Genomic DNA, 54,925 nt, shown 5'->3' on the forward strand with positions numbered 1-54,925 from the left:
CAACATAGGCCCAGATTACCCGCACAGGATGATCCTGCCCGATCAGGCTGTCGATATCGACCGCCCGCAATTCGACCTGGTCGCGCAAGGGCTCACGCAGCCGAGGTGCTCCCCGCGGCACTGCTTCGGTTCGTGGCGCCGACTGTTCCGGCAACTCGCCAAAAAGTCTATCGTCAGCCATCATTCTCTCCAGCAAATCAATCTGCTTAGAGAATCATATCCACCTGACGCTCGATACGAAAAGAGTCACAGCCTCGTAGGGTGGGTGGAGCGTAGCGATACCCACCATCTAGTCGCGCGAATATCATTGATGGGTATCGCTTCGCTCCACCCATCCTACGCACCGTGCACGTGGCAGCGCCTCACATCAGCTTCATCGGCGTATCGTGCACCACGCGCAGATCGATCCGGCTGATCAACTCCGCCCGCAGCGCCTCGGCAGCACCGATGGCGTCATCGGTCTGGCGCAATGTGCTGATGTTGGAACCGAGCGATACGATCCCGCCCAAGACCAAGGCGATCGATCCGAGTGCGGCGACCTGTCCCGATCCGATCAGGCCGAGTATCGTGACGAGCAACAATGCGGCGCCGCCTGCGATCGCTATCTTCGAAGCCAGAATGAATTTGCGGCATCGTTCGGCGATCTCGGCAAGCGCCTCGATCCGTGCTTCGATGTCTGAAATCTCGTCGGTTGGATCGTCTTCGGTCATCGGATTCAGGATCGAGTCCGTAGAGTGGGTTAGCGAAGCGTAACCCACCGACGCTTTGACACGCGGTCGATTCAGCTGGTGGGTTACGCTTCGCTAACCCACCCTACGCTTCCCGCTCACAACGGCAAATTGTCGTGCTTCTTCGCGGGGATTTCGACCTTCTTGTCCTTCAGCATCGCCAGCGCCCGCGCGATCCGGCGACGGGTCGAGTGCGGCATGATCACGTCGTCGATGTAGCCACGCTCCGCCGCGATGAACGGTGAGAGGAAGCGGTCCTCGTATTCCTTGGTGCGGGCGGCGATCTTGTCGGGGTCACCGATGTCGCTGCGGAAGATGATCTCGACTGCGCCCTTGGCGCCCATGACGGCGATCTGGGCGGTCGGCCAGGCGTAGTTCATGTCGGCGCCGATCTCCTTGGACGCCATGACGTCGAAGGCGCCGCCATAGGCCTTGCGGGTGATGATCGTCACCAGCGGCACGGTGCACTGCGAGTAGGCAAACAGCAGTTTCGCGCCGTGCTTGATCAGGCCACCATATTCCTGCGCGGTACCGGGCAAAAAGCCCGGGACGTCGACGAAGGTGACGATTGGGATGTTGAAGGCGTCGCAGAAACGGACGAAGCGCGCCGCTTTCCGCGAGGCATCGCTGTCGAGCACGCCGGCCAGCACGATCGGCTGGTTGGCGACGAAGCCGACGGTGCGGCCTGCGATGCGGCCGAAACCGGTGATGATGTTCTTGGCAAAGGCCTCCGAGATCTCGAAGAAGTCGCCCTCGTCCACGACCTTCAGGACCAGCTCCTTCATGTCGTAGGGCTTGTTCGGATTGTCGGGGATCAGCGTGTCCAGCGACATGTCGATGCGCTCGATGGAATCGAAGCTCGGCCATTCCGGCACGCCGTCGCTATTGTTCGAGGGCAGGAAGTCGATCAGGCGGCGCATCTGGAGGATCGCCTCGACGTCGTTCTCGAAGGCGCCGTCGGAGATCGAGGAGCGCGTGGTGTGCACGGAGGCGCCGCCGAGCTCTTCGGCGGTGACCACCTCGTTGGTCACGGTCTTCACGACATCGGGGCCGGTGACGAACATGTAGCTGGTGTTCTTCACCATGAAGATGAAGTCGGTCATCGCCGGCGAATAGACGTCGCCGCCCGCGCAGGGGCCCATGATGACGGAGATCTGCGGGATCACGCCGGAGGCGATGACGTTGCGGCGGAAGACATAGGAATAGCCCGCAAGCGCCGCGACGCCCTCCTGGATGCGCGCCCCGCCGGCGTCATAGAGGCCGATGATCGGCGCCCTCGCCTTCATCGCCATGTCCTGGAGCTTCGTGATCTTCAGCGCGTGCGTCTCTGACAGCGAGCCGCCGAACACGGTGAAATCCTTGGCGAACACGAAGGTCTTGCGGCCGTTGACGGTGCCCCAGCCGGTGACGACGCCATCGCCCGGCACCTTGCTCTTCTCCATGCCGAACTCGATGGAGCGGTGCTCGACGAACATGTCAAATTCCTCGAACGATCCCTTGTCGAGCAGGAGCTCGATGCGCTCGCGCGCCGTCAGCTTGCCGCGGGCGTGCTGCGCCTCGATGCGCTTCTCCCCGCCGCCGAGCTTGGCGCCGGCGCGACGTTCTTCAAGGGCGTCCAGGATATGTTTCATTTGCTCCCGCCAGTTCCTAAGGTGCGATTGGCTGCGGGTTCTAACACGGCATTTTGCGCGCCGGAAAGCCGCTTTGCGCATGCCCGCCGCGCCCGGACGGGCTAAAAAGCCCAAGGAATTACAGGGGCCTACCCCAGGAGATTCAGATGGACGATGCAGTCACAGCAACCGGCGAGGTGACCGGCGGCGTCAAGGTCCTGCTCCGGCTGGAGGGGCTGACGCTGTTTGCTGGCATGGTGCTGCTCTATGCGGTCTGGGGCGGGTCGTGGCTGGTGTTCGCCCTGCTCATCCTGGCGCCGGATCTGAGCTTCCTGGCATACCTCGCCGACAGCCGGTCGGGCGCAATCGTCTACAATGCCGCGCACAGCTACATGATCCCGGTGGCGCTGCTGACGGCGGGTTTTGCGCTGGAATGGCCGCTCCTGCTCTCCATCGCGATGATCTGGCTCGCCCATATCGGCATCGACCGGGCGCTGGGCTACGGACTGAAATATCAGGCAGGCTTCGGCTTCACCCATCTGGGGCGGATCGGACGGATGGGGAAAGGGTGAATGGCCGGCCCGGGCTGCGCGTTTCCCCGCGATTTGAGCCTCGGGGCGGATTGACCGATTCAGCCGATTCAGGCTTGTTTCTGACGACGATCAGCGCCGATGGGTTCGCGTGAGCTTTCAGTCGGTACGGCGGCGGTCAGTAGGCTCGATGTCTTCTTCGGCTGTTTTTTTGACCCCGCTCCCAGGCATCACGGATGTCCGCCACGGTCGTATCCCTGCCGCCCCAAACCGGTGACGAAACCGTCGATTTCCTGCGGCGGATGGCCAGCATGGTCTCGGGCCGCAACGGCGAGATGCTGATGCGCGCCGCGGCCACGATCGAAGAGCTGTCGCAGCGGGCAATGTCGGCCGAACAGCTCTATCGCCGCCAGCTCGACGCGAGCACGCGCAATGCCGAGCTGCGCGAGGTCGCCGAGGTCACCTCCGACGGCCTGTTGCGGGAGGTCGAGGCGTTGCGCGCGCAGCTTGCGGAGATCACTGCGACCAGCACGAGTGAGCGCGCGCAATTCGAGGCGGAGCGCGCGCGGATGCTGAAGCTGATGCAGAACGCCGAAGCCCATGTCGCCGATGTGACCGCCGAGCTCGACGCGCTCCGCAAGTCCGTCGACCCCTTCAACGAGACCGCGGTCACTGTCCCGATCGCGATGCTTCGGCTTGCCCGCGCGCAGTTCGACATCCTGTCCGACGGCTTTGCCAAGAACGGCGACGTGATCTCGCGCACCATCAGCGAGATCGGCGGCTGCGCCATCGACCAGGCGCTGGCGGCGAAGAAGACGGCAGATATCTAGGGCACGCGCCGCCCGCGCATGTCCTTGCCGTTCTGGTGCAGCGTCAGCATCGGCGCGGCGCCGTCCTCGGGCTTGGCAAAGGTGAGCTGGGCGTCGACAACGCGGTAGAAGAAATCCGTCTCGCTCTCGGCGAACACCTCGTATTCGGCCTGCCCGGTCGCCTGCACGTAGAGATGAGCGCCGTCGGCACGCACCGTCAGCACGAAGGTCGGCACGATCTGGTAGCGGCCCACATAGGCCGCGAGCAGCGCGGGATCGACGGAGACCTCGCGCCTGATCTTCGGCGGCGGATAGGCCGTGTTGATCATGTTCAGCGCGAACGAGGTATTGGCGGCATAGTCGCTTGCATTGGAGAGCAGGATGGATGCCTTCCCGGTCCTGGTCGAATAGCCGATGAAGGTCGCGTAACCGCCGGTGCCGCCATCCTTCCAGATCACCTCGTCGTCGAAGCGCAGGCTGGTGAACCAGCCCATGGCGACGTCGCGCTGAGTTTCTCTTGGACGCCGCACGGACAGCGTCATCTTCATGGCGGCCGAGAGCGGCGTCTCACGCGCGCCCTGGTAGGCTTCGACGAACTTGAAAAGGTCGTTCAAGGTCGAGCGCAGCGCGCCGGCGCCTGCGAGCACATCGAGGTCCCAATTCGCCACGGGTGCCAACGCCGTATTGTGGCCCTGCGCCAGGCGCTCGCGCATTGCGGCCGAGAGCGTGATCCGCGTGTCGTCCATGCCGAGTGGCGCGCAGATGCGCGAAGTGACAAGTTCCTCGTAGCTCTTGCCGGCGCGCAGTGCCAGGACGTGCCCGAGCAGGCCGAAGCCGAGATTGGCGTATTCGTAGTGCTTGCCCGGCGTGTAGGCGAGCTTGTGGCTCGACAGGAAGTCGTAGAGCCGATCGGCGGTGTAGTCGGCGTAGGGGTTGGTGGGGTCCTTCGGCGCAAAATTGTCGGGCATGCGCGGCAGGCCGGAGGTGTAGGTCGCAAGATCGAGAAGCGTGATCGGCACGCCCTGGTACTCCGGCATCCTGACCCGCTCGGGCAGAAACTTTGCTGCGGGATCATCCAGCGCCACCTCGCCCCGCCCCACCATCTCGGCCAGCAGCAAGGCGGTGAAGACCTTCGTGATCGAGCCGATCTCGAAGACGGTGTCGGCATCAAGCGGGCGATCGTTGGCGGCACCGGATCGCCCATAGGCCGCAGCGATGCGGCGGCCGCCGTCGATGCGGCCGGCGACGAGTCCCATGGTCTCGTGGCCGGCCTCGATATGGTCCTTGAGCAAGGCCGCGAGCTCCTGCTCAGGCGACGACTGCGCATGCAGCCGCGCACCGCCAAGGAGAAGTGCGGAGCCTCCGAGCAGAAGCGAGCGGCGATGCAACATGCCCCGTCTCCGCTCTACGGCTCGCCGGGCTTGAACGGCTCTTCCTTGCCCGGCGGCACCGTCTCCTCGGCCATGGCAAGCAGCATCGCGACCATCACGTAGTTGCCGGCGACCGCTGTGAGATCGACGATCTGCTGATCGTTGAAGACCTTCTTGGCCCGCACGTAAGTCTCGTCCGCGACCTTCTTCGTCGTGGTGAGCTCTGTAACGAAATCGTAGACCACCGCCTCCTCCTCGCTCATCGTCGCCGGCCGCTTGTTGGTCTTGAGCTCGGCGATCAGCGCGGGCGAAAGCCCCGCCTTGGCCGCGATCGGCGCATGCGCGAACCATTCCACCTGCGAGCGCCACTGCCGCGCGATGACGAGGATGGCAAACTCGTTCAGCCTGGCCGGGACCGAGGTCTCCCAACGCAAATAGTAGAACAGGTCGAACAGGCGCTGGCCAAGCACGGGGCTGCGGATCATCGGATTGTAGGGACCGCCGATGCCCACGCTCGAGACCTTCATGATCTGCTCGCCCAGCGGCCTCTGCTTCTCATCGAGCTGATCCATGGTGAGCTGCGGGAAGCGCGGCTCCCTGCTGGTGGCGGGGCCTGCGAACATCGTGGCGGCGAACCAGCCGCCGGCCGCGGCGAGCGTCAGCGATGACAACCAGAGCGGCGTTGAATTCATGCTGTCCTCCCGGCCTGTTTTTCTTGTGTGGCCGAGAGGATGCTAGTCGAGCGGCGCGAGGTACGCCAGCGGCGCGACGTTAGATTGCGCCGATATCGGCAAGGCAGGCTTGCGTGAGCGTCATGCGGTCGGCGATGTGGCGCGGCTCGCGGCAATCCATGTTGAGCGCGAACACGGTGCGCGCGTCGTCCTTCTCGGCCCAGCCGACCATCCAGCCGAGCGAGCCCTGCTCCTTGCCCGTGAGGCCGGATTTGGCACGGATGATGGAGGCGCCGACTTTCGTCACCGGCAGGATATCGCAGACGAGATCCTGGCTACGTTTCGAGATCGGTAGTGCGCGGCGACGCAACCGATCGACGAAGTCGATCTGGTCCATGGGATCGATGCGCAGGTTTCCGGTCAGCCAGAACTGATCAATGCCGCCGCCGATGTCGCGATTGCCGTATTCGAAGAGGTCGACATATTGCTGCATCCGCTCCTGGCCGATGCGACGCGCGATCTCCTGATAGACCGGCACCGCGCTGACCGCGATGGCGCTGCGCAGGGTGTGATCCTTGTTCCAGGCCTCGATGTCGCGCTTCACGCCGTCCCAGGGAAAGACGTCCTTGTCCACGTCCTGCACCACGCCGGTCTCGAGTGCTATCAGCGAGTTCGGGATCTTGAAGGTCGAGGCCGGCAACCGCGGCTCGGCGGAGCGCTCCTTGTCGCTCAGGATGATCATGTAGTCGTCGGTCTTGTAGCCGACGAAGGTCCCGGCCGTGTCGGCATCCGCAAAGCGCTTCGCAAGACTGTCGCGGACTTCGCTGAGCGGCGGCGCGACATTGGCGAGCGCCCGCGACGGCAAGATGGCGCTAGCTGCGAGAAGGCCGAGGGTGGAGCGACGGGTCAGCAAAGCGGTATCCGTTCAATGATCTGGTGCGACAGTGCAGCCGATTTCGTGGTGAAACGATGACAGCGTTTCAACGCACCCGGCCTGACAGCCGCAGCACGAACACCAGCACCTCGGCGACGGCCTTGTAGAGATCCGGCGGAATCTCGTCGCCGAGCTCGACCTTGGACAACGCGCCGGCTAGCACCTCGTTCTCCTCGATCGGGATGTGATGGGCCTTTGCCAGTTCCACGATCTTGGCGCCGATCGTGCCCTTGCCCTTGGCAACGACCCGTGGCGCACCGCTGCCCTTCTCGTAATGCAGGGCGATGGCGAGCTTGCTCTCCTCGCTCATGTCGCGCGATCCAGAAAGTGCCCGGCGCGGGCCGGCTGAGGCTGCGGCGGCGTGCCGTCGCGGATCACGATGTCGCCGGGCTTGAGATCGGCCTTGGCCAGCGCCTGGCTGAGCTCGCCGGCGCCGTCGCGCAATTGCTGCGCGGTGGTGGGGCGTTCCGCCCACATCCGCACAAAAGTCTTGTCGCCGTTGAGCGTGATCAGGGCATGCACGGGGCCGGCCGGCTCGACGTTGAGCGAGAAGCGCGCGCGCCAGGCTTTCTTGGCGGGATCGGACTCGCTGCCGCCGCCGTCGCGCGAGATCTCGAACTGCGCCATTGCGGTGCCCTGCGGGGTTGCGAAGGGAATTTCGAAACTCCACTGCGGCACCGAGGGATCGACACGGTGGCCGCTGGCATCGACGCGATCCGGAAGCGATGCGACCTGCAACAGGGTCTGCCGGGCGATCGCGGCATCGGTATCGTCGAGCAGCCGGTGCACGGTCTGACTCAGCGGAGCATCCGATACGAGCGCGGCCGTTGCGATCGCCTGTGGCGACGGCAGCGCACCGCGGAATGGCGGCGGCGCGGTCACCGCACGCGGCGTGACGTCGAGGCTGTGAGCGTCCGGCAAAGCGGCTTTGGGCGTCGCGAATGCGGTGCCCATCGCATGCGGCAACTCCTGCACGACTTCCTGGAGCAGGCTCAACGCGACACTGGGTGACACTGCGCGCGGCAGCGCGCCTTCGGTCAGGGCCTCGGCGAGCGCGGCGGCTGCGATATTGGCGCCGCGCGGCGCTTGCGGCGCCTGGCCCGAACCGGCTTCGGGTGACAGCGGGGGCGCCTGCGAAATCTCGCCCGCGATGTGCTCGAGCGACGTCACGGCCCGCGCGACGGCCGCAGGCGCGGCGGGAAGCGCGGTTGCCGGTGCCGCCGCTTGCGGCACGGAGGTTTCAAGCGCGCCCGACGTTGCCGCCAGCGTCTGGCGCAGCACCAGCAGTGCCGCCTTCAGATCAGGAACGCTGCCGCTTGCTGGCGTCAGCCCTGATGCCAGCGAGGCCTCGAGGAAGAGCCCGGATTTCTGGAACGCGGACTCGATGTCGCCACCGTCGAGCTGCGGGCTGAGTGGTGTCTGCTGCGCCAGCACGCCCAGCACGGCCTGCTTCAGCCCGGCCGGCAGGTCGCTGCCGGTGACGACCGAGGCGAGATTGGCAAATAGCGGCGCCTGGCTGCCCTGCCTGGTCACGGCCTCAGTGGAGGCCACCGAGACGGCGATCTGCTCGAGCGGCGTAAGGAGATTGCGCGCAGCGGTCGCGGACGGCGCGAGCGTGGGCGCGTCGGTGAGCGTGACCGCACCTGGCGTCAGCGTGACCTGATCGGTCACCACCCCGCCTGCCCCGTTGACGATGGCAAGCCGCACGGTGCCGTCGTTCTGCGACACCGCGAGCTGCAGGTTCTGGCCCGGCGACAGCGCCACCTCCGACATCACGTCGATCGAGAGGTTGGCGATCGCGATGCGCACGAGATTGTCGGCCGTCACGCTGACGACCTTGGCATCGACGACGGAGCCCGCCTGGAGCACGAGCTCGGGCGTTGCCGCATCGGCCACGGAGGTGGCGGCACTGACTGATACGATCGAGCTTATCGGCGTCGGCATGTTTTCAGGGCCCGCGGAACGCGAGCAACCCTAGCCGTCCGTCGTAAACCTCTCGTTAAGGACCTTGCGTCGGGAGCCCGTTCACGGCCTCTAGGACCGTCACCGCCGCAGCAAAATCCTTCAGCCGGGCGGCCCGGCGGTCGGCCGCCTCCTCGTCCACCCCCCAATGGTCGGCGTTCCAGTCCTCGTCGACATGGGCGGCGGCCCAGACCTGGTCGGCGTCGCGCGCCCGGTGCGCCAGGGCAAGGGCCAGCAGCGCCGAGCCCGTCAGCGTGGTGATCACGTGCAGCGCCGCGACCGACCAGGGATCCCCGGGCAGGGCCGCCCGCGCGGCTGCGATCGCCTGCTCCGGCTGGCTCACATGCATGATGCCCTCGGACAGGATGAAATGCGCGCCAAGCGTCTCGGCCGCCCAGAACAGCACGGGGTCCCAATGCGCGGCCTCGCGCGCCACCAGGCCCTCGGGATGCCCGGCGCGATAGAACAACAGGTCGGACTGGAAGTATTTTGCGAGGTCGTCGGTGACGAGATCGACGCGGTCGACCACGCCCTCGACCACGCTGTTGGCGAGCCGCGTCAGCGGCATGGTCATGGGGTCGATCGTCTCCGCCTGGCCCGCCCATTCCGCGGCAACCGCGTCGGCAAGCAGCTTTGCGGGGATGACGACCTGGCGGCCGGACGGCGTCTTGATCGGCCTGCCGTCGAGCGTGATGGCAAAGCCGCCCTCGGCTTCCGCGACGTCCGCCACGGCATAGAAGCGCTTGCGCGAGGGCGCACGGGAGGCAGCCCGCACGGCTTCCTGCGGATCGACCGGAGACTGGCCCGCAACCTCATCAAACAATTCACGCATTCGGTTTTCGCCCACGTTCCCTGGATGCTAGCCTTCTAAAATAAGTCCGGCGGCTGATAAAGCGAGCGGCAGGCATGAAGGAAATCACGGGCATTTTGGCCCTGTTCGCCGGGTTCTGGCCGGCCATCGCCGAGGCTGGTTTCCGCTCGCCGGAATCGCTGGTGCGCAACGTCTATGCCCATTACGGCCGGGGTGCGCCGGAGCTCTCGAAGGGCCTGCCGCGGGATGCCCCGACAGCGCGCCAGTTCTTCGACCCCAGCCTGCGCAAGGCCTGGAGCAGCCCGCGGAGCGAGCCGTACGATTTCCTGGTGCAGAGCCCGACCTGGACGCTCGGCCCGGTCGCGATCTCGGTGCTCCGTAAGCAATATGACAAGACCTATGTCGCAGCGCTGTTCGACAATAATGGCCGCCGGGTGACGCTGAACTTCATCCTGGTCAACGGGCCGGAGGGCTGGCTGATCACCGACGTCGAGAGCCCGCATGACAGCCTGCGGATGTTTCTGGAGCAGTTTCGGAACTGATGGCATCGCGAGTGACGCAGTCTGCCTCGTAGTCGGTGTCGTCCTGGCGAAAGCCAGGACCCATACCGCGTGATCCATCGAGAGGACTTCGCGGCCAGTACCGACCACCTTACTAAGTCCTGGGGTAATGGGTCCTGGCCTTCGCCAGAACGACATTGAGGAAGCAACTATCTATTGGTTCGCGCACATGCGCGAATATGTGCCACGATCGGCGGGGGTTAGGCCTGCACCGGCGGCATCATCGAGGCATTTGCTGATGCGGTCGCCGAACGAGGGCCGCGGCGGCTGCCTGTAATCGTAGCTCGGCCGCGCATTGATCTGCGGGACTTTCGGTATCTCGATCTTCGGCGGTGGTGGCGGAGGGGGCGGCGGCGGCAGCAACCGCGGCGTGGCGCCCGGCATCAGCGTCTGCGCGAAGCTGCCCGGCCCCGCCGAGAGCGCGGCTAGAACCACCAGGACGGATAGCGTGGCCTTCATGGAGGACATGTCGTGCTCCTCCCGTAGTCCCGCAACCGGATTACTCTTCCGGCGCGTTCTCGATCGGATCAAATCTTGTTGCGTCGAGGCCAAGCAGGTTCCACGACTGCTGCATGTGCGGCGGCAGCGGGGCGCTCGCGTCGATCACCCCGCCGCGCGGGTGCGGAATGACGATCCGGCGCGCGAGCAGATGCAGCCGGTTTTGCAGGCCGCCCGGCAATTCCCAGTTCTCGATGTTGAAATATTTGGGATCGCCGATGATGGGATGGCCGATATGGGCCATGTGGGCGCGAAGCTGGTGAGTGCGCCCCGTCACCGGCTTCAACGACACCCAGGTCAGCTTGTTGCCGGCGGTCTCGACCACCGCATAGTAAGTCACCGCGTGGCTCGCGCCCTCGTCACCATGTTGGGCGATGCGCATGATGGTGTCGTCCTCGCTCTCCTCTTTCGCAAGGAAGGTCGAGATGCGGCCCTGCTTCGGCTTCGGCAGACCCGGCACCAGCGCCCAATAGATCTTGCGCGCCGAACGCGAGCGGAAGGCGCCGGTGAGATGGGTCGCGGCAAAGCGTGTCTTCGCGATCAACAGGCAGCCCGACGTGTCCTTGTCGATGCGATGCACCAGGCGCGGCTTCTGCCCCTTGGCGTCGCGCATCACCTCCAGCATCTGGTCGATGTGCCGCGTGGTGCCGGAGCCGCCCTGCACCGCGAGCCCGGCCGGCTTGTTGAGCACGAGGACGTCGTCGTCCTCAAAGAGCGTCATCTCCTTGAGCGCGGCAAGCGTTTTTTGCGCGGCTTCGGAGAGCGCGCCGGGAGCTTTCGGCGTGTCCAGCTTCAACGGCGGAATGCGGACGCTTTGCCCCTCCTCCAGCCGGTCCTTGCTATCGACGCGCTTGCCGTCGACGCGCAGCTCGCCTTTGCGCACGACGCGCTGGATGTGAGAGAACGACAGCCCCGGGAAACGCGCTTCCAGAAAGCGGTCGACGCGCATGTTGTTCTCGTCGGCCGTCACGGTGACGGTCTGCACCTTGGTCGGCAGCAGCGTCTCGACGGGTTTTGCCGGCGCCGGTTCAGGCGCGCGCCGCTCCGCGCGCTCGGACGCGAACCGCGGCTTTGAGCCCGGCTTGCCGCCGGGCCGTGGTCCCGCCTTGTGCGCGCTGCGCGCCTTGAACGGACGCGCCTCCTTGCGCTCGTCGCGCGAACGGGGCTTCGGGTTGGTTCTCTTGATGCGGCGGCTCATGCTTGCCTGCGTAGCCTAAAAGCGGCTTCTCGTCACGACGAAATGGCCGTTATCAACGCGAGCCCCGCTCCTTCCGCAGCTTCGCCCAGTACTCGAGCCGCTTCCTGATCTCGCGCTCAAAGCCGCGCTCGGGCGGGTCGTAGAAGGTCTGGCGTCCCAGGGCTTCCGGAAAGTAGTCCTGGCCGGAGAAGGCGTCGGGCGCGTCGTGGTCGTACTCGTAAGTCGCGCCGTAGCCTTCCGACTTCATCAGGCCGGTCGGGGCGTTGAGAATGTGCTTCGGCGGCAGCAGCGAGCCGGCCTGTCTTGCGGTCTGCATCGCGGCGCCGAAAGCGGTGTAGACCGCGTTCGATTTCGGCGCGGTGGCAAGATAGACCACCGCCTGCGCGATCGCGAGTTCGCCTTCGGGATGGCCGAGAAAATCGAAGGCGTCCTTCGCCGCATTCGCGATGACGAGCGCCTGCGGATCGGCAAGCCCGATGTCCTCGACCGCCATGCGCACCACGCGCCGCGCCAGGAACAGCGGGTCCTCGCCGGCGTCCAGCATGCGCGAGAGATAATAGAGCGCTGCGTCCGGATCGGAGCCGCGCACGGATTTGTGCAAGGCCGAGATCAAATTGTAGTGGCCATCGGCGGACTTGTCGTAGATCGGCGCGCGGCGCTGCAAAATGTCCTGCAACTGCGCGGCGGTGAAGATCTCGCCGGCGCGCGCCGAGCGCCAGACTTCCTCGACCAGCGTCAGTGCGGCGCGGCCATCGCCATCAGCCATGCGCGCCAGCGCGGCACGCGCCTCCGCATCCAGCGGCAGCTTCTTGCCCTCGACCGCCTCGGCATGCGTGAACAGCTTTTCGATCGCGGCCGCGTCGAGTGAATGAAACACCAGCACGCGGGCGCGTGAGAGCAACGCCGCGTTGAGCTCGAAGGACGGATTTTCGGTGGTGGCGCCGACCATCACCACCGTGCCGTCTTCCATCACCGGCAGGAAGGAATCCTGCTGCGCGCGGTTGAAGCGATGCACCTCGTCGACGAACAGCAGCGTGCCCCTGCCCATCTCGCGGCGGGCGCGCGCGGCGTCAAAGGCCTTCTTCAGGTCAGCGACGCCGGAGAACACCGCGGAGATCTGCTCGAAATGCAGGTCGGTCGCGTCCGCGAGCAGCCGCGCCACGGTGGTCTTGCCGGTGCCGGGCGGTCCCCAGAACACCAGCGAGCCGAGCGTGCGCGTCTCCAGCATGCGCGTCAGCGCGCCGTCGGGGCCGAGAATGTGGTCCTGGCCGACCACCTCCGACAGCGCGCGCGGGCGCAGGCGGTCCGGCAGCGGATGCGGGGCATCTTGATCGAGCCCCGCCGCGGCAAAGAGCGTTGGCGTCTCCTGTGGTCGCTTCGCGCTCATCCGCCGAGCGTGACGTTGATCTGCTGGCCGCCGCGCACCAGCGTGATGCGCCAGAGCCGCGCGGACGCGCCCGCCAGCTTCTCCAGATCGCTGGTCTGGCCGATCTTCTGGTTGTTGACCGAGAGGATGATGTCGCCCTTCTGGAAGCCGACGCCGGCGGCCGTGGTGCTGTCGCCGATGTCGGTGATCACGACGCCTTCGGTGTCGCCATCAAGATGCAATTCGTCGGCGACCGCCGGCGTGATGGACGAGATCTTCGCGCCCTGGAACGGCGAGCGCGCGGTGATCACGAGCTCATTTCGGCCGGTGTCAGGAGCGGTCTCAAGCTGCACGGTGAGCTTGACCGGCTTGCCGGCGCGCTGCACGTCGAGCTGCGCAGTACCGCCGAGCGGACGGGTGGCGAGGCGGTAGTCGAACGCATTGAGATCGTCGATCGCCTGCCCGTCGATCGCGACGATCAGGTCGGAGGATTTCAGGCCGGCCTTCGCCGCAGGCCCGTTCGGCACGACGCTTGCGACCAGCGCGCCGGTCGGCGAGCGCAGGCCCAGGCTCTCCGCGATGTCGGGCGTCACCGTCTGGAGTCGTGCGCCGAGCCACGGCCGCTTCACCGCCTTGCCGCCGCCCTTGGCGGTAGCAACGACGACGCGAACCATGTTGGCGGGGATCGCAAAGCCGATGCCCTGCGAGCCGCCGGAGCGCGAATAGATCGCGGTGTTGATGCCGGCGAGCTTGCCGCTCACGTCGACCAGCGCGCCGCCGGAATTGCCGGGATTGATCGCGGCATCGGTCTGGATGAAGAACTGGTAGTCGGTGATGCCGACCTGCGTGCGCGCGAGCGCCGAGATGATGCCGTGGGTCACGGTCTGGCCGACGCCGAAGGGGTTGCCGATGGCGAGCACGACGTCGCCGACCATCAATTCATCCGAATTGGTGAAGTCGAGCGTGGGAAATTTCTCCTTGGTATCCTTCAGCCGCAGCACCGCCAGATCGGTGCGGGAATCCTTCAGCAGGATCTCGGCCTCGAACTCCCGCTTGTCCGAGAGCGACACCTTCACCTGGTCGGCGCCCTCGATGACGTGGACGTTGGTGACGACGAGGCCCGAGGGATCGACGATGACGCCGGAGCCGAGCGAGCGCTGCATCTGCTCGGGCTGCTGGCCCGGCACGCCGAAAAAGCGGCGGAAAATCGGGTCATCCAGCAGCGGGTTGCGGTTCTGCACCATCTTGGCGGCATAGACGTTAACCACCGCCGGCTGCACCCGCTGCACGATCGGCGCATAGGACAGCTTGAGTTCCGCCGGAGACGAGGGGACGCGACGATCCTGCGCGACGGCGGGATTGAGACTGCCCAGAAGGGTCATGCAGCTTGCGGCAATAACAGTGGCACGGATCAATCGAAACATTCCTACCTCTCGGAAAAGACGCCGGAATATAGGCATGTTCGACCGTCAATAGAAGGGCGCGAGCCGCCAATATTCGCCCCCTTTTCTCTCCCGCCCGGGCATGCAAGCCCCGCGCGAAGGGCGGCCATTTTGCGGCTGCCGCGGGATTGGCATGACGCCCATCATCCCCCAAAGTGGATGGAGGCACGATTCGGTTGATGCGAATCTGCATCAGTGGGAACCGGCAACCGTGGCACGTTTCGTCGCGGAGTAGTCATCAAGCGCTCGTACGACTCTCCGTGATGGTGGGGACGTTGATCAATAAGGGAGTGGATGACGTGAGCAGAAGAAGATTTGCAAGCGTCGCGCTCGGCCTCGCCGGCGCGCTCGCGGTCTCGCAAAGCCATGCGCAATCGGCAAACAGCAGCGAACAGGAGATCGCGCTTCTGAAGCAGCAATTGAAGCTGCTCGAGCAGAAGCTCGACAAGCTGCAAAGTCAGACCGCGGCGAACACGGCGGCCACGGCGAGAGCCAAGGCCGAAGCGAAGGCCGAGGCCAAGGCCGAAGCGAGGTCGGAGGCAAAGGCCGTTGTCGCCAATGCCAATGCCGCCATTCCGGTCAAGGGCCCGGTGGCTCCGTCCGGTGTCGTCGTCACCATGCCGAACAACCGGCCGACGATATGCACTGCGGACGAACAGAACTGCGTTGCGATCACGAGCCGCGTGCACTGGGATGTCGGCGGATACAACTACCGCCCGAACACGGCGGCGACGGTGCCGCAGGTGCTCGATAGCGGCGAAAATCTCCGCCGCGCGCGCATCGGCGTCGTCGGCAAGTTCTTCGGTGATTGGAATTATGCGCTCGTCTACGACTTCGGCGGCACCTCCGACGGCTTCGGCGGCGCGGCTGCTGGATCACTTCCGGGGGGCGCCGTCTCCGGCGTCGAGAACGCCTATCTGAGCTACACGGGATTGAAGCCCTTCGGCGGCAAGATGGCGATCGAGGCGGGCATCATGGATCTGCCCTACACGCTCGATGAGGCCACCAGTTCCAATGACATCTTGTTCATGGAGCGCGCCTCGGCCGGGGTGATCGCGACCAATATTGCTGCCGGCGACTTCCGCTCCGCCATCGGCGCGCGTTGGTGGAACGACGTGCTCTGGGCGGGAGCTTACGTCACCGGTCCGGCAACGGGCGCCATCCATTCGGCGTCCAGCGTCTCGCCGAACGGCACGACCGAACAATATGGCGCGGTCGCGCGTGTCGCTGGTCAGGTCGTCAGCGGAAGGGATTACTCGCTGCATCTCGGTGCCGACGCCGAATGGCTGATCCAGCCGCCGCGCAATCTGGTGACGAGCGCGCAGACGCTCACGCTCAGCGATCGTCCGGAACTGCGCATCGATCCGACGGTGCTAGCGACGACCGGCGCGATCGCCAACGCTTCCGGCGCACAGGTCTACAGCGTCGAAGCAGCGGCGACCTATGGACCACTGATCCTCCAGGGCGAGTACTTCTGGTTCAATGTCGATCGCAGCGCCAATACAGGCCTGCCGCCCTTCGGTGCACCCAGCGTGAAATTCCAGGGCGGCTATGCCCAGGCCGGCTACGTGTTGACCGGCGAGACCCACAACTACAATCCGGCCAGCGCCTCCTACGGCGGCATCAAGCCGGCGCATCCGTTCTCGCTCGATGGCGGCGGCTGGGGTGCGTGGGAGATCGCCGGCCGTTACTCGACGATCGACCTCAACGACCAGTTGGGCACGGCGACCGGCATCGCCGGCGGACGGCAGACCGTCTACACGCTTGCGCTCAACTGGTACGTCAATGGCAACGTCCGCTTCATGTTAGACTACCTGCATGGCAACGTGCCCAAGCAGGCCTCACCTGTGTCCACGGCGGATGTCGGCTCGAAGTTCGACGCGATCGCCATGCGCACGCAGGTCGCGTTCTGACGCAATACATTCCAGGAGCGGCACTGCCGCTCCCGGAAACGCTAAGCCGCGCGTTTCGGCTTCTTCACGACCACCGGCGGCGGCGCGCAGGACAGCCGCGCCTGGTGGCTTTCACCCCAGGCTTTCAGGATATCGATCACCGGCCGCAGGCTCTCGCCGAGCTCGGAGAGACAATATTCCACCCGCGGCGGCACTTCCGCATAGACCTTGCGGATGACGAGCTTGTCTTCCTCCAGCGCGCGAAGCTGTTTCGTCAGCATGCGCTGGGTGATGCCGGGCATCAGGCGGCGCAATTCGCCGAAGCGCTGCGTGCCGCCCTGGAGGTGATAGAGGATCACGCCCTTCCATTTGCCGTCGATCAGGTCCAGCGTCGCCTCGACCGAGCAGCCGGGGCGCCGGGCGAAATTGCGTCGTTTCATGCGTGTTTTGCCCAATAGTATCCAAACAGGGACTATATCCCCGTTTTTACAGTACTTGCAAAATCGGAACATCCCGGACACTTAACCCGGCAGGCGATCTCACCATCTGATGGAGACCGGAGACATGAAGGCCGTCGGCTACAAAAAATCGCTTCCGATCGAGGATCAGGAGTCCCTGATCGATTTCGAAACCGCAAAGCCGGAGCCGACGGGGCGCGATATCCGCGTCGCGGTGCAGGCGATTTCGGCAAATCCGGTCGATTACAAGGTGCGCAAGCGCGCCGCCCCGCCCGAGGGCGAGGTCAAGATTTTGGGCTATGACGCGGCCGGCGTGGTCGATGCGGTCGGGCCTGATGTCACGCTGTTCAAGCCGGGCGATGAGGTGTTCTACGCTGGTTCGATCCTGCGCCAGGGAACGAACGCGGAATTCCATCTGGTCGACGAGCGCATCGTCGGCCGCAAGCCGAAATCGCTCTCATTCGCGCAGGCGGCGGCCCTTCCCCTCACCTCCATCACCGCGTGGGAATTGCTGTTCGATCGGCTCGGCGCCGTGCCCGGCAAGAGCGTCGATCCGCGCACGCTCCTGATCACGGGCGGCGCAGGTGGCGTCGGTTCGATCCTGATCCAGCTTGCGCGCCGCCTCACCGGCCTCACGGTGCTGGCGACCGCGACGCGGCCGGAATCGCAGAAATGGTGCCTCGATCTCGGCGCGCATGCGGTGATCGATCACGGCAAGCCGATGAAGGAGCAGATCGAGAAACTCAAGCTGCCGCCGGTCGCGCTGGTGGCGAGCCTCACCTTCACCGACCAGCACTACAAGGCGATCGCGGAATTCATGGCGCCGCAGGGCAGGTTCGGCCTGATCGACGATCCCCCCGAATTCACGATGGGCGTGTTCAAGGGCAAGGCGATCTCGGTGCACTGGGAATCGATGTTCACGCGCTCCTCGTTCCAGACCGCTGACATGATCGCGCAGCATCACCTGCTCGATGACGTCAGCGATCTCATCGACAAGGGCGTACTTCGCACCACGCTCGATCAGACCTTTGGCACGATCAACGCGGCCAACCTCAAGCGCGCGCATGCGCTGCTGGAGAGCGGCAAGTCACGCGGCAAGATCGTGCTCGAGGGGTGGTAATCGCTGTGTAGGGTGGGTTAGGCGAAGCCGTAACCCACCTCTTCTGGCACCGCGTCGACACAAGTGGCGGGTTACGCTACGCTAACCCACCCTACGCCTCTACTTCGCTTGGGCGGCCGTCTGGAGCGCCTTCCAGTCGAATTTTTCGGCGAGCGCAAGCCCTTCCTCCTCGGTGAGGCCGTCAAAGGAAAGGTTGAACAGCGCGTCCTTGCCCAGCGCCACGATGAGCGTGCCTGATTTCTGCGGGTTGTTGTAGTTCTTGAGCACCTGCATGCCATGCATGGTTGCGGACATGACGTGGCCGTCGGGCGTCTGAATGTTCATTCCGCTCTGGATCGGCGCCATAGCTCCGGTGGCCGCCTGCCCGACCATGACCGCAGCTTGCAGACGCGCCGAGCCGCGCGTGTATTCGCGCGTTGCCGTGGTCATGCTCGTGTCGGACATCTGCATCGACATGCCGTCCGGCTTCTTGCCGTCCAATCCGGCTAGGTCGACCAGGAGCGGCAGCAGCCGCTGAAATGGCTGGTCGGCGCGTGACGGCGAAAGCGGCCACAGGATCACTAGGGCAACGAAGAAACAAAGAATCTTGAATCGTGACTGAAACATTCTCTTCTCCCGGTTGGGCTACCGGGCGAGCATAGCAACCCTTCGTTGCGCCAGAAAGGCCTCACACAGGCAGCACGCCCTCGACAAATATCAGCCGCCGCTCCAGCGCGGTCCTCCGCAACTTCAGCGCTTCGGCATATTCGGCCGAGGCGTACCATTCGCGCGCACGCGCCATCGACGGAAATTCGACGATGATGATGGTCTCGGCCGGTGGACCGCCCTCCACCACGTCCGCGGCGCCGCCACGCGCGAGGTAGCGGCCTCCATACTGCGCGATCGTTTGTGCGGCGAGTGTGCGATAGGCTTCCATCGAGGCGGCATCGCGGACCTCGACCTCGGAGATGACATAGGCGGCCATGCACGCCCCCTCAGGCTGTGATGTTGAGAATGGAGATATCGGGCGCGATCGACGCCACCGCAATTGGTCGCTCACTCACGCGTGAGGGAGACATGCGCCGCCTAGCTTTGTAGGATGGGCAAAGCGAAGCGTGCCCACCATTTTGCGTGCCGCAAGAGAAGAGCTGGGCACGGCGCAAGGGCGCCTTTGCCTCCTACAAAGCTACGCCTCCAAAACAAAAGCGGCGCCCGAGGGCGCCGCTTTCTCAATCCCTAAAATGCCGGCCGGCTTACGCCGCTTCGGCTTCCTTCGCCTGGGACGGACCGGAGTCCTGGCCCTTGGCGTCGACGTCGCGATCGACGAATTCGATCACGGCCATCGCGGCGTTGTCGCCGTAACGGAAGCCGGCCTTGATGATGCGGGTGTAGCCGCCCTGGCGGTCCTTGTAGCGGGTCGCAAGCGTGTCGAAGAGCTTCTTGACCATGTCGACGTCGCGCAGCTCCGCGATCGCCTGACGACGGAGCGAGAGGCCGCCCTTCTTGCCGAGGGTGACGAGCTTCTCGACGATCGGACGGAGCTCCTTGGCCTTGGGCAGCGTGGTGACGATCTGCTCGTGCTTGATGAGCGAAGCCGCCATGTTGGCGAACATCGCCTTGCGATGCTCGGCCGTGCGGTTGAGCTTCCGATGAACCTTGCCATGACGCATGTGTTTGTTCCTTACGTTTTGAACTGCCGCGACGGTTCGTCGGACATGTTGCTCAGGTGGGCTTCCTGCGTTCGCCCAATAAAAAATCGTGGCCGGAAGGCTCCGGCCACGACGGTGAAATGGATCAGTAGTGATCCTCGAAGCGCTTAGCGAGCTCGTCGATGTTCTCCGGCGGCCAGCCCGGCACTTCCATGCCGAGGTGCAGACCCATCTGGGCCAGCACTTCCTTGATCTCGTTCAGCGACTTGCGGCCGAAATTCGGGGTGCGGAGCATTTCCGCTTCGCTCTTCTGCACGAGGTCGCCGATGTAGACGATGTTGTCGTTCTTCAGGCAGTTGGCCGAACGCACCGACAGTTCGAGCTCGTCCACCTTCTTGAGGAAAGCCGGGTTGAAGGCGAGGTCCGGGATGATCTCCTGGGCGACTTCCTTGCGCGGCTCTTCGAAGTTGACGAACACGTTGAGCTGGTCCTGAAGGATGCGCGCAGCGTAGGCCACCGAGTCATCCGGCGTGATCGCGCCGTTGGTCTCGATCGTCATGGTCAGCTTGTCGTAGTCGAGGATCTGGCCCTCGCGGGTGTTCTCGACTTTGTAGGAGACCTTGCGGACCGGCGAGTAGAGGCTGTCGACCGGGATCAGGCCGATCGGCGCGTCCTCGGGACGGTTGCGCTCGGCGGGCACGTAGCCCTTGCCGGTCGAAACCGTGAACTCCATGCGGATCTCGGCGCCCTCGTCGAGGGTGCAGATCTGCAGGTCCGGGTTGAGCACGGTGACGTCGCCCACGGTCTGGATGTCGCCGGCGGTGACGACGCCCGGGCCCTGCTTCTTCACGACCATGCGCTTGGGGCCTTCGCCCTGCATCTTGATCGAGATGTCCTTGATGTTCAGCACGATGTCGGTGACGTCTTCACGGACGCCCGCGATCGAGGAGAACTCGTGCAGCACGCCGTCGATGTGCACCGACTGCACGGCAGCGCCCTGAAGCGAAGACAACAGGATGCGGCGCAGCGCGTTGCCGAGCGTCTGGCCGAAGCCACGCTCGAGCGGCTCGGCGACGATGGTCGCAAAGCGGGCCGGATCGCTACCCGGGGTTACCTGGAGCTTGTTCGGCCGAATCAGTTCTTGCCAATTTTTCTGGATCGTCACTGTTTCACCCATACAGGCCAGTCAGTCTGCCATTGCGGACACTGGCGTTGGAGAAAGGCCGCAAGTCGCGCTTGCGGCTTCGCAAAACAAAGTCATCGCGGACGACGACGGCGCCCGCGACCTCGTATCAAACGCGCCGACGCTTGCGCGGGCGGCAACCATTGTGCGGGATCGTGGTCACGTCGCGGATCGAGGTGACGGTGAAGCCCGCAGCCTGCAACGCGCGGAGCGCCGACTCGCGGCCCGAACCGGGACCGGCGACCTCGACTTCCAGCGTGCGCATGCCGTGCTCCTGCGCCTTCTTGGAAACGTCCTCCGCAGCGACCTGCGCTGCATACGGGGTCGACTTGCGCGATCCCTTGAAACCCATGGTGCCCGCCGACGACCAGGCAATCGTGTTGCCCTGCGCATCGGTGATGGTGATCGTCGTGTTGTTGAACGACGAGTTCACGTGCGCGACGCCGGAGGCGATGTTCTTGCGCTCACGACGGCGAACGCGGGTGGCTTCCTTGCCCATTGAATACCTTTCCTGGAGATCTCAAACGCCGCCGTAATGCCAGCGGCTACACCTGTGAAAGCGAATAGCGTGTGGCGAACCGAGGATCCCTCTTCGCCACACGCCATATTTGAATTGCAGAACTTACTTCTTCTTGCCGGCGATCGCCTTGGCCGGACCCTTGCGCGTGCGCGCATTGGTGTGGGTACGCTGACCGCGCACCGGCAGACCACGACGATGACGCAGGCCGCGATAGCAGCCGAGGTCCATCAGACGCTTGATGTTGATGCCGACCTCGCGACGCAGATCGCCCTCGACGAGAAAGTCGCGGTCGATCACTTCGCGGATCTGGAGCACTTCCTGGTCGGTCAGCTGATTGACGCGACGATCCTCGGGGATCTTCACCTTCTCCATGATGTCACCGGCGATCTTGGGGCCGATGCCATGGATGTACTGCAGCGCGATCAGCACGCGCTTGTTGGTGGGAATGTTTACGCCGGCAATACGGGCCACGGCTTTCTCTCCTGTTGCCGATCCCTCGTCAGGAATCGGGCTTTAAGTGCTTGCGTTCTCGGGCAGGTGTTCACAAACGCGAACACGACGCCCACCCCCGGTCTTCCTGGGGCCCGGCATCGTCTGAAACTATCCGACTTGGATGCGGGGCTTATTAAGGGATTCCCGGGGGTTTCGTCAACCGCTGCTAGCGCTTAGCTCGCTTTTTCGTGACCTTTTTTGGGGCCTTCTTCGGACCTTTTTTGGCGCTCTTTTTAGCGGTCTTTTTAACGGTCTTCTTGGCGGTCTTTTTTGCGGCTTTCTTGGTGCCTTTGGGGGCCTTCTTGGCGGACTTGCTGGCCTTTTTGGCCGCTTTCGCGGGTTTCTTGGCCTTTTTGGATGCCTTTTCGCCAGCTCGCCTGGCTGGAGCTGCCTTGGCCGCGGGCTTAGCCGAGGTCTTGGCCTGGGCTGCCTTGGCGTGGGTTTTGGGCTCGATCGCCCCCAGCGCGAGGAGAAGGCGATGGATGGCGCGGGTGACCTCCTCGATGGTCATCATGCCATCGACGGTCGAGAGCTTGCGCCGCTCGGAATAGTAGTGAATCAGCGGTTCCGTCTGGCTGCGGTAGCTGGCGAGCCGCTTGGTCAGGACCTCCGGGGTGTCGTCGACCCGGACCTCTTCGCCGCGTTCGCGCATCTGGGCGACGCGGGTCTCCACGCGATCGAGCAGCGCGCTCTCATTGACCCTGAGCTCGATCACGCCATCGAGCTTGAGGTGCCTGTGCTTCAACAGCTCGTCCAGCGCCTCGGCCTGCGGGACCGTGCGCGGGAAGCCATCGAGGATGAAACCCTTCTTGGCATCGGGCTGCTCGATCCGGTCGGCGATGATTCCCACCACGACATCGTCGGGCACGAGGCCGCCGCTCGCCATGATCTCCTTCGCCCTCAGGCCGACCGGTGTTCCCGCTGCAACCGCAGCGCGAAGCATCTCACCGGTTGAGAGCTGCACGATGCCATAGCGCTCGATCAGCCGTTGCGCCTGGGTCCCCTTGCCTGACCCCGGCGGTCCCAGAAGGATAATTCTCATCGGCGTTCGCCCCCCGGATCGGTGAGCGATAGCTCGCGCACCTGTGTTTGAAGATCGAGAATAGTGCAAACCACAATCAGCGCCGCACCACCATTGATAATCATACTATAAGGCAGCCCGATCCCGTAAGGCTCGAAGATCTCCGGAATCAACTGCAACGCCGTCAGGTAGACGGCTCCGGCCACCGTCGTCAATGACACCACGCGATCAAGGTAATCCGCTGTGGGCTCGCCCGCCGCAACGCCGGGAATCGCGCCGCCCTGCTTCACAAGAGAATCGGCGACGTGCTCGGGATCGACGACGTAGGCTGTGTAGATGAAGGCGAGCACGAATACCGCGACGGATCCGAGGATCAGGTGACCCGGCGCACCAAGCTGAAGCTGCTTGTAGGCGGCGGCGATCCACGGCGCATCGGCACCAAAGACGTAAGTCAGGAAAGCCAGCGGCAGAAACAAGAACCAGGGCGCCACGGTGGTCGGCACTAGATAGCCGGCGCTGTTGACCTTGATCGGCAGAACCGCCGATCGAGCGGGCATCACGCGTTCCCCGATCTTGCGTTCGGCAAAGTCGACGCGGACATTGCGTCGCGCGCTTTCGACGAAGACGATCAGGGCGACGAGCACGATCCAGAAGACGGCATGGGTCAGCGCAAGATTGACGGATATTTGGCCGCTCTGGACGAGGTCGAGGATACCTGCAACGTCCCCCGGAACGTGGACGAGAATGCTGACGCTCAGCACCAGTGCAAGACCATTGCCGATTCCATGGCGGGTGATCTGCTCGCTCAGCCAGACAAGCAAGAACACGCCGCCGACCATTGACGCGGTCGCCGACACTACGAACCAGTCGCCGGGATCGGGCACGATGTTGGGGATCGTCGTCAGCGTCGAAGCGATGCCCCAGGCCTGGAAAGACGCGATCACCAGCGTCAGGGTCAGGGTGTAACGGGCGATCCTGCGCCGGCCACGCTCGCCCGACCTCTCGAGCGAGCTCAGCCGTCCCCATACCATCGCGACCAGTTGGACGATGATCGCTGCGCTCAGATAGGGAACGAGATGGAGGGCAACGATGGACAGGCGGGCTATCGCGTCAACCGCCAATGGACCGCCCGTCAGCCAATCGCCCGGGCGAAGCCCCGGGAGCAGAATGTGAGCGCCGAGCCTGAAAAGGAGCAGTGCGCCAATCGTGAAAGCGATCCGGCGCGCGAGCTCCTTGGTCATCTACGGCGGCCCCTCAGCTTCGACTTCCTGATCAGCCCTTCATACTGATGGGCGAGCAGATAACCCTGAACCTGCGCTACCGTGTCCATGGTGACACTGACCACGATCAACAGCGACGTGCCGCCAAAGTAGAAGGGCACCGAGGCGTAGGAAATCAGAATTTCCGGGATCAAACAGACAATCGCGAGGTAAATCGCGCCGATCACCGTGATGCGCGACAGCACGTAGTCGATGTATTCGGCGGTGCGCTCGCCGGGACGGATGCCCGGGATGAAGCCGCCGTGCTTCTTCAGGTTGTCCGCGGTCTCGGTCGGGTTGAACACGATCGCGGTGTAGAAGAACGCGAAGAACACGATCAGCGCGAGATACATGATCAGGAACAGCGGCCGGCCGTGACCGAGCTGCGTCGTCAGCCACTGGAACCATTCCGGTCCCTTGCCCGCGTTGAAGTTCGCAACCGTCGTCGGCAGCAGGAGCAGCGAGGACGCGAAGATCGGCGGGATGACGCCCGAGGTGTTGAGCTTGAGCGGCAGATGCGAGGACTGGCCCTCGAACATCTTGTTGCCGACCTGGCGCTTCGGATACTGGATCAGAAGCCGGCGCTGCGCGCGTTCCATGAACACGATGAAGGCGATCACGGCGACCGCCATGATGATGACGATCAGGATCAGCCCGGTGGACATCGCGCCCTGGCGGCCGAGCTCTAGCATGTTGGCGAGCGCGGAGGGCAGCTCGGCGACGATGCCGGAGAGAATGATCAGCGAGATACCGTTGCCGATGCCGCGCGAGGTCACCTGCTCGCCCAGCCACATCAGGAACATGGTGCCGCCGGTGAGCGTGATGGCGGTGGAGAGACGGAAGAACAGGCCGGGATCGCTGACGACGTTGCCGGCGCCTTCCAGGCCTACCGCAATGCCGTAGGACTGGAACGCGGCCAAGATCACGGTGAGGTAGCGGGTGTACTGGTTCAGCGTCTTGCGGCCCGCCTCGCCTTCCTTCTTCAGCGCCTCGAGCTGCGGCGAGACGGTGGTGAGGAGCTGGATGATGATCGATGCCGAGATGTACGGCATGATGTTCAGCGCGAAGATCGCCATGCGGTGGATGCCGCCGCCGGCGAACATGTTGAACATGCCGAGGATGCCGCCCGCCTGCGAGCGGAACACCTGCTCCCAGATGTTGGGATCGATGCCGGGCAGCGGGATGTAGGTGCCGAGCCGATAAACGAGCAGCGCACCCAGGGTGAACCAGATGCGCTTTTTCAGTTCGTCGGCCTTGGCAAGCGCGCCGAAATTGAGATTGGCTGCCAGTTGTTCCGCTGCTGAGACCATGTTGGGCTTTCTCCCGCCGCCTACTGCGCCGTCATGCCCGCGGCCGGGCTACTGGGCGGACGCCGGACATTATCTGGTGCACGGCTTCGATAAGTCCATCGTCCAGCACGCGTAAAGGCCCGCGAGCCGCGGGCCAATGACGCAGATGTTACGCCGCCTCGCCTTCTTGGGGGGCAGGCGCGAGGATCTTCACCGAGCCGCCGGCCTTCTCGACCGCCGCAATGGCGGACTTCGAGGCGCCGTGCACTTCGATGTTGAGCTTGGCCTTGAGCTCGCCGCGGCCGAGCAGCCGGACGCCGGCCTTGGAACGACGCAGCACGCCGGCCTTCACCAGCGCTTCGGCGTTCACGACGCTGCCCGTGTCGAGCTTCTTGGCATCGACGGCGTCCTGGAGCCGGTCGAGATTAATCTCGGCGAACTCGACGCGGAAGATGTTGTTGAAGCCGCGCTTGGGCAGACGGCGATGCATCGGCATCTGGCCGCCTTCAAAACCCTTGATGCGCACGCCCGAACGCGCGGTCTGGCCCTTGCCGCCGCGGCCGGACTGCTTGCCCTTGCCCGAACCGATGCCGCGACCGACGCGCATGCGCTTCTTGCGCGAGCCGGGGTTGTCGGCGATATCGCTGAGCTTCATCGCCCTTCTCCTTGTTTCTTGCGCATGATCTAGCCCGAAAACCGGTATCCAGCTTCCGGGATCATGCGCCCTTGCTTACTTCCCGTCGACGATGCGGACGAGATGGTGAACCTTCTCGATCATGCCGCGAACCGCCGGGGTGTCCGGGAGTTCGGCGACGCGGCCGATCTTGTTGAGCTTGAGCCCGATCAGCGTCGAGCGCTGCGAGTGATGGCGGCGGATCGCGCTGCCGATCTGCTCGATCTTGATCGTCTTGGCGGCCTTGGCCATTTTTTAAAACTCCGAAAAGCTTCCGTTAGTCGGCAGCCGCCTCGGCATCGCCGCCGATACGACGGGACTGCAGGGTGGACACCTTGATGTTGCGGCGGGCCGCGACCGAGCGCGGCGAATCCTGGTGCTTCAGCGCGTCGAAGGTCGCGCGCACCATGTTGTAGGGGTTGGACGAGCCGATCGACTTGGCCACCACGTCCTGGACGCCGAGCGTCTCGAACACGGCGCGCATCGGACCGCCGGCGATGATGCCGGTACCGGCCGGGGCGGCACGCAGGTAGACACGGCCTGCACCGTGACGGCCGGCGATGTCGTGATGGAGCGTGCGGCCCTCGCGCAGCGACACGCGGGTCAGGTTGCGCTTGGCGGATTCGGTCGCCTTCCGGATCGCCTCAGGCACTTCGCGCGCCTTGCCGTGACCGAAGCCGGCACGGCCCTTCTGGTCGCCAATCACGACCAGCGCTGCGAAGCCGAAGCGCTTGCCGCCCTTGACCACCTTGGCGACGCGGTTGATGTGGACGAGCTTGTCGACGAACTCGCTGTCGCGCTCCTCGCGCTCCTTGCGTTCACGTCCGCCGCGGTGTTCGCGTTCACCTGCCATGGTTTTTCCAATCCTTCAGAGGCTTACGCCTCAATCCTCAAATTCTGTTAGAAGTTCAGCCCGCTCTCACGCGCAGCGTCGGCAAGAGCCTTGACGCGCCCGTGATAGAGATAGCTGCCGCGATCGAACACGACTTCCTTGACGCCCTTCTCTGCGGCGCGCTCGGCCAGCAGCTTGCCGACCGCCTTCGCCGCATCGATGTCGGCGCCGGTCTTGCCGCCGTCGCGCATCGACTTCTCGAGCGAGGAGGCAGACGCCAGCGTCTCGCCCTTCAGGTCGTCGATGACCTGGGCGTAGATGTGCTTGGACGAGCGGAACACCGACAGGCGCGGACGGCCGCCACCGGAGCGGCGCAGCTTGAGCCGCACACTCCGCTTGCGCCGGGCATTCGTAACCTTGGCTTTCGACATGACCGGCTCCGTTACTTCTTCTTGCCTTCCTTGCGGAAGATGAATTCGCCAACATACTTCACGCCCTTGCCCTTGTAGGGCTCCGGCGGGCGATAGGCGCGAATTTCGGCTGCGACCTGGCCGACGCGCTGGATGTCGCTGCCCGTCACCGTAATTTCGGTCGGCTTCGGCACGGCGATCGTGATCCCTTCCGGGATCGGATAGATCACGTCGTGGCTGTAGCCGAGCGCGAGCTGCAGGTTCTTGCCCTGCATCGCGGCGCGGTAACCGACGCCGGTGATCTCGAGCTTCTTCTCGAAGCCCTTGGTGACGCCTTCCACCAGATTCGCGACCTGGGCGCGAGCGGTGCCGTACAGCGCCCGCGCGCGGTTGGTCTCGGCCCGCGGCTTGACCTTGACCTGGCCGTTCTCGAGCTTCACCTCGACGTCGTCATGGACGATGAACTGAAGCTGGCCCTTCGGCCCCTTCATCTTGACGGTCTGCCCATCGACGGTCGCGGTAACGCCCGACGGCACCGTCACAGGCTTTTTGCCAACACGTGACATGGATCAAAAATCCTTCTCAGAACACCGTGAAGAGGACTTCACCGCCCACATTCGCGTCGCGCGCGCTGTGGTCGGCCATGATCCCCTTCGGCGTCGACAACACCGAAATACCGAGCCCATTGTTGACGCGCGGCAGAGCCTTCACCGAGGCGTAGACGCGACGTCCGGGCTTGGAGACCCGCTCGATCTCGCGGATGACGGGCTCGCCGTCGAAATACTTCAGCTCGATCTCGATCTCGCTGCGGCCCGAGGAGTGCTCGACCGTGGCGTAACCACGGATATAGCCCTCGCTCTTCAGCACCTCGAGCACGTTCTCGCGCATCTTCGAGCCAGGCGTGGAGACCTTGGTCTTTGAGCGCATCTGCGCGTTGCGGATGCGGGTGATCAGATCGCTGATTGGATCGTGCGTAGACATCTAAACGATCCTCCTTACCAGCTCGACTTCACGAGGCCCGGGACCATGCCCTTGGAGCCAAGTTCACGAAGCGCGATACGGGACAGCTTGTTCTTGCGATAGTTCGAGCGCGGGCGGCCCGACAGCTCGCAACGCAGACGGATGCGGGTCGCCGACGAGTTGCGCGGCATTTCCGCCAACTTCAGCGTCGCAGCGAAGCGCTCCTCCATCGGCAGCTTCTTGTCGGCGATGATCGCCTTCAACCGCTCGCGCTTGGCGGCGGCGTTCTTCACCATCCGCTTGCGCCGGTTGTTCTTCTCGATTGAACTCTTCTTTGCCATGCTTGGCTCCTGGGTATCCGCGTTTGAGAGGCTTTACGTCAGCGTCTCACTGCCGGAACGGGAAATTGAAAGCGGTCAACAAGGCCCTCGCCTCTTCGTCGGTCTTGGCCGTGGTGCAGACGGTGATATCCATACCGCGGGCTTCCGTGACCTTGTCGAAGTCGATCTCGGGGAAAATGATGTGCTCCTTGATGCCGAGCGAGTAGTTGCCACGGCCGTCGAAGCTCTTCGGGTTCAGGCCGCGGAAGTCGCGGACGCGCGGCAGCGCGACCGTCACCAGGCGATCGATGAACTCGTACATGCGGGCCTTGCGCAGCGTGACCTTGCAGCCGATCGGCTGGTTCTCACGCAGCTTGAAGGTCGCGATCGCGATGCGCGAATAGGTCACGATCGCCTTCTGGCCGGCGATCTGCGTCAGTTCGGCAGCGGCGTTCTCAGCCTTCTTGCGATCGTTCACGGAATCGCCAACGCCCATGTTCAGCACGACCTTGTCCAGCCGCGGAACCTGCATGACGTTCTCGTAACCGAACTTCTCGGTCATCGCGACGCGGATCTTCGCGTCGTATTCCGCGCGCAGGCGCGGCACGTAAGCTGTGTCAGCCATCGATCTCAGCTCCCGAGCTCTTGGCGATGCGGACCTTCTTGCCGTCCGCCTGAATCTTGAATCCGATGCGCGTCGGCTTTCCGTCCTTGCCGAGATACGCGATATTGGACAGTTGGATCGGCGCCTCTTTCGAGATGATGCCGCCCTCCTGGTTCTGGGTCTGCTTCTGGTGGCGCTTCACCATGTTGATGCCACGCACCAGAGCCGTGCCGGCGTCCGGGCGCACCTCGAACACCTCGCCGGTGCGGCCCTTGTCGCGGCCGGTCAGCACGACGACCTTGTCGCCCTTGCGGATCTTCGCAGCCATCACAGCACCTCCGGCGCGAGCGAAATGATCTTCATGTGGTTCTTGGCGCGCAGCTCGCGCGGCACGGGCCCGAAGATACGGGTACCGACCGGCTCGGCCTGGTTGTTGATCAGGACCGCGGCGTTGCGGTCGAAGCGGATGACCGAACCGTCGGGGCGGCGGATGTCCTTGCGGACACGCACCACGACGGCCTTCATCACGTCGCCCTTCTTCACCTTGCCACGCGGAATCGCTTCCTTGATCGACACGACGATGATGTCGCCGATGGTGGCGTAGCGGCGCTTGGAGCCTCCGAGCACCTTGATACACATGACACGGCGTGCGCCAGAATTGTCGGCCACGTCGAGGTTGGTCTGCATCTGAATCATTGATGCACCTCGTCCTCTTTCTCTTTTGCGCCAGCCTGGCCAGCGCTCAACATTTCCCTGAAGTCAGTCGGCTAAGTGCCGACAACTCAGGCGCTTTTCTTGTGTTCGCCCCGGATCACGACCCAGCGCTTCAACTTCGAAATCGGCTTCGATTCCTCGATCCACACCACGTCGCCCGGCTTGAACTGGTTGTTCTCGTCGTGCGCGTGATAGTTCTTCGAACGGCGGATCGTCTTCTTGTAGATCGGGTGCGTGAAGCGGCGATCGACGCGCACCACGATGGTCTTGGCTTGCTTGTCGCTGACGACCACGCCCTGCAAAGTACGTTTCGGCATCTTCGTAAGCCTCTTACTTCTTCTTCGCGCGCTGCTGCGCGGCGACGGTCTTGATCCGGGCGATGTCACGGCGGGCCTCGCGCAAGCGCGAGGTGTTCTCGAGCTGCCCGGTGGCACGCTGGAAGCGCAGATTGAAGCGCTCCTTCTTCAGGTTCAGGACGGCGTCGTCCTGCTGGTCGGGGCTCATCGCGCGGATGTCTTCGATCTTCATCTGGGCCATGGCCATTACTCCGCAATGCGCTCGACGAAGCGCGTCTTGATCGGCAGCTTGGCAGCAGCCAAGGTCAGCGCCTCGCGCGCAGTCTGGTTGTTGACGCCGTCGATCTCGAACAGCACCCGGCCCGGCTTGACGCGCACGACCCACAATTCCGGCGAGCCCTTGCCGGAGCCCATGCGGACTTCGGCCGGCTTCTTCGACACCGGAACGTCGGGGAATACGCGGATCCAGACGCGGCCGGCGCGCTTCATGTGGCGGGTCAGCGCGCGGCGGGCGGCCTCGATCTGGCGCGCGGTGACGCGCTCAGGCTCGGTCGCTTTCAGGCCGAACTGGCCGAACGCCAACGTCGCGCCCGAAGACGCAACGCCGTGGATGCGGCCCTTATGCGCCTTCCGGAACTTCGTTTTCTTAGGTTGCATCATGGCTTTAAGCCCTCAAATTCCTGTGCTGGCTCAGGCCGCAGCGTCGCGACGCTGCCGGCCGCCACCGCTGCCACCACCCTCGCCTTCGGCCATTCTCTTGTCCTGGGCCATCGGATCGTGCTCGAGGATCTCGCCCTTGAAGATCCAGACCTTGACACCGCAGGTGCCGAAGGTCGTGAACGCGGTCGCGACGCCGTAGTCAATGTCGGCGCGCAGCGTGTGCAGCGGCACGCGACCTTCGCGGTACCACTCCATGCGCGCGATTTCCGCACCGCCCAGACGACCCGAGCAGTTGATGCGGATGCCTTCCGCGCCGAGACGCATCGCCGACTGCACGGCGCGCTTCATGGCGCGGCGGAACGCAACGCGGCGCTCGAGCTGCTGCGCGATCGATTCGGCGACCAGCGTCGCATCGAGCTCCGGCTTGCGGATCTCGACGATGTTGATCACGACGTCCGACGAGGTGATGTCGGCCACCTTCTTGCGCAGCTTGTCGATGTCGGCGCCCTTCTTGCCGATCACCACGCCCGGACGGGCCGAGTGGATGGTGACGCGGCACTTCTTGTGCGGACGCTCGATCACGATGCGGGCGACGGCCGCCTGCTTGAGCTCCTTGTGCAGGATCTCGCGGATCTTGACGTCCTCATGCAGCAGCTTGCCGTATTCCTGCTTGCCGGCGAACCAGCGGGAATCCCAGGTCCGGTTGATGCCGAGACGCAGACCGATCGGATTGATCTTTTGACCCATCGTGTTCTCCTGCGCCTCTTAAGCGGCTGCTTCGGCTTCGACCTGACGAACGATGATCGTCAGCTGCGAAAATGGTTTGTAGACACGGCCCGAGCGACCACGGCCGCGGGCGGCAAAGCGCTTCATCACCAGCCCGTTGCCGACGAAGGCCTGCGCCACGACGAGATCGTCGACGTCGAGGTCGTGATTGTTCTCGGCGTTGGCGATAGCCGATTCCAGGCACTTCTTCACGTCCACCGCGATCCGCTTGCGCGAAAACTGCAAATCGGCGAGCGCAGCAGACGCCTTGCGGCCGCGAATGAGCTGGGCCACCAGGTTGAGCTTCTGCGGGCTCACCCGCAGCATCCGGGCGACCGCCTTGGCCTCGTTGTCGGCGAGGCTCCGTTCGCGCTTAGGTTTGCTCATGACTTAATCCTCAAGCCTTCTTGGCTTTCTTGTCGCCGGAGTGGCCATGGAAGGTCCGGGTCGGCGAGAACTCACCGAACTTGTGACCGACCATTTCCTCGTTGACCGCCACCGGCACGTGCTTCTGACCGTTGTAGACGCCGAAGGTCAGGCCGACGAACTGCGGCAGGATGGTCGAGCGACGGCTCCAGATCTTGATGACGTCGTGACGGCCGGACGCACGCGCCGCATCTGCCTTCTTGAGCAGCGACGCTTCGACGAACGGGCCTTTCCAGACTGAACGAACCATGTCCGGCGTTCCTTACTTCTTCCGCTTGTGGCGGCTTAGGAGAATGAATTTGTTGGTCGACTTGTTGGTGCGGGTCTTCTTGCCCTTGGTCGGCTTGCCCCACGGGGTGACCGGGTGGCGACCCCCCGAGGTACGACCTTCACCACCGCCGTGCGGATGGTCGATCGGGTTCATGGCAACACCGCGGTTGTGCGGGCGACGGCCCATCCAGCGCTTGCGACCGGCCTTGCCGATCGAGGTGTTCATGTGATCCGGGTTCGACACCGCGCCGATCGTGCCGCGGCAACGGCCGTGCACCAGGCGCTGCTCGCCCGAGTTCAGGCGGATGATCACGTAGTCCTGGTCGCGACCGACGAGCTGGGCGTAGGTGCCGGCCGAACGTGCGAGCTGGCCACCCTTGCCGATCTTGGTCTCGATGTTGTGGATGATCGTGCCGACCGGCATGTTGCCGAGCGGCATGACGTTGCCCGGCTTCACGTCGACATAGTTGCCGGCGATGATGGTGTCACCCACCGCCAGGCGCTGCGGCGCCAGGATGTAGGCCTGCTCGCCGTCCTGGTACTTAATCAGCGCGATGAAGCCGGTGCGGTTCGGGTCATACTCCAGCCGCTCGACGGTGGCGGGGACGTCGATCTTCTCTCGTTTGAAGTCGACGGTGCGCAGCGTCTGCTTGTGACCGCCGCCGCGGAAGCGCACGGTGATGCGACCGGTGTTGTTGCGACCGCCCGAGGACTTCTTGCCTTCGGTGAGCGCCTTGACCGGCTTGCCCTTGTAGAGGGCCGAACGATCGACCATGACCAGCTGGCGCTGGCCCGGCGTCGTGGGGTTGAATGTCTTCAGTGCCATCGTCGTAGGACCTTACAGACCGGTGGTCACGTCGATCCGATGACCCTCTTCGAGGGTCACGATCGCGCGCTTGGTGTTCGACTGCGAGCCGAGATTGCCGCGGAAGGCCTTGACCTTGCCCTTGCGGACCAGCGTGTTGACGCTCTTGACCTTGACGTCGAACAGCTTCTCGATCGCTTCCTTGATCTGCGGCTTGGTCGCCTTCGCGGCCACCTTGAACAGAACCTTGTTGTGCTCCGAGGCGATCGTCGCCTTTTCGGTCACGACCGGCGACAGGATCACGTCGTAGTGGCGAGCCTCGATGTTCTTCGTCATTTGAAGCGCGCCTCCAGCGCATCGATGGCGGCCTTGGTCAGAACGAGCTTCTGACGGCGCAGGATGTCGTAGACGTTTATGCCCTGGATCGGCAGCACGTCCATGTTCGGGATGTTGCGGGCCGCCGCGGCAAAGCCCTGGTTCAGCTCGGCGCCGTCGATGATCAGCGCGTTCGTCAGGCCCAGCCCCGAGAAGTGGCCGAGCAGCGCCTTGGTCTTGGCGGCCTCGAGCGCGGCCTTCTCGATCACGACGAGATCACCGTCCTTGGCCTTGGCCGACAGCGCATGCTTCAGCGCGAGCGCGCGGACCTTCTTCGGCAGGTCGGAGGCGTGCGAACGCACCACCGGGCCGAAGGCACGGCCGCCGCCACGGAACTGCGGCACGCGGGCCGAGCCGTGACGAGCACCGCCGGTGCCCTTCTGCTTGTACATCTTCTTGCCGGTGCGCCAGATCTCGGCGCGGCCCTTGGCCTTGTGGGTGCCAGCCTGACGCTTGTCGAGCTGCCACTTCACGCAGCGCGCGATGATGTCCTCGCGCGGCTCGAGGCCGAAAATGGCGTCGGAGAGCTGGACGGAGCCGGCTTCCTTGCCCTCAAGGGTCGTGACTTTCAGTTCCATCTCACGCACCCTCCTGCTGGGCCGCAGCCTCGGCTTCGCCGCCGGCAACCTTGAACTTGCCGGGCTTCGGAGCTTCCTTCGGCAGCGGCTTCTTGACGGCGTCGCGCACGCGGATCCAGCCGCCCTTGGAGCCGGGAACGGCGCCTTCGACGAGGATCAGGCCGCGCTCGACATCGGTCTGGACGACGCGAAGATTGAGCGTGGTGATGCGGTCGACACCCATGTGGCCGGGCATCTTCTTGTTCTTCCAGGTCTTGCCGGGATCCTGACGGCCGCCGGTCGAACCGATCGATCGGTGCGAGATCGACACACCGTGCGTGGCGCGCAGACCGCCGAAGTTCCAGCGCTTCATACCGCCGGCAAAGCCCTTACCGACCGAGGTGCCGGTGACGTCGACGAACTGGCCGACGACGAAGTGATCGGCCAGGATCTCGGCGCCGACCGGGATCATGGCATCCGCGGAGACGCGGAATTCCTCGACCTGCCGCTTCGGCTCGACCTTGGCGACCGCGAACTGGCCGCGCTCAGCCTTGGGCATGTACACGGTCTTACGGGTGCCGGCGCCAAGCTGGAGCGCGACATAACCGTTCTTCTCTTCGGTGCGGTGGCCTACGACCTGGCAATTGCCGAGCTTCAGCACGGTCACGGGGATATGTTCACCGGTCTCCGTGAAGACCCGCGTCATCCCGACCTTTTGTGCGATCACTCCGGAGCGCATCGGCTTGCTTCCTGTTCTTTCTGTCCGCTTTCGCGAACGGGATCCAAAAATCTTAGAGCTTGATCTCGACGTCGACACCGGCGGCCAGGTCGAGCTTCATCAAAGCATCGACGGTCTGCGGGGTCGGATCGACGATGTCGAGCAGACGCTTGTGGGTGCGCATCTCGAACTGTTCGCGGCTCTTCTTGTCGACGTGCGGCGAACGGTTGACGGTGAACTTCTCGATGCGGGTCGGCAGCGGAATGGGTCCGCGAACCTGCGCGCCGGTGCGCTTCGCCGTATTCACGATCTCACGCGTCGACGTATCGAGGATACGATGGTCGAACGCCTTGAGACGGATGCGAATATTTTGGCCGTTCATTGCCGTGGTCTTTCTTCAAACAGAGTGGCGAATAGCGAATAGCGAATGCTGCCATCCGCTACTCGCCAATCTCTAGTCTCGTAATTACTCGATGATCGAGGCGACGACGCCGGCGCCGACGGTACGGCCGCCTTCGCGGATCGCGAAGCGGAGCTTCTCTTCCATCGCGATCGGCACGATCAGGTGCACTTCCATCGCGATGTTGTCGCCCGGCATCACCATCTCGGTGCCTTCCGGCAGGTGCACCACACCGGTCACGTCGGTGGTGCGGAAGTAGAACTGCGGACGGTAGTTGGTGAAGAACGGGGTGTGACGGCCGCCCTCGTCCTTGGTGAGGATGTAGGCCTCAGCCTTGAACTTGGTGTGCGGCTTGACCGAACCGGGCTTGCAGAGCACCTGGCCGCGCTCGACTTCCTCGCGCTTGGTGCCGCGGAGCAGCGCGCCGATGTTGTCGCCGGCCTGGCCCTGGTCGAGCAGCTTGCGGAACATTTCGACGCCGGTGACGGTGGTCTTGGTCGTCGCACGCAGACCGACGATCTCGATTTCGTCGCCGACCTTGACGATGCCGCGCTCGACACGGCCGGTCACCACGGTGCCGCGGCCCGAGATCGAGAACACGTCTTCGACCGGCATCAGGAACGGCTGGTCGATCGGACGCTCCGGCTGCGGGATGTACTCGTCGACGTTGCGCATCAGCTCGAGGATGGCGTCGTGGCCGAGCTTCTTGTCGGAGTCTTCGAGAGCGGCCAGCGCCGAGCCCTTGATGATCGGGATCTTGTCGCCGGGGAATTCATACTTCGAGAGCAGCTCGCGGACTTCGAGCTCGACGAGCTCGAGCAGCTCCGGATCGTCGACCATGTCGCACTTGTTGAGGAACACGACGAGTGCGGGCACGCCGACCTGGCGGGCGAGCAGGATGTGCTCGCGGGTCTGCGGCATCGGGCCGTCAGCGGCCGACACGACCAGGATCGCGCCGTCCATCTGGGCAGCGCCGGTGATCATGTTCTTCACGTAGTCGGCGTGGCCGGGGCAGTCGACGTGCGCGTAGTGGCGGTTCTTGGTCTCGTACTCGACGTGCGCGGTCGAGATGGTGATGCCGCGCGCCTTCTCTTCCGGCGCCTTGTCGATCTGGTCGTACGCCGTGAACGTCGCGCCACCGGTTTCAGCGAGGATCTTGGTGATCGCCGCGGTCAGCGACGTCTTGCCATGGTCGACGTGACCGATGGTGCCGATGTTGCAGTGGGGCTTGTTACGTTCAAACTTTGCTTTGGCCATTTGACTCTCCGTTCAATCGTCAGCTCGAGACCGACGACAATCAGGCAAACTTCTTCTGGACTTCTGCCGACACGTTAGCCGGCGCTTCTGCGTAGTGGTCGAACTGCATTGTGAAGGTCGCGCGCCCCTGGCTCATCGAGCGCAGGTTGTTCACGTAACCGAACATGTTCATGAGCGGCACCATCGCGTTGATGACGTTGGCGTTGCCGCGCATGTCCTGACCCTGGATCTGACCGCGCCGAGAATTCAGGTCGCCGATGACCGAGCCGGTGTAGTCTTCCGGCGTCACCACCTCGACCTTCATGATCGGCTCGAGCAGAACGGACTTGCCCATCTGCAGCGCTTCACGGAAGCAGGCGCGCGAAGCGATTTCGAAGGCGAGCGCCGACGAGTCGACGTCGTGGTACTTACCGTCGACGAGCTGCACCTTGACGTCGACCACGGGGAAGCCCGCGACCACGCCGGAGGAGAGCACGCTCTCGAGGCCCTTCTCGACGCCGGGGATGTACTCCTTTGGCACCGCGCCGCCGACGATCTTCGATTCGAACTCGAAGCCCTTGCCGGCTTCGTTCGGCTCGACGATGAACGACACGGCCGCGAACTGGCCGGTACCGCCGGTCTGCTTCTTGTGGGTGTAGCTGTGCTCCACCTTCTTGGTGATGCGCTCACGGAACGCCACCTGCGGCGCGCCGATGTTGGCGTCGACCTTGTAGGTGCGCTTGAGGATATCGACCTTGATGTCGAGATGGAGTTCGCCCATGCCCTTGAGAATGGTCTGGCCGGACTCGTGGTCGGTCGACACGCGGAAGGACGGATCCTCCGCGGCGAGCTTGGCGAGCGCCACGCCCAGCTTCTCCTGGTCGGCCTTCGACTTCGGCTCGATCGCGATCTCGATGACCGGCTCGGGGAATTCCATCTTCTCGAGGATCACCTGCTTGTCGGGATCGCACAGCGTGTCGCCGGTGCGCGCTTCCTTCAGGCCGGCCAGCGCAACGATGTCGCCGGCATAGGCTTCCTTGATGTCCTCGCGGTTGTTCGCATGCATCAGCAGCATGCGCCCGATCCGCTCCTTCTTCTCGCGGGTCGAGTTCACGACGCCGGTGCCCGACGAGAGAATGCCCGAATAGATGCGGCAGAAGGTGATGGTGCCGACGAACGGGTCGTCCATGATCTTGAACGCGAGCAGCGCGAGCGGCTCCTTGTCGTCCGCCTTGCGCACGACTTCGTTGCCCTTGTCGTCGGTGCCCTTGATCGCGGGCACGTCGAGGGGCGATGGCAGGTAGTCGACGACGGCGTCGAGCAGCGGCTGCACGCCCTTGTTCTTGAAGGCCGAGCCGCACAGCACGGGATAGAACGCGCCGGTAAGCACGGCCTTGCGGATCAGCCTCTTCAGCGTCGCCTCGTCCGGCTCCTTGCCGTCGAGATAGGCGGCCATGGCGTCGTCGTCGAGTTCGACGGCGGCTTCCACCATCTTCTCGCGGTATTCCTTGGCCTGGTCGACGAGGTCTTCCGGAATGTCGACATAGTCGAACTTCGCGCCGAGAGCTTCATCGTTCCAGATGACGCCCTTCATCTTCACGAGGTCGACGAGACCCTTGAAGTTGTTCTCGGCGCCGATCGGAAGCTGGATCGCGACGGGCTTGGCGCCGAGGCGATCGACGATGTCGGACAGACACTTGAAGAAGTCCGCACCGATCTTGTCCATCTTGTTGGCGAAGACGATGCGCGGAACCTTGTACTTGTCGCCCTGGCGCCAGACCGTCTCGGTCTGGGGCTCGACGCCCTGGTTCGAGTCGAGCACGCAGACGGCGCCGTCGAGCACGCGGAGCGAACGCTCGACCTCGATGGTGAAGTCGACGTGGCCGGGCGTGTCGATGATGTTCAGGCGCTTGCCGGCCCAGAACGCGGTGGTCGCAGCGGAGGTGATCGTGATGCCACGCTCCTGCTCCTGCTCCATCCAGTCCATCGTCGCGGCACCTTCGTGCACTTCGCCGATCTTGTGGCTCTTGCCGGTGTAATAGAGGATGCGCTCGGTCGTCGTGGTCTTGCCGGCGTCGATATGCGCCATGATACCGAAGTTACGGTAGTCCTCGATGGCATGTTGGCGGGGCATGGGTCGTTCCTTGCGAGTCCGTTAGGTGTCGCCGTTACCAGCGATAATGCGAGAAGGCGCGGTTGGCTTCGGCCATCCGGTGCACGTCTTCGCGCTTCTTGACGGCGTTCCCCCGGTTATTCGATGCGTCCAAGAGCTCCGCCGAGAGCCGCTCGGTCATCGTCTTTTCGTTGCGCTCGCGGGCAGCCGAGATCAGCCAGCGAATGCCCAGCGCCTGACGGCGGGTCGAGCGGACCTCGACCGGGACCTGATAGGTCGCGCCGCCGACGCGGCGGGAGCGCACCTCGATCGTCGGCATCACGTTCTCGAGCGCCTGCTCGAACACGCCGAGCGGGTTCTGCTTGGTCTTGGTTTCGATGATGCCGAACGCACCGTAGACGATGCCTTCCGCGACCGACTTCTTGCCGGCGTACATCACCGAGTTCATGAACTTGGTGACGATGATGTTCCCGAACTTCGGATCGGGAAGGACTTCGCGCTTTTCAGCAGAGTGGCGACGAGACATGGACGAGGTTCCCGCTTACTTCGGACGCTTGGCGCCGTACTTCGAACGACGCTGCTTACGGTTCTTGACGCCCTGGGTATCCAGCACGCCGCGGAGGATGTGGTAGCGCACGCCGGGCAAGTCCTTGACGCGGCCGCCGCGGATCATGACCACCGAGTGCTCCTGGAGGTTATGGCCCTCGCCGGGGATGTAGCCGATCACCTCGAAGCCATTGGTCAGGCGCACCTTGGCAACCTTACGAAGCGCCGAGTTCGGCTTCTTCGGGGTCGTCGTATAGACGCGGGTGCAAACCCCACGCTTCTGCGGCGACTGCTGCAGCGCCGGCACCTTCTTGCGCGACTTCTGCACTTCACGCGGTTGAGCGATCAGCTGGTTGATCGTCGGCATCCTGGCCTTACCCTTTGTTCTGCCGCGGTCCCTTTCGGGCCCGCAAATTCTTCTTCCGGACTACCCGCCCGATGGGGCCGCCTGGCGCGGAAGAACCCGCGCAAAGCGAAATTGCGCCAACCGCTCCATTACCGAGCGGAAAGCGCTTCGACGCCACAGAGGACCGCAGTCTTAGGACCGATCAGCGTTGAGCCGAAGGCCGCGTACCGAGGTCATGCATCCGAGTTTGATCTCAAGAGAACGAGCTCTAGAGAACTAAAATCGCACTGGCATTGCCTAGCTATGATCGACAGCGTTTGAGCGGCATTCGTCGAGGTTGGTGCCCGCTTTATGATCCCAAAAGGATCAGGCGGGTGGCCCGTTCCGACGTTGGCGATGCTCACCGCCTGTCGTTAAGTGACGCGCTTTCTATAAGTGGGAATCACCTGAGTCAAGGCGAAACCACAGCAAGCGAAGGGCTTCTCGCGCTTAAAGAATTAGCTCGTTCGGCGCCCTCGCCGCTTCGCTGATTAGGTTCCCGCACCTCGTTCCGCCAGCCCCAAAGCTAATTTATACCCGGGCAAAATATACTTTTATGGCGCCCGCTAAGGTTTTCTTTCCTGTTCGTGCGGCAGGGTGCCGCACCGGAGCGGAGAAATACCGATGCGGTATATCGATATTGCGATCATCGGCGGGGGGATGGCCGGCTCCGCCGCCGCCGCAATGCTGGGTCGCGCCGGCGTCCAGGCCGTCCTCATCGACCCCCACACCGAGTATCCGCCCGACTTCCGGGTCGAGAAAATCAGCGGTGACGCCCAGCTCGAGCGATTCTGGCGGACCGGAATCGCAGAATCAGTGCTGCGCCGTGCCACGTTTTGCGGTGAGAACTGGATCGCGCGATTCGGCCGCCTGCTCGACAAGGCGCCGAGCCGGCAGTTCGGCTTCCGCTACGAGTCCTTCGTCAACGCGATCCGCGCGGAAATCCCCGAAACGATCGAGCAGGTCTGCGCCAAGGCGCTGTCGATCGCGACGAGCCCCGACCGGCAGAGGATCACGCTCTCCAATGACGAGGTCGTCTCCGCCCGCCTCGTCGTCCTCGCCAATGGCTTGAACGTCGGCCTGCGCCACCAGCTCGGCATCGAACGCGAGATCGTCAGCGCCTGCCATTCGATCTCGGTCGGATTCGACATCGTGCCGGTCGGGCGCACCTCGTTCGATTTTCCGGCAATGACGTATTTCTCCGAGCGGCCGAGCGACCGCATCCCCTACGTCTCACTGTTTCCGATCGGCACGCGGATGCGGGCAAACCTGTTCGTGTACCGCGCCTTCGACGATCCCTGGCTGCGCGATCTGCGGCAGGCACCGATCGCCACCCTGAACGCCGCCCTGCCGCGCCTGTCGCGCATCACCGGCGCTTTCGACATCGCAAGCGAGATCAGGATTCGTCCGGTTGATCTTTATGTGCACCGGGCCTGCCGCCAGGCCGGCATCGCGCTGGTTGGCGATGCCTTCGCGACCTCCTGCCCCGTCGCTGGCACCGGCGCCGACAAGGTGTTCACCGACGTCGAACGGCTCTGCGGGGTGCACATCCCGGCCTGGCTTGCGACCGAGGGCATGGATGAGGACAAGATAGCCGCCTTCTACGACGACCCGATCAAGCGGGCCTGCGATGCCTGGTCGGCGGCCAAGGCATTCGACTTCCGTGAAGTGTCGCTCGCAACGAGCCCCTACTGGACGGCGCAGCGCTGGGCGCGCTTCGTGGCCTGGTTTGCCCAAGGTGCGGTCCGGCGGGCAACGCGACTGATTGACCTCGAGCCGAACTTCCTCGGTCACTCCTCGTCGCCATCCTCCTCGTCGTCCTCGTCATCATCATCCTCGTCGCTGTCGTCGTCATCGACCTGAGCCGCGCCGCCATGCGGCTGGTGGATCTGGTCGTCCCACAGCTTGCGATAGGTGCCGTTCCTGGCGAGCAACTCGGCGTGCGAGCCGCGCTCGATGGCGCGGCCGCCTGAAATCACGATGATCTCGTCCATCTCGACGACCGAGGTCAGACGGTGAGTCGACCAGATCATGGTGCGGCCCTTGGCGACCTTCAGCAGCGTGCGGTTGATCGCAGCCTCGGTCGTCTGGTCGAGCGCCGAGGTCGCTTCGTCCAAGAGCAGCACGGATGGATTGCGGATGATCGCGCGCGCGATCGCGAGGCGCTGGCGCTGGCCGCCCGACAGCGTATCGCCGCGCTCGCCGACCGGCGTGTCGTATTTCTGCGGCAGACTCATGATGTAGCGGTGGATCTCGGCCTTCTTCGCAGCCTCGGCCACCTCCTCGTCGGTCGCGCCCTCCTTGCCGAGCCGGATGTTCTCGCGGATCGACATGTTGAACAGCATGTTCTCCTGGAATACCACCGCCATGCTCCGGCGCAGCGAATCCAGCGTCACTTTCCGCACATCGACGCCGTCGATGGTGACGCGGCCTTCGTCGGGCACGTAGAGGCGCAGGATCAGATTGAGCAGCGTGCTCTTGCCCGAGCCGCTGGGCCCGACGATCGCGATGCTCTTGCCGACCTTGAGCTTGAGGCTGAGATTGTCCAGCACCGGCGTCTGGCTGCCTTCGTACTGGAAGGTGACATGATCGAAGGTGATGTCGTTGGTGATGCGCGGCAGATCCGGCGCGCCGGGACGATCGGCGCCCCGCGTCGGCTCGTCCAGCAGTTCCTGGATATGACGCACGGCGGCGGCCGAGGAGATCGACACCGGAATGAAGTGCATCACATGGGCGATGTTGTAGGAGACCTCCCAGAACGCGCTCTCGAAGGTGACGAAGGTGCCGATGGTGATCTGCCCCTTGGTCGCAAGATAGGCGCCGATTGCGAGCACCACGAGGTGCAGCAGCAGGACCGAGATCGTGACCGTTCGTTCCACCATGGTCGAGAGGAATGCGGCCGAGGCGATCCGGTTGCGGGTCTCGTCGTTGCGGAAGGCGAAGAAGCCGAACATCTTGCGCTGGAGGCTGAACGCCTTGATCACGGCCTGCGCCGCCACGTTCTCCTGCACCATGCCGAGCAGCCCGCTTTCGTTGAGCTTCTGCTCGTAATTCGCCTGCACCGCCTTCGGGGTGAGGATGCGCGGCCCGATCAGCGTGATCGGAAACACCAGGAGCGCAACCACGGCGAGCTGCCAGTTCAGGAACAGCAACAGGATGATGCCGGCGATCAGCTCCATGAACGGCAGTGCGGCGCTGTTGACGAATGTCTTGACCGAGCCTTCGAAGGCCGAGAGGTCGACGGAGAAGCGCGACAGGATCTCGCCGCGCTTGGTGCGGCCGAAATAGGCGGCCGGCAGGTCCTGCACATGCTCGAACAGCCGCTTGCGCACGTCGGAGATGATGCAGGCCGCGAGCCGCGCGTCCCAGCGCTCGTACCAGACCGCGACGATCGAGGTGAAGATGCCGGCGACCGCGAGCACGCCGAGGATTTTGTAGAGCGCTTGAAAATCCTCCTCGCCGAGCGCGTCGTCGATCAGGAATTTCAGGCTGAGCGGCATGATGACGTTGAACAGCGTCTCGATCAGGACGCCGAACGACACGAAGGCCAGGATCCGCTTGTAGTTGGAGAGGTAGGGCTTGACGAAGCCCAAGATGGTCGCGAGCGCGCCGGCGGCTTCGCGCGCGGTAAAGACAACGAGATCCTCGTCCTCATCGTCATCGTCGAGGTCGAGCAGTTCGTCCTCGCCCTCCTCGTCGTCTTCATCGACAGCCGCGTCCGACTTGCCGGCAGGCGCGAGCTTGTCCTTCAGCTCACCCACGTCACCGGCGGTCGCGAGCTTGGGTTTGTCCGACGAGAGAGGCCTTTGCGCCATGAAACCAACCGATGCTGACGGCCGGCATGACCGCAGAAAAATCGAGGGGAATAGCGGGGACCCGCTATGCCGTCGATTCTATGCGATCAGAATGAATTCGGCAAAACAATTGGCAAATTCGTCTGTCCTGGTTCTTCCGCGTCACAAGCACTCCCTCCCTCATCCGGAGGAGCCCGCGCAGCGGGCGTCTCGAAGGATGGTTACGGGCGAGATACGGGCCTTCATGGTTCGCCCGGCGATGCGCAGCATCGTCCGGAGATGCGCGTTCCGCGCTCCTCACCATGAGGGGCCTGTAACACAACAAGACTAGTCGTCGTCCTCGACCTTGTCGAAGAAGGAATAGCGCAAGCTGTCGGCGTCAGCGTACCACTGCCCCGGCCCCTTGTTGGCGGCGAGCGTCGTCGCCCACAGCGCATCGGTGCAGTCGTTGCGATGCATCGACAGGTCGAACCCGTTGCCGAAGAACAATTCCGACCATTCCCACCAGGTACCGAGCTTCTTGACCCCGCGCAGGAGGTCGTAGCGGTCGATCAGGCCAGGCGCCATGTCGGAGGTGATCGAGCCGAACACGAGGCCCGTCTTGACCACGCGGTTCAATTCCCTGATCGCGCGGACGACCTGCTTCTCGGAGACGTGGCAGAGGCTGGTCTCGAACACGAAATCGAACGCGCCGTCCTTGAACGGCAGGTCCGCGATCGATCCGAGCTTGTTGTACTTCTTGAGCGCCTTCGGCGTCCTGGCGTGGATGGTGCGGTTGTTCTCGATGCCGAAGGCGTCGATCCCGCGCTCGCGCAGCGCGCCGACGAGTTCGCCGCTGGCAGAGCCGGCCACCAGCAGCTTGGCGCCCTTCGCCTTGCCCCAGACGATGCCGATGAGCTTCGTCAGATAGTCTGGGTCGGTGAACTGGCGCCACGCTTCGCCATAGGGGCCCCGACCGCGATAATTGTCGAAATAGTCGCGGTCGATCTTGTCGGACAGCGGTGTCTCGCTCTGGCTGCGCGCGCGGCGCAGGCGCATCATCTCGGTCAGGATGATGTCGGTCGCAGCGTCCGAGGAGTCGAGCAGACCGTTCAGCGTCGAATCGAACAGATAGTCGCCGACCACGACGATGCCGGGATGCTCCTTCGGTTCCGGCCGGTGATTGGTCATGACGTCGCGCACGGGCAAACCGCCCGGCAACGCGTTCACCGAAGACAGCCAGCGGTGGATCTTGCCCTCCATGAAATGCGCACGCGCATCGCCGAGCGCAGCCGGCAGCGATTTCAGCGCGGCGTCGATCAACTCCTGATCGGAGAGATTGGCAAAGGCCAGCGCATCGGAGCCCGGAATGAGCCAGTTCAACACGCCGTGCTTGCCGACGTCGTGGCGGGCGCCCTCATTGTAGACGCAGCAGCCGCCGAAGGCTTCGGACATGAACCAGGCGCCGGGGATCTTGTCGCCCCAGAACGGGGTATCGAACAGGATCGAGACGCGCAGGTAATGCGCGGGACGGTCGAAATAGGAGACGTGCTTGACCATCGACTTGCGGAGCTGCTCGCCTTCCCAGCCGAGCGTGGCGAGCCAGGAATGCGGCAGGCAGACCAGCACGAGGTCGAAGTCGCGCGTCTCCGGCCCCTTGCCGTTCATCATCTTGAGTTGGTAGCGCCCGGTCGGCGCCTTGCCGACGGCGAGCACGCGATGATTGAGCTGGATGTCGGCGTTGACCTCCGACTGGAGACACTCGACGAGCTGCTCGTTGCCGTTCTGGATGGAATAGAGGCCGATATAGCCGTCGATATCCATCAGGTAATTCTTGAGTGCGTTGAGGCCGTTGGTGTTGTGGCTCTCGGTCGCGATGTCGGAGCGCGCCATCACCTTGAAGAAGCGTTTTGCCGTTTCGTCCTCGACCTCCTCGTCGAGTACCTGTTCGGCGGTCTTGTAGGCCCAGGGGTTCTCGTTGTCGTGCGCGCCGACGCCTTCGTAATACTCGATCGGCGACATCGCCTCTGCGCAGCGCTCGCGGAACGCCTCGATCGCGGCCGCGGTCTTGGCGCCGTACTTGCGGCGCATGCCGGTCACGTCGTTCAGGAGTTCGCCGCCGAACTGGACCTGCTCGGCGTCCATCGGAATGGTCTGAAGCCCGAAATGCTGGATCAGTTCCCGCAATGGATCCGGGCCGGTCATCGAGTAATCGTAGATCTCGGCAACGCCCGCCTCGTACATCGCAGGCGCCGAATCGAATTTGCGCGTGACGATCTTGCCGCCGAGCCGATCGGAGGCCTCATAGATGGTGACGCGGCAGAGATCGCCGAGTTTGCGCTTCAGATACCAGGCGCTCATCAGCCCGCCGGGGCCGCCGCCTACGATTGCGAGGTCAAGCATGTCAGTTCCGTGGTCTCCGGCCGCCCCCCGTGTCGGGACCACCGGTCTAAGCTCTCTTAACAGAAGCGCTTTTTTGGCTGAAGGAAAGATGAACAAACGTCGTCCCTGCACCGCAGCAAGGAAACAAAGCAGCAAAAAGGCCGGCAAAAGCCGGCCTTTTCATTGTCACCAGTAATCGTACGGATGAACCATCATTCCGCAGGGGGCAGCGCCACCGGCTCCGCTTCCGGCGCCGGCGAGACGACCGAGGTCTGCTTCTCGCGCTCGTCGAGGATCAGCTTGTCGCGCTTCATGGCGACTTCGCGGATCTTGGCCATGGAGGCGCCGGTGCCCGCCGGGATCAGCCGGCCGACGATGACGTTCTCCTTGAGACCCTCGAGCGGGTCGACCTTGCCGTTGACCGCCGCCTCCGTGAGGACGCGGGTGGTCTCCTGGAACGAGGCCGCCGAGAAGAACGAGCGGGTCTGGAGGCTCGCCTTGGTGATGCCGAGCAGAACCGGCGTTCCCGTGGCGGGCTTCTTGCCCTCTTCCTTGGCCTTCTCGTTGAGCGCGTCGAACTCGATCTTGTCGACCTGCTCGCCGGAGATCATGTCGGTCTCGCCCTGATCGGTGACTTCCACCTTCTGGAGCATCTGACGGACAATCACCTCGATGTGCTTGTCGTTGATGAGCACGCCCTGGAGCCGGTAGACCTCCTGGATCTCGTTGACCAGATAGGCCGCGAGCTCCTCGATGCCCTTGACCGCCAGGATGTCGTGCGGCGCCGGGTTGCCTTCCACGATGAAGTCGCCCTTTTCGACGACGTCACCGTCCTGAAGGTGGATGTGCTTGCCCTTCGGGATCAGGTACTCGCGCGGCTCGTCGGTCTTGTCCATCGGCTCGATCGAGATGCGACGCTTGTTTTTGTAGTCGCGACCGAACCGAATGGTGCCCGCGATTTCGGCGATGATCGCCGCATCCTTCGGACGCCGTGCCTCGAACAGTTCCGCCACCCGCGGCAGACCGCCGGTAATGTCACGCGTCTTGGCACTTTCGGTCGAGACACGGGCGAGGATGTCGCCCGGCGCAACCTTGGCTCCGATATCGACCGAGAGAATGGCGTCGACCGACAGCATGTAGCGGGCATCGCCGCCACGGGCGAGCTTGAGCACCTTGCCGTCCTTGCCCTTGATCACGATGGCCGGACGCAGGTCCGAACCGCCGCGCGTCGAGCGCCAGTCGATGACCACACGCTTGGCGATACCGGTGGCCTCGTCCAGCGTTTCCGAGATCGACTGACCCTCGACCAGATCCTCGAAACCGATGGTGCCTTCCACCTCGGTGAGGAGCGGACGGGTGTAGGGATCCCACTCGACGATGCGCTGGCCGCGCTTGACGTTATCGCCCTCGTCGACGTGCAGACGCGAGCCGTACTGAATACGGTGCGTCGCACGCTCGGTGCCGTCGGCATCGACGATCGCCACCACCATGTTGCGGACCATTGCGATCAGGTGACCTTCGCTGTTGCGGGCGATGGCCTTGTTCCTGATCACGATCTTGCCGTCGAAGTTGGATTCGACGAACGACTGCTCGTTGAGCTGCGCCGCACCACCGATGTGGAAGGTGCGCATGGTGAGCTGGGTGCCCGGTTCACCGATCGACTGCGCCGCGATGACGCCGACCGCTTCGCCGTGGTTGACCGGCGTGCCGCGGGCGAGGTCGCGGCCGTAGCACTTGCCGCAGATGCCGTTGACGAGTTCGCAGGTCAGTGCCGAGCGGATCTTCACCTCCTGCACACCACCCTGCTGGATGGCATCCAGATGGCTCTCTTCCATCAGCGTACCGCGCTTGATGATCACCTTGCCCGAGCCGTCACGCACGTCTTCGCAGGCCACGCGGCCCAGGATGCGCGAGCCGAGCGAAGCCACCACCGTGCCGGCGTCGACGATGGCGCGCATCTTGATGCCGAGCTTGGTGCCGCAGTCGTCCTGCGTGATGATGCAGTCCTGCGCGACGTCGACCAGACGGCGGGTCAGGTAGCCGGAGTTCGCGGTCTTCAACGCGGTGTCCGCGAGGCCCTTGCGGGCGCCGTGGGTCGAGTTGAAGTACTCGAGCACCGAGAGGCCTTCCTTGAAGTTCGAGATGATCGGCGTCTCGATGATCTCGCCCGACGGCTTGGCCATCAGGCCGCGCATGCCGGCGAGCTGGCGCATCTGGGCCGGCGAACCACGCGCACCGGAGTGGGCCATCATGTAGATCGAGTTGATGTCAGCATCCGCTCCGCTGGCCGTCTTCTTGGTCGCGGAGATCTCCTTCATCATCGCCTTGGCGATTTCTTCGGTCGCCTTCGACCAGGCGTCGACGACCTTGTTGTACTTCTCGCCATGGGTGATCAGACCGTCATTGTACTGCTGCTCGAAATCCTTCGCCAGCGTACGGGTAGTGTCGACGATCTTCCACTTGCCGTGCGGCACGACCATGTCGTCCTTGCCGAACGAGATGCCGGCCTTGAACGCGTTGTAGAAGCCGAGCGCCATGATGCGGTCGCAGAAGATCACCGTCTCCTTCTGGCCGCAGTGGCGATAGACCTGGTCGATGACGCCGGAGATCTCGCGCTTGGTCATCAGCTTGTTGATGATGTCGTACGAGATCTTCGAGCTCTTCGGCAGCACGTTGCCGAGCATGATGCGGCCGGGCGTGGTCTCGATCCAGCGGCGGGCCGGCTTGCCGTCCTCGCCGATGCCTTCCCACCGGTACTTGATCTTGGTGTGGAGGTGGATGACCTTCGAATGCAGCGCGTGCTCGAGCTCGGCCATCTCGCCGAACACCTTGCCCTCGCCGGGCATGCCTTCGCGCAGGATCGAGAGGTAATAGAGACCGAGCACGATATCCTGCGACGGCACGATGATCGGCTGGCCGTTCGCCGGATGCAGGATGTTGTTGGTCGACATCATCAGGACGCGCGCTTCGAGCTGCGCTTCCAGCGACAGCGGAACGTGCACGGCCATCTGGTCGCCGTCGAAGTCGGCGTTGAACGCGGCGCAGACCAGCGGGTGGAGCTGGATCGCCTTACCCTCGATCAGCACGGGCTCGAACGCCTGAATGCCGAGGCGGTGCAGCGTCGGCGCGCGGTTGAGCAGCACCGGATGCTCGCGGATCACCTCGTCCAGGATGTCCCAGACCTCGGGCCGCTCCTTCTCGACCAGCTTCTTCGCCTGCTTGACGGTGGTGGACAGGCCCTTGGCGTCAAGCCGCGAATAGATGAACGGCTTGAACAGCTCGAGCGCCATCTTCTTCGGCAGACCGCACTGATGCAGGCGCAGCTCGGGACCGACCACGATCACCGAACGGCCCGAATAGTCGACGCGCTTGCCGAGCAGGTTCTGGCGGAAGCGGCCCTGCTTGCCCTTGAGCATGTCGGCGAGCGACTTCAGCGGACGCTTGTTGGCGCCGGTGATGACGCGGCCGCGGCGGCCGTTGTCGAACAGCGCGTCGACGGCCTCCTGAAGCATGCGCTTTTCGTTGCGGATGATGATGTCAGGCGCGCGCAGCTCCATCAGCCGCTTCAGGCGGTTGTTGCGGTTGATGACGCGGCGGTAGAGGTCGTTGAGGTCCGAGGTCGCGAAGCGGCCGCCGTCGAGCGGCACCAGCGGGCGCAGGTCCGGTGGGATCACCGGAACGACCGTGAGGATCATCCATTCCGGCTTGTTGCCGGAGTGACGGAACGCTTCGACGATCTTCAGGCGCTTGGCGAGCTTCTTGTGCTTGATGTCGGAGTCGGTCTCGGCCATCTCGGCACGCAAGCTGACCTCGAGCTTCTCGAGCTCCATCCCCTTGAGCAGCTCGCGGATCGCCTCGGCGCCGATCATGGCGGTGAAGGAGTCCTGGCCGTACTCGTCCTGCGCCTTCAGATACTCGTCTTCCGACAGCAGCTGACGGTCCTTCAGGGCGGTGAGGCCGGGTTCCAGCACGACGTAATATTCGAAGTAGAGGATCCGCTCGAGATCCTTCAGCGTCATGTCGAGCAGGAGGCCGATGCGCGAGGGCAGCGACTTCAGGAACCAGATGTGGGCGACGGGCGCGGCGAGCTCGATGTGGCCCATGCGCTCGCGCCGGACGCGCGACAGCGTGACCTCGACCGAGCACTTCTCGCAGATGATGCCCTTGTACTTCATGCGCTTGTACTTGCCGCACAAGCACTCGTAATCCTTGATCGGCCCGAAGATGCGCGCGCAGAACAGGCCGTCGCGCTCGGGCTTGAAGGTCCGGTAGTTGATGGTCTCCGGCTTCTTGATCTCGCCGTAGGACCAGGACAGAATCTTCTCTGGAGACGCGATCGAGATCCGGATCTGGTCGAAGACCTGAGCCGGCGTCGTCGGGTTAAAAAGATTCATAATCTCTTGGTTCATCGTCTTCTCCTCGCGTGCCGGTCGAGGCCGGCAGCAAATTCGAAAATCTCAATTCGCGGAGCGCCCTGCCCTCACCGCGCGGGACAAGACGCCGATGCCCGGCCTTTTCGGCCGGGCATGAAGAGTCGCGTTACTCGGCCGCCTCGGAGGTCGGCGCCGGTCCCATCTTGGAATTGTGCAGGTCGACGTTGAGGCCGAGCGAGCGCATTTCTTTGACCAGGACGTTGAAGGACTCCGGAATACCGGCCTCGAACGTGTCGTCGCCGCGCACGATCGCCTCGTACACCTTGGTACGGCCGGCGACGTCGTCCGACTTCACGGTCAGCATTTCCTGGAGCGTGTAGGCCGCGCCGTAAGCTTCGAGCGCCCACACCTCCATTTCGCCGAAACGCTGGCCGCCGAACTGCGCCTTGCCGCCCAGCGGCTGCTGGGTGACGAGCGAGTACGGACCGATCGAACGCGCGTGGATCTTGTCGTCGACGAGGTGGTGCAGCTTGAGCATGTAAATGTAGCCCACCGTCACCTTGCGATCGAAGGGATCGCCGGTACGGCCGTCATAGACGGTCGACTGGCCCGAAGCGTCCAGACCGGCGAGCTTCAGCATCTCCTCGATGTCGGCTTCCTTGGCACCGTCGAACACCGGCGTCGCGATCGGCACGCCGTGGCTCAGGTTGCGGCCGAGTTCGATCAGCTCATTGTCGTTGAGCGTCTTGATCGTCTCGTCCTCGCCGTAGATCTTCTTCAGCGTCTCCTTCAGCGGCTTCATGTCCTGCTTCGACAGATAGGCATCGACCGTCTGGCCAATGCGCTTGCCGAGGCCGGCGCAAGCCCAGCCGAGATGCGTCTCGAGGATCTGCCCGACGTTCATGCGCGAGGGCACGCCGAGCGGATTGAGCACGATGTCGGCATGGGTGCCGTCCTCGAGGAACGGCATGTCCTCGATCGGCACGATCTTCGACACCACGCCCTTGTTGCCGTGGCGGCCGGCCATCTTGTCGCCGGGCTGGATCTTGCGCTTCACCGCGACGAAGACCTTGACCATCTTCATCACGCCGGGCGGCAGCTCGTCGCCGCGCTGCAGCTTCTCGACCTTGTCGAGGAAGCGCTGTTCAAGCCCCTTCTTCGACTCGTCGTACTGCTTCCGCATGGCCTCGATCTCGGCCATCAGCTTGTCGTTGGGCGAGGCGAACAGCCACCACTGCGACTTCGGATACTCCTCGAGCACCGCACGGGTGATCTTGGTGTCCTTCTTGAAGCCCTTGGGGCCCGCGATGCCCTGCCGTCCTTCGAGAAGGTCGGCGAGACGGCTGTAGACGTTGCGGTCGAGGATCGCCTGCTCGTCGTCACGGTCCTTGGCGAGACGCTCGATCTCTTCCCGCTCGATCGCCAGCGCACGCTCGTCCTTGTCGACGCCGTGGCGGTTGAACACGCGCACTTCCACGATCGTGCCCTGCACGCCCGGGGGCACGCGGAGCGAGGTATCGCGGACGTCGGAGGCCTTCTCGCCGAAGATGGCGCGCAGAAGCTTTTCCTCCGGCGTCATCGGGCTCTCGCCCTTCGGAGTGATCTTGCCGACCAGGATGTCGCCGGCGCGCACTTCCGCGCCGATGTAGACGATACCGGCTTCGTCGAGGTTCTTCAGCGCTTCTTCCGAGACGTTCGGAATGTCGCGGGTGATTTCCTCAGGTCCGAGCTTGGTGTCGCGGGCCATCACCTCGAACTCCTCGATGTGGATCGAGGTGAAGACGTCGTCCTTCACGATCCGCTCGGAGAGCAGGATCGAGTCTTCGAAGTTGTAGCCGTTCCACGGCATGAACGCGACCAGCACGTTGCGGCCCAGCGCGAGCTCGCCGAGATCGGTCGACGGACCGTCGGCGATGATGTCGCCCTTCTTGACGATGTCGCCGACCTTCACCAGCGGACGCTGGTTGATGCAGGTCGACTGGTTGGAGCGCTGGTACTTCATCAGACGGTAGATATCGACGCCCGACTTGGTCGGATCGAGATCTTCCGTCGCGCGGATGACGACGCGGGTCGCGTCGATCTGGTCAATCACGCCCGAGCGGCGCGCCGCGATCGCAGCACCCGAGTCACGCGCAACCACGCCTTCCATGCCGGTGCCGACGAACGGCGCCTCGGCACGAACCAGCGGCACCGCCTGGCGCTGCATGTTCGAGCCCATCAGCGCGCGGTTGGCGTCGTCGTTCTCGAGGAACGGGATCAGGGCAGCTGCGACCGAAACGAGCTGCTTCGGCGACACGTCCATGTAGTCGACCTTGTCCGGCGTCACCGGCAGAACTTCGCCGGCGTGACGGCAGACCACGAGGTCCTCGGTGAAGCGGCCCTTGGCGTCGAGCGGCACGTTGGCCTGCGCGACGGTGTAGCGACCCTCCTCCATCGCCGAGAGGTATACCACCTCGTCGGTGACACGGCCGTCCTTCACCTTGCGATAAGGCGTCTCGACGAAGCCGTACTTGTTCACGCGCGCGAAGGTCGCGAGCGAGTTGATCAGGCCGATGTTCGGACCTTCCGGCGTCTCGATCGGGCAGATGCGGCCGTAGTGCGTCGGATGCACGTCGCGCACCTCGAAGCCGGCGCGCTCGCGGGTCAGACCGCCCGGTCCAAGCGCCGAGAGACGGCGCTTGTGGGTGATCTCCGACAGCGGGTTGGTCTGGTCCATGAACTGCGAGAGCTGCGAGGAGCCGAAGAACTCGCGCACGGCGGCGGCCGCCGGCTTGGCGTTAATCAGGTCCTGCGGCATGACCGTGTCGATGTCGACCGAGGACATGCGCTCCTTGATCGCGCGCTCCATGCGGAGCAGACCGATGCGGTACTGGTTCTCCATGAGCTCGCCGACCGAGCGCACACGGCGGTTGCCGAGGTGGTCGATGTCGTCGATCTCGCCCTTGCCGTCGCGCAGGTCCACCAGCGTCTTGATGACGGAGAGGATGTCTTCCTTGCGCAGCGTGCGCTGGGTGTCGGGCGCATCGAGGTCGAGGCGCATGTTCATCTTGACGCGGCCGACCGCCGAGAGGTCGTAACGCTCGGCGTCGAAGAACAGCGACTGGAACATGGCCTGCGCCGATTCCAGCGTCGGCGGCTCGCCCGGACGCATCACGCGGTAGATGTCGAACAGCGCGTCCTCGCGCGTCATGTTCTTGTCGGCCGAGAGCGTGTTGCGGATGTAGGCACCGACATTGACGTGGTCGATGTCGAGCAGCGGCAGCTCCTTGTAGCCGTGCTCGTTGAGGGCCTTCATCAGCTTGTCGGTGATTTCCTCACCGGCCTCCGCATGGATCTCGCCGGTCTTCGGATTGACGAGGTCCTCGGCGACGTAGTTGCCGACCAGCTCCTCATCGGCCATGCGCAGCGCCTTCAGCCCCTTCTCCTGGAGCTGGCGGGCGGCGCGCACGGTGAGCTTCTTGCCCGCCTCGAGCACGACCTTGCCGGTGTCGGCGTCGATCAGGTCCGAGGTCGTGGAATAGCCGCGGAAACGGTTGGCGTCGAACGGAACGCGCCAGCCTTCCTTGGTCCGCTTGTAGAGGATGCGCTTGTAGAAGGTGTTGAGGATCTCCTCGCCGTCGAGTCCGAGCGCGAACATCAGCGACGTCACCGGAATCTTGCGGCGACGGTCGATACGCGCATAGACGATGTCCTTGGCGTCGAACTCGATGTCGAGCCAGGAGCCGCGATACGGGATCACGCGGGCGGCGAACAGCAGCTTGCCCGAGGAGTGGGTCTTGCCCTTGTCGTGATCGAAGAACACGCCGGGCGAACGATGCATCTGGGAGACGATGACGCGCTCGGTGCCGTTGACAATGAAGGTGCCGTTCATCGTCATGAGCGGGATGTCGCCCATGTAGACGTCCTGCTCCTTGATGTCCTTGACCGACTTCGCGCCGGTTTCCTCGTCGATATCGAACACGATGAGTCGCAGCGTCACCTTGAGGGGCGCAGCGAAGGTCATGCCGCGCTGGCGGCACTCGTCGACGTCGTATTTCGGCGGCTCGAACTCGTAGCGAACGAATTCGAGCATCGAGGTGCCGGAGAAGTCCGAGATCGGGAACACCGAGCGGAACACCGCCTGCAAGCCCTCATCCGGCCGCCCGCCCGTGGGTTCGTCGACCATCAGGAACTGGTCATAGGACGCCTTCTGAACCTCGATGAGGTTCGGCATCTCGGCGACTTCCTTGATGTGTCCGAAAAACTTGCGAACGCGTTTGCGACCGGTGAATGTCTGCTGCGCCATCGTGGCCTCTCATTTCGGCGCCCGCTCTGGGCGCGCCTTCCGGGACACGGCTGCCACCGCTCCCCGGGTTGAATTTTTCGAACCCGTTTTGAGGATCGGAAACCCAATCTCGGACCGTCAAAGTCCTGAACCGTTCTTCAGATCTTCAAAACGCAAAACGACGCGCGGGGCGCAAAGGCGCACCCGCCCGTCACAACGATTGTCTTCACGGACTGCAAAAGCCCGAAATAGCCTGCTCTCCCAACGGCTTGCGGGAAACTCCGCCTTCCACGCCCACCGTGCTTTCGTGCTGTCGACCCGATATGGGGCGACAATAGTGGAGATTCGAGGGGTAAGCCCTCAAATCCCCACACTTTTTCGTGTTCAGCCCGCGTCGGGATGTCCCGTCGCACGCCTTTTGCATTCGACCCGCCTGCCGTGACCGGAACCGGCCATCGGCCTCGCGGGCCAAGATCCCGGGCTCGCCCGGGATCCCGCTCCAGCAAGCTGCGCTTACTTGAGCTCGACCTTCGCGCCCGCCTTTTCGAGCTGGGCCTTGATCTTGTCGGCTTCTTCCTTGTTCACGCCTTCCTTGACCGGCTTCGGCGCGCCCTCGACGAGGTCCTTCGCCTCCTTCAGGCCCAGGCCGGTGATGGCGCGGACTTCCTTGATGACCTCGATCTTCTTGTCGCCGGAAGCAGCGAGAACGACCGTGAA

At 63.9% G+C, this 54,925-nt stretch carries 58 protein-coding genes and 1 pseudogene (1 of these 59 cut by a window edge); 6 read left to right on the forward strand and 53 right to left on the reverse strand.

Going from position 1 to position 54,925, the window contains the following annotated elements:
• The 3 genes and pseudogenes from YUU_RS49930 to YUU_RS0102460 all read right to left on the reverse strand — a co-directional run.
• Positions 1-184, reverse strand: a pseudogene (locus YUU_RS49930) (IS5/IS1182 family transposase); the annotation flags it as partial.
• A gap of 178 nt (positions 185-362) precedes the next feature.
• Positions 363-710, reverse strand: a complete 348-nt coding sequence (locus YUU_RS0102455; protein ID WP_027520921.1) for a hypothetical protein — start codon at positions 708-710, stop codon at positions 363-365.
• A gap of 116 nt (positions 711-826) precedes the next feature.
• Positions 827-2,359: an acyl-CoA carboxylase subunit beta gene (locus YUU_RS0102460; RefSeq protein ID WP_027520922.1), complete on the reverse strand. Its 1,533-nt coding sequence runs from the start codon at positions 2,357-2,359 to the stop codon at positions 827-829.
• A 146-nt stretch (positions 2,360-2,505) separates the two neighbouring features.
• On the opposite strand from YUU_RS0102460, the gene YUU_RS0102465 reads away from it, so the two are divergent.
• A complete protein-coding gene (locus tag YUU_RS0102465) occupies positions 2,506-2,910 on the forward strand; it encodes a DUF4260 domain-containing protein (RefSeq protein WP_027520923.1) in 405 nt (134 codons plus the stop codon).
• Between the two features lie 194 nt (positions 2,911-3,104).
• Positions 3,105-3,698 (forward strand): hypothetical protein, encoded by a 594-nt coding sequence (locus YUU_RS0102470; RefSeq protein ID WP_027520924.1) that lies wholly within the window; start codon positions 3,105-3,107, stop codon positions 3,696-3,698.
• Here the strand turns inward: YUU_RS0102470 and YUU_RS49935 are convergent.
• The 6 genes from YUU_RS49935 to YUU_RS0102500 all read right to left on the reverse strand — a co-directional run bounded on the left by YUU_RS49935 (position 3,695) and on the right by YUU_RS0102500 (position 9,446).
• Positions 3,695-5,068: a serine hydrolase gene (locus tag YUU_RS49935; protein WP_051389597.1), complete on the reverse strand. Its 1,374-nt coding sequence runs from the start codon at positions 5,066-5,068 to the stop codon at positions 3,695-3,697. The two genes, YUU_RS0102470 and YUU_RS49935, sit on opposite strands and share 4 nt — an antisense overlap.
• Before the next feature lie 14 nt (positions 5,069-5,082).
• Entirely contained in the window at positions 5,083-5,739 is a 657-nt protein-coding gene (locus YUU_RS0102480; RefSeq protein ID WP_027520925.1) for a carboxymuconolactone decarboxylase family protein, read from the reverse strand.
• Between the two features lie 79 nt (positions 5,740-5,818).
• Entirely contained in the window at positions 5,819-6,631 is an 813-nt protein-coding gene (blaOXA, locus tag YUU_RS0102485) for a class D beta-lactamase (RefSeq protein ID WP_027520926.1), read from the reverse strand.
• 67 nt (positions 6,632-6,698) lie between these two features.
• Positions 6,699-6,962, reverse strand: coding sequence for an EscU/YscU/HrcU family type III secretion system export apparatus switch protein (locus YUU_RS0102490; protein WP_027520927.1), 264 nt, complete (start codon positions 6,960-6,962; stop codon positions 6,699-6,701).
• Positions 6,959-8,596: a flagellar hook-length control protein FliK gene (locus YUU_RS0102495; RefSeq protein WP_027520928.1), complete on the reverse strand. Its 1,638-nt coding sequence runs from the start codon at positions 8,594-8,596 to the stop codon at positions 6,959-6,961. Before YUU_RS0102495 ends, YUU_RS0102490 begins: the two co-directional genes overlap by 4 nt.
• A gap of 55 nt (positions 8,597-8,651) precedes the next feature.
• Positions 8,652-9,446, reverse strand: a complete 795-nt coding sequence (locus tag YUU_RS0102500) for an ATP12 family chaperone protein (RefSeq protein WP_027520929.1) — start codon at positions 9,444-9,446, stop codon at positions 8,652-8,654.
• A 74-nt stretch (positions 9,447-9,520) separates the two neighbouring features.
• Here YUU_RS0102500 and YUU_RS0102505 point away from each other — a divergent pair, with 74 nt between their 5' ends.
• Positions 9,521-9,967 carry a hypothetical protein gene (locus YUU_RS0102505; RefSeq protein WP_027520930.1) on the forward strand — a complete coding sequence of 149 codons (447 nt, stop codon included), beginning with the start codon at positions 9,521-9,523 and terminating at the stop codon, positions 9,965-9,967.
• A 171-nt stretch (positions 9,968-10,138) separates the two neighbouring features.
• Here YUU_RS0102505 and YUU_RS0102510 read toward each other — a convergent pair whose 3' ends face one another.
• Genes YUU_RS0102510 through YUU_RS0102525 form a run of 4 tightly spaced genes read right to left on the reverse strand, consistent with a single transcriptional unit; the run spans position 10,139 to position 14,471 of the window.
• Positions 10,139-10,453 carry a hypothetical protein gene (locus tag YUU_RS0102510; RefSeq protein ID WP_027520931.1) on the reverse strand — a complete coding sequence of 105 codons (315 nt, stop codon included), beginning with the start codon at positions 10,451-10,453 and terminating at the stop codon, positions 10,139-10,141.
• A 31-nt stretch (positions 10,454-10,484) separates the two neighbouring features.
• On the reverse strand, positions 10,485-11,681 hold the full coding sequence (locus YUU_RS0102515) for an RluA family pseudouridine synthase (RefSeq protein WP_027520932.1): 1,197 nt from the start codon (positions 11,679-11,681) through the stop codon (positions 10,485-10,487).
• A gap of 52 nt (positions 11,682-11,733) precedes the next feature.
• Positions 11,734-13,068 carry a replication-associated recombination protein A gene (locus YUU_RS0102520; protein ID WP_027520933.1) on the reverse strand — a complete coding sequence of 445 codons (1,335 nt, stop codon included), beginning with the start codon at positions 13,066-13,068 and terminating at the stop codon, positions 11,734-11,736.
• Positions 13,065-14,471 carry a DegQ family serine endoprotease gene (locus tag YUU_RS0102525; protein WP_027520934.1) on the reverse strand — a complete coding sequence of 469 codons (1,407 nt, stop codon included), beginning with the start codon at positions 14,469-14,471 and terminating at the stop codon, positions 13,065-13,067. Before YUU_RS0102525 ends, YUU_RS0102520 begins: the two co-directional genes overlap by 4 nt.
• A gap of 317 nt (positions 14,472-14,788) precedes the next feature.
• Here YUU_RS0102525 and YUU_RS0102530 point away from each other — a divergent pair, with 317 nt between their 5' ends.
• The gene (locus YUU_RS0102530; RefSeq protein ID WP_027520935.1) at positions 14,789-16,402 is read left to right on the forward strand and encodes an OprO/OprP family phosphate-selective porin; all 1,614 of its coding nucleotides are present in this window, start codon (positions 14,789-14,791) and stop codon (positions 16,400-16,402) included.
• Between the two features lie 41 nt (positions 16,403-16,443).
• On the opposite strand, the gene YUU_RS0102535 is transcribed toward YUU_RS0102530, so the two are convergent.
• Complete coding sequence (locus YUU_RS0102535) at positions 16,444-16,821, reverse strand: helix-turn-helix domain-containing protein (protein ID WP_027520936.1); 378 nt, start codon at positions 16,819-16,821, stop codon at positions 16,444-16,446.
• 124 nt (positions 16,822-16,945) lie between these two features.
• Here YUU_RS0102535 and YUU_RS0102540 point away from each other — a divergent pair, with 124 nt between their 5' ends.
• Positions 16,946-17,959: a zinc-binding alcohol dehydrogenase family protein gene (locus tag YUU_RS0102540; protein ID WP_027520937.1), complete on the forward strand. Its 1,014-nt coding sequence runs from the start codon at positions 16,946-16,948 to the stop codon at positions 17,957-17,959.
• Between the two features lie 99 nt (positions 17,960-18,058).
• Here the strand turns inward: YUU_RS0102540 and YUU_RS0102545 are convergent, their stop codons facing one another.
• From YUU_RS0102545 to rpsL, 34 genes are all read right to left on the reverse strand, one after another.
• The gene (locus tag YUU_RS0102545) at positions 18,059-18,565 is read right to left on the reverse strand and encodes a hypothetical protein (RefSeq protein WP_245287933.1); all 507 of its coding nucleotides are present in this window, start codon (positions 18,563-18,565) and stop codon (positions 18,059-18,061) included.
• A gap of 61 nt (positions 18,566-18,626) precedes the next feature.
• Positions 18,627-18,923, reverse strand: a complete 297-nt coding sequence (locus tag YUU_RS0102550; RefSeq protein WP_027520939.1) for a DUF1330 domain-containing protein — start codon at positions 18,921-18,923, stop codon at positions 18,627-18,629.
• A gap of 268 nt (positions 18,924-19,191) precedes the next feature.
• Positions 19,192-19,608 carry a 50S ribosomal protein L17 gene (rplQ, locus tag YUU_RS0102555; protein ID WP_027520940.1) on the reverse strand — a complete coding sequence of 139 codons (417 nt, stop codon included), beginning with the start codon at positions 19,606-19,608 and terminating at the stop codon, positions 19,192-19,194.
• Between the two features lie 124 nt (positions 19,609-19,732).
• Positions 19,733-20,764, reverse strand: coding sequence for a DNA-directed RNA polymerase subunit alpha (locus YUU_RS0102560; protein ID WP_035661033.1), 1,032 nt, complete (start codon positions 20,762-20,764; stop codon positions 19,733-19,735).
• A gap of 115 nt (positions 20,765-20,879) precedes the next feature.
• The gene (rpsK, locus tag YUU_RS0102565) at positions 20,880-21,269 is read right to left on the reverse strand and encodes a 30S ribosomal protein S11 (protein ID WP_007603045.1); all 390 of its coding nucleotides are present in this window, start codon (positions 21,267-21,269) and stop codon (positions 20,880-20,882) included.
• A 123-nt stretch (positions 21,270-21,392) separates the two neighbouring features.
• Positions 21,393-21,761 (reverse strand): 30S ribosomal protein S13, encoded by a 369-nt coding sequence (gene rpsM, locus YUU_RS0102570; protein WP_027520942.1) that lies wholly within the window; start codon positions 21,759-21,761, stop codon positions 21,393-21,395.
• A gap of 187 nt (positions 21,762-21,948) precedes the next feature.
• Positions 21,949-22,824: an adenylate kinase gene (locus YUU_RS0102575; RefSeq protein WP_027520943.1), complete on the reverse strand. Its 876-nt coding sequence runs from the start codon at positions 22,822-22,824 to the stop codon at positions 21,949-21,951.
• The gene (locus tag YUU_RS0102580) at positions 22,821-24,044 is read right to left on the reverse strand and encodes a preprotein translocase subunit SecY (RefSeq protein WP_027520944.1); all 1,224 of its coding nucleotides are present in this window, start codon (positions 24,042-24,044) and stop codon (positions 22,821-22,823) included. The genes YUU_RS0102575 and YUU_RS0102580 overlap by 4 nt, the downstream gene beginning before the upstream one ends.
• Positions 24,041-25,372 (reverse strand): preprotein translocase subunit SecY, encoded by a 1,332-nt coding sequence (gene secY, locus YUU_RS0102585; RefSeq protein ID WP_027520945.1) that lies wholly within the window; start codon positions 25,370-25,372, stop codon positions 24,041-24,043. The genes YUU_RS0102580 and secY overlap by 4 nt, the downstream gene beginning before the upstream one ends.
• A gap of 148 nt (positions 25,373-25,520) precedes the next feature.
• Positions 25,521-26,006 (reverse strand): 50S ribosomal protein L15, encoded by a 486-nt coding sequence (gene rplO, locus YUU_RS0102590; protein WP_027520946.1) that lies wholly within the window; start codon positions 26,004-26,006, stop codon positions 25,521-25,523.
• A 75-nt stretch (positions 26,007-26,081) separates the two neighbouring features.
• Positions 26,082-26,276, reverse strand: a complete 195-nt coding sequence (gene rpmD, locus YUU_RS0102595; RefSeq protein WP_027520947.1) for a 50S ribosomal protein L30 — start codon at positions 26,274-26,276, stop codon at positions 26,082-26,084.
• Positions 26,277-26,301: 25 nt separating this feature from the next.
• A complete protein-coding gene (rpsE, locus tag YUU_RS0102600; RefSeq protein WP_027520948.1) occupies positions 26,302-26,877 on the reverse strand; it encodes a 30S ribosomal protein S5 in 576 nt (191 codons plus the stop codon).
• A gap of 47 nt (positions 26,878-26,924) precedes the next feature.
• Positions 26,925-27,287, reverse strand: coding sequence for a 50S ribosomal protein L18 (gene rplR / locus YUU_RS0102605; RefSeq protein ID WP_027520949.1), 363 nt, complete (start codon positions 27,285-27,287; stop codon positions 26,925-26,927).
• An 11-nt stretch (positions 27,288-27,298) separates the two neighbouring features.
• The gene (gene rplF, locus YUU_RS0102610) at positions 27,299-27,832 is read right to left on the reverse strand and encodes a 50S ribosomal protein L6 (protein ID WP_027520950.1); all 534 of its coding nucleotides are present in this window, start codon (positions 27,830-27,832) and stop codon (positions 27,299-27,301) included.
• 16 nt (positions 27,833-27,848) lie between these two features.
• The gene (gene rpsH / locus YUU_RS0102615) at positions 27,849-28,247 is read right to left on the reverse strand and encodes a 30S ribosomal protein S8 (RefSeq protein WP_027520951.1); all 399 of its coding nucleotides are present in this window, start codon (positions 28,245-28,247) and stop codon (positions 27,849-27,851) included.
• A 14-nt stretch (positions 28,248-28,261) separates the two neighbouring features.
• Positions 28,262-28,567 (reverse strand): 30S ribosomal protein S14, encoded by a 306-nt coding sequence (gene rpsN, locus YUU_RS0102620; protein ID WP_027520952.1) that lies wholly within the window; start codon positions 28,565-28,567, stop codon positions 28,262-28,264.
• 46 nt (positions 28,568-28,613) lie between these two features.
• Positions 28,614-29,171, reverse strand: coding sequence for a 50S ribosomal protein L5 (gene rplE / locus YUU_RS0102625; protein WP_035661041.1), 558 nt, complete (start codon positions 29,169-29,171; stop codon positions 28,614-28,616).
• On the reverse strand, positions 29,164-29,478 hold the full coding sequence (gene rplX, locus YUU_RS0102630; protein WP_027520954.1) for a 50S ribosomal protein L24: 315 nt from the start codon (positions 29,476-29,478) through the stop codon (positions 29,164-29,166). The genes rplE and rplX overlap by 8 nt, the downstream gene beginning before the upstream one ends.
• On the reverse strand, positions 29,478-29,846 hold the full coding sequence (gene rplN / locus YUU_RS0102635) for a 50S ribosomal protein L14 (RefSeq protein ID WP_027520955.1): 369 nt from the start codon (positions 29,844-29,846) through the stop codon (positions 29,478-29,480). Before rplN ends, rplX begins: the two co-directional genes overlap by 1 nt.
• Before the next feature lie 86 nt (positions 29,847-29,932).
• Positions 29,933-30,181, reverse strand: a complete 249-nt coding sequence (gene rpsQ, locus YUU_RS0102640) for a 30S ribosomal protein S17 (protein ID WP_027520956.1) — start codon at positions 30,179-30,181, stop codon at positions 29,933-29,935.
• A 13-nt stretch (positions 30,182-30,194) separates the two neighbouring features.
• Positions 30,195-30,401, reverse strand: coding sequence for a 50S ribosomal protein L29 (gene rpmC, locus YUU_RS0102645; protein WP_027520957.1), 207 nt, complete (start codon positions 30,399-30,401; stop codon positions 30,195-30,197).
• 5 nt (positions 30,402-30,406) lie between these two features.
• Entirely contained in the window at positions 30,407-30,820 is a 414-nt protein-coding gene (gene rplP / locus YUU_RS0102650; RefSeq protein WP_027520958.1) for a 50S ribosomal protein L16, read from the reverse strand.
• A gap of 30 nt (positions 30,821-30,850) precedes the next feature.
• Positions 30,851-31,567, reverse strand: coding sequence for a 30S ribosomal protein S3 (rpsC, locus tag YUU_RS0102655; RefSeq protein ID WP_027520959.1), 717 nt, complete (start codon positions 31,565-31,567; stop codon positions 30,851-30,853).
• An 18-nt stretch (positions 31,568-31,585) separates the two neighbouring features.
• A complete protein-coding gene (gene rplV / locus YUU_RS0102660) occupies positions 31,586-31,972 on the reverse strand; it encodes a 50S ribosomal protein L22 (protein ID WP_008549264.1) in 387 nt (128 codons plus the stop codon).
• Positions 31,973-31,982: 10 nt separating this feature from the next.
• Entirely contained in the window at positions 31,983-32,261 is a 279-nt protein-coding gene (rpsS, locus tag YUU_RS0102665) for a 30S ribosomal protein S19 (protein ID WP_008963465.1), read from the reverse strand.
• 12 nt (positions 32,262-32,273) lie between these two features.
• Positions 32,274-33,107 carry a 50S ribosomal protein L2 gene (gene rplB, locus YUU_RS0102670; RefSeq protein WP_027520961.1) on the reverse strand — a complete coding sequence of 278 codons (834 nt, stop codon included), beginning with the start codon at positions 33,105-33,107 and terminating at the stop codon, positions 32,274-32,276.
• Between the two features lie 12 nt (positions 33,108-33,119).
• Positions 33,120-33,422: a 50S ribosomal protein L23 gene (locus tag YUU_RS0102675; protein ID WP_027520962.1), complete on the reverse strand. Its 303-nt coding sequence runs from the start codon at positions 33,420-33,422 to the stop codon at positions 33,120-33,122.
• Positions 33,419-34,039 carry a 50S ribosomal protein L4 gene (gene rplD, locus YUU_RS0102680; protein ID WP_027520963.1) on the reverse strand — a complete coding sequence of 207 codons (621 nt, stop codon included), beginning with the start codon at positions 34,037-34,039 and terminating at the stop codon, positions 33,419-33,421. Before rplD ends, YUU_RS0102675 begins: the two co-directional genes overlap by 4 nt.
• 1 nt (position 34,040) lies before the next feature.
• Positions 34,041-34,757, reverse strand: coding sequence for a 50S ribosomal protein L3 (rplC, locus tag YUU_RS0102685; RefSeq protein ID WP_027520964.1), 717 nt, complete (start codon positions 34,755-34,757; stop codon positions 34,041-34,043).
• A gap of 52 nt (positions 34,758-34,809) precedes the next feature.
• Positions 34,810-35,118: a 30S ribosomal protein S10 gene (gene rpsJ, locus YUU_RS0102690; RefSeq protein WP_002712302.1), complete on the reverse strand. Its 309-nt coding sequence runs from the start codon at positions 35,116-35,118 to the stop codon at positions 34,810-34,812.
• Between the two features lie 84 nt (positions 35,119-35,202).
• Positions 35,203-36,393, reverse strand: coding sequence for an elongation factor Tu (gene tuf / locus YUU_RS0102695; RefSeq protein ID WP_027520965.1), 1,191 nt, complete (start codon positions 36,391-36,393; stop codon positions 35,203-35,205).
• Between the two features lie 40 nt (positions 36,394-36,433).
• Positions 36,434-38,506, reverse strand: a complete 2,073-nt coding sequence (fusA, locus tag YUU_RS0102700; RefSeq protein ID WP_027520966.1) for an elongation factor G — start codon at positions 38,504-38,506, stop codon at positions 36,434-36,436.
• 34 nt (positions 38,507-38,540) lie between these two features.
• The gene (rpsG, locus tag YUU_RS0102705) at positions 38,541-39,011 is read right to left on the reverse strand and encodes a 30S ribosomal protein S7 (RefSeq protein WP_027520967.1); all 471 of its coding nucleotides are present in this window, start codon (positions 39,009-39,011) and stop codon (positions 38,541-38,543) included.
• Between the two features lie 15 nt (positions 39,012-39,026).
• A complete protein-coding gene (gene rpsL / locus YUU_RS0102710) occupies positions 39,027-39,398 on the reverse strand; it encodes a 30S ribosomal protein S12 (RefSeq protein WP_007603006.1) in 372 nt (123 codons plus the stop codon).
• A gap of 642 nt (positions 39,399-40,040) precedes the next feature.
• Between rpsL and YUU_RS0102715 the strand changes: the two genes are divergently transcribed.
• Positions 40,041-41,279 (forward strand): FAD-dependent monooxygenase, encoded by a 1,239-nt coding sequence (locus YUU_RS0102715; RefSeq protein ID WP_027520968.1) that lies wholly within the window; start codon positions 40,041-40,043, stop codon positions 41,277-41,279.
• Here the strand turns inward: YUU_RS0102715 and YUU_RS0102720 are convergent.
• From YUU_RS0102720 to rplL, 5 genes are all read right to left on the reverse strand, one after another.
• Positions 41,207-43,231, reverse strand: a complete 2,025-nt coding sequence (locus YUU_RS0102720; protein ID WP_027520969.1) for an ABC transporter ATP-binding protein — start codon at positions 43,229-43,231, stop codon at positions 41,207-41,209. The genes YUU_RS0102715 and YUU_RS0102720 overlap by 73 nt on opposite strands.
• A 306-nt stretch (positions 43,232-43,537) precedes the next feature.
• Positions 43,538-45,592: an FAD-dependent oxidoreductase gene (locus YUU_RS0102725; RefSeq protein WP_027520970.1), complete on the reverse strand. Its 2,055-nt coding sequence runs from the start codon at positions 45,590-45,592 to the stop codon at positions 43,538-43,540.
• A 191-nt stretch (positions 45,593-45,783) separates the two neighbouring features.
• Complete coding sequence (gene rpoC / locus YUU_RS0102730; protein WP_027520971.1) at positions 45,784-49,980, reverse strand: DNA-directed RNA polymerase subunit beta'; 4,197 nt, start codon at positions 49,978-49,980, stop codon at positions 45,784-45,786.
• Between the two features lie 130 nt (positions 49,981-50,110).
• Positions 50,111-54,229, reverse strand: coding sequence for a DNA-directed RNA polymerase subunit beta (gene rpoB / locus YUU_RS0102735; RefSeq protein ID WP_027520972.1), 4,119 nt, complete (start codon positions 54,227-54,229; stop codon positions 50,111-50,113).
• A 492-nt stretch (positions 54,230-54,721) separates the two neighbouring features.
• Positions 54,722-54,925, reverse strand: the 3' portion of a protein-coding gene (gene rplL, locus YUU_RS0102740) for a 50S ribosomal protein L7/L12 (RefSeq protein WP_027520973.1). The gene runs 174 nt beyond the window's last position; 204 of the gene's 378 nt are visible here — the last part of the coding sequence; the start codon falls outside the window, past its right edge; it ends in the stop codon at positions 54,722-54,724.

The organism is Bradyrhizobium sp. Ec3.3 (genome assembly GCF_000472925.1).
Taxonomy (GTDB): Bacteria; Pseudomonadota; Alphaproteobacteria; order Rhizobiales; family Xanthobacteraceae; genus Bradyrhizobium.

What these genes read in the sequence shown, in the direction of transcription:
- YUU_RS0102455 (WP_027520921.1), bottom strand. Translation starts at nt 710, where the DNA reads ATGACCGAAGACGATCCAACCGACGAGATTTCAGACATCGAAGCACGG.
- YUU_RS0102460 (WP_027520922.1), bottom strand. Translation starts at nt 2,359, where the DNA reads ATGAAACATATCCTGGACGCCCTTGAAGAACGTCGCGCCGGCGCCAAG.
- YUU_RS0102465 (WP_027520923.1), top strand. Translation starts at nt 2,506, where the DNA reads ATGGACGATGCAGTCACAGCAACCGGCGAGGTGACCGGCGGCGTCAAG.
- YUU_RS0102470 (WP_027520924.1), top strand. Translation starts at nt 3,105, where the DNA reads ATGTCCGCCACGGTCGTATCCCTGCCGCCCCAAACCGGTGACGAAACC.
- YUU_RS49935 (WP_051389597.1), bottom strand. Translation starts at nt 5,068, where the DNA reads ATGTTGCATCGCCGCTCGCTTCTGCTCGGAGGCTCCGCACTTCTCCTT.
- YUU_RS0102480 (WP_027520925.1), bottom strand. Translation starts at nt 5,739, where the DNA reads ATGAATTCAACGCCGCTCTGGTTGTCATCGCTGACGCTCGCCGCGGCC.
- YUU_RS0102490 (WP_027520927.1), bottom strand. Translation starts at nt 6,962, where the DNA reads ATGAGCGAGGAGAGCAAGCTCGCCATCGCCCTGCATTACGAGAAGGGC.
- YUU_RS0102495 (WP_027520928.1), bottom strand. Translation starts at nt 8,596, where the DNA reads ATGCCGACGCCGATAAGCTCGATCGTATCAGTCAGTGCCGCCACCTCC.
- YUU_RS0102500 (WP_027520929.1), bottom strand. Translation starts at nt 9,446, where the DNA reads ATGCGTGAATTGTTTGATGAGGTTGCGGGCCAGTCTCCGGTCGATCCG.
- YUU_RS0102505 (WP_027520930.1), top strand. Translation starts at nt 9,521, where the DNA reads ATGAAGGAAATCACGGGCATTTTGGCCCTGTTCGCCGGGTTCTGGCCG.
- YUU_RS0102510 (WP_027520931.1), bottom strand. Translation starts at nt 10,453, where the DNA reads ATGTCCTCCATGAAGGCCACGCTATCCGTCCTGGTGGTTCTAGCCGCG.
- YUU_RS0102515 (WP_027520932.1), bottom strand. Translation starts at nt 11,681, where the DNA reads ATGAGCCGCCGCATCAAGAGAACCAACCCGAAGCCCCGTTCGCGCGAC.
- YUU_RS0102520 (WP_027520933.1), bottom strand. Translation starts at nt 13,068, where the DNA reads ATGAGCGCGAAGCGACCACAGGAGACGCCAACGCTCTTTGCCGCGGCG.
- YUU_RS0102525 (WP_027520934.1), bottom strand. Translation starts at nt 14,471, where the DNA reads ATGTTTCGATTGATCCGTGCCACTGTTATTGCCGCAAGCTGCATGACC.
- YUU_RS0102535 (WP_027520936.1), bottom strand. Translation starts at nt 16,821, where the DNA reads ATGAAACGACGCAATTTCGCCCGGCGCCCCGGCTGCTCGGTCGAGGCG.
- YUU_RS0102540 (WP_027520937.1), top strand. Translation starts at nt 16,946, where the DNA reads ATGAAGGCCGTCGGCTACAAAAAATCGCTTCCGATCGAGGATCAGGAG.
- YUU_RS0102545 (WP_245287933.1), bottom strand. Translation starts at nt 18,565, where the DNA reads ATGTTTCAGTCACGATTCAAGATTCTTTGTTTCTTCGTTGCCCTAGTG.
- YUU_RS0102550 (WP_027520939.1), bottom strand. Translation starts at nt 18,923, where the DNA reads ATGGCCGCCTATGTCATCTCCGAGGTCGAGGTCCGCGATGCCGCCTCG.
- rplQ (WP_027520940.1), bottom strand. Translation starts at nt 19,608, where the DNA reads ATGCGTCATGGCAAGGTTCATCGGAAGCTCAACCGCACGGCCGAGCAT.
- YUU_RS0102560 (WP_035661033.1), bottom strand. Translation starts at nt 20,764, where the DNA reads ATGGGTGAAACAGTGACGATCCAGAAAAATTGGCAAGAACTGATTCGG.
- rpsK (WP_007603045.1), bottom strand. Translation starts at nt 21,269, where the DNA reads ATGGGCAAGGAAGCCACCCGCGTTCGCCGTCGTGAGCGCAAGAACATC.
- YUU_RS0102575 (WP_027520943.1), bottom strand. Translation starts at nt 22,824, where the DNA reads ATGAGAATTATCCTTCTGGGACCGCCGGGGTCAGGCAAGGGGACCCAG.
- YUU_RS0102580 (WP_027520944.1), bottom strand. Translation starts at nt 24,044, where the DNA reads ATGACCAAGGAGCTCGCGCGCCGGATCGCTTTCACGATTGGCGCACTG.
- secY (WP_027520945.1), bottom strand. Translation starts at nt 25,372, where the DNA reads ATGGTCTCAGCAGCGGAACAACTGGCAGCCAATCTCAATTTCGGCGCG.
- rplO (WP_027520946.1), bottom strand. Translation starts at nt 26,006, where the DNA reads ATGAAGCTCAGCGATATCGCCGACAACCCCGGCTCGCGCAAGAAGCGC.
- rpmD (WP_027520947.1), bottom strand. Translation starts at nt 26,276, where the DNA reads ATGGCCAAGGCCGCCAAGACGATCAAGATCGAGCAGATCGGCAGCGCG.
- rpsE (WP_027520948.1), bottom strand. Translation starts at nt 26,877, where the DNA reads ATGGCAGGTGAACGCGAACACCGCGGCGGACGTGAACGCAAGGAGCGC.
- rplR (WP_027520949.1), bottom strand. Translation starts at nt 27,287, where the DNA reads ATGTCGAAAGCCAAGGTTACGAATGCCCGGCGCAAGCGGAGTGTGCGG.
- rplF (WP_027520950.1), bottom strand. Translation starts at nt 27,832, where the DNA reads ATGTCACGTGTTGGCAAAAAGCCTGTGACGGTGCCGTCGGGCGTTACC.
- rpsH (WP_027520951.1), bottom strand. Translation starts at nt 28,247, where the DNA reads ATGTCTACGCACGATCCAATCAGCGATCTGATCACCCGCATCCGCAAC.
- rpsN (WP_027520952.1), bottom strand. Translation starts at nt 28,567, where the DNA reads ATGGCAAAGAAGAGTTCAATCGAGAAGAACAACCGGCGCAAGCGGATG.
- rplE (WP_035661041.1), bottom strand. Translation starts at nt 29,171, where the DNA reads ATGGCTGACACAGCTTACGTGCCGCGCCTGCGCGCGGAATACGACGCG.
- rplX (WP_027520954.1), bottom strand. Translation starts at nt 29,478, where the DNA reads ATGGCTGCGAAGATCCGCAAGGGCGACAAGGTCGTCGTGCTGACCGGC.
- rplN (WP_027520955.1), bottom strand. Translation starts at nt 29,846, where the DNA reads ATGATTCAGATGCAGACCAACCTCGACGTGGCCGACAATTCTGGCGCA.
- rpsQ (WP_027520956.1), bottom strand. Translation starts at nt 30,181, where the DNA reads ATGCCGAAACGTACTTTGCAGGGCGTGGTCGTCAGCGACAAGCAAGCC.
- rpmC (WP_027520957.1), bottom strand. Translation starts at nt 30,401, where the DNA reads ATGGCCCAGATGAAGATCGAAGACATCCGCGCGATGAGCCCCGACCAG.
- rplP (WP_027520958.1), bottom strand. Translation starts at nt 30,820, where the DNA reads ATGATGCAACCTAAGAAAACGAAGTTCCGGAAGGCGCATAAGGGCCGC.
- rpsC (WP_027520959.1), bottom strand. Translation starts at nt 31,567, where the DNA reads ATGGGTCAAAAGATCAATCCGATCGGTCTGCGTCTCGGCATCAACCGG.
- rplV (WP_008549264.1), bottom strand. Translation starts at nt 31,972, where the DNA reads ATGAGCAAACCTAAGCGCGAACGGAGCCTCGCCGACAACGAGGCCAAG.
- rpsS (WP_008963465.1), bottom strand. Translation starts at nt 32,261, where the DNA reads ATGGTTCGTTCAGTCTGGAAAGGCCCGTTCGTCGAAGCGTCGCTGCTC.
- rplB (WP_027520961.1), bottom strand. Translation starts at nt 33,107, where the DNA reads ATGGCACTGAAGACATTCAACCCCACGACGCCGGGCCAGCGCCAGCTG.
- YUU_RS0102675 (WP_027520962.1), bottom strand. Translation starts at nt 33,422, where the DNA reads ATGACGAAGAACATCGAGGCTCGCCACTACGACGTGATCCTGTCGCCG.
- rplD (WP_027520963.1), bottom strand. Translation starts at nt 34,039, where the DNA reads ATGGAACTGAAAGTCACGACCCTTGAGGGCAAGGAAGCCGGCTCCGTC.
- rplC (WP_027520964.1), bottom strand. Translation starts at nt 34,757, where the DNA reads ATGCGCTCCGGAGTGATCGCACAAAAGGTCGGGATGACGCGGGTCTTC.
- rpsJ (WP_002712302.1), bottom strand. Translation starts at nt 35,118, where the DNA reads ATGAACGGCCAAAATATTCGCATCCGTCTCAAGGCGTTCGACCATCGT.
- tuf (WP_027520965.1), bottom strand. Translation starts at nt 36,393, where the DNA reads ATGGCCAAAGCAAAGTTTGAACGTAACAAGCCCCACTGCAACATCGGC.
- fusA (WP_027520966.1), bottom strand. Translation starts at nt 38,506, where the DNA reads ATGCCCCGCCAACATGCCATCGAGGACTACCGTAACTTCGGTATCATG.
- rpsG (WP_027520967.1), bottom strand. Translation starts at nt 39,011, where the DNA reads ATGTCTCGTCGCCACTCTGCTGAAAAGCGCGAAGTCCTTCCCGATCCG.
- rpsL (WP_007603006.1), bottom strand. Translation starts at nt 39,398, where the DNA reads ATGCCGACGATCAACCAGCTGATCGCTCAACCGCGTGAAGTGCAGAAG.
- YUU_RS0102715 (WP_027520968.1), top strand. Translation starts at nt 40,041, where the DNA reads ATGCGGTATATCGATATTGCGATCATCGGCGGGGGGATGGCCGGCTCC.
- YUU_RS0102720 (WP_027520969.1), bottom strand. Translation starts at nt 43,231, where the DNA reads ATGGCGCAAAGGCCTCTCTCGTCGGACAAACCCAAGCTCGCGACCGCC.
- YUU_RS0102725 (WP_027520970.1), bottom strand. Translation starts at nt 45,592, where the DNA reads ATGCTTGACCTCGCAATCGTAGGCGGCGGCCCCGGCGGGCTGATGAGC.
- rpoC (WP_027520971.1), bottom strand. Translation starts at nt 49,980, where the DNA reads ATGAACCAAGAGATTATGAATCTTTTTAACCCGACGACGCCGGCTCAG.
- rpoB (WP_027520972.1), bottom strand. Translation starts at nt 54,229, where the DNA reads ATGGCGCAGCAGACATTCACCGGTCGCAAACGCGTTCGCAAGTTTTTC.